The sequence below is a fragment of the Kribbella sp. NPDC004875 genome (genome assembly GCF_042873375.1).
Classification (GTDB): Bacteria; Actinomycetota; Actinomycetes; order Propionibacteriales; family Kribbellaceae; genus Kribbella.
Genome location: NZ_JBIALI010000003.1, coordinates 1,049,819 through 1,106,644, shown reverse-complemented (window position 1 = coordinate 1,106,644; position 56,826 = coordinate 1,049,819). Strand labels below are relative to the sequence as shown.

The 56,826-nt window shown below is 69.0% G+C and carries 56 protein-coding genes (1 of these 56 running past the window's edge); 34 read left to right on the top strand and 22 right to left on the bottom strand.

What is annotated here, in order from left to right; translation table 11 throughout:
- Positions 1–912: 912 nt before the first annotated feature.
- The 3 genes from ACFYRH_RS22380 to ACFYRH_RS22370 are packed head-to-tail and all read left to right on the top strand — an operon-like array spanning position 913 to position 3,268.
- Entirely contained in the window at positions 913–1,509 is a 597-nt protein-coding gene (locus tag ACFYRH_RS22380) for a hypothetical protein (RefSeq protein ID WP_387778280.1), read from the top strand.
- Positions 1,506–2,405, top strand: coding sequence for a hypothetical protein (locus tag ACFYRH_RS22375; RefSeq protein WP_387778277.1), 900 nt, complete (start codon positions 1,506–1,508; stop codon positions 2,403–2,405). Before ACFYRH_RS22380 ends, ACFYRH_RS22375 begins: the two co-directional genes overlap by 4 nt.
- 2 nt (positions 2,406–2,407) lie before the next feature.
- Positions 2,408–3,268 carry a CHAD domain-containing protein gene (locus ACFYRH_RS22370; protein WP_387778274.1) on the top strand — a complete coding sequence of 287 codons (861 nt, stop codon included), beginning with the start codon at positions 2,408–2,410 and terminating at the stop codon, positions 3,266–3,268.
- A gap of 1 nt (position 3,269) precedes the next feature.
- On the opposite strand, the gene ACFYRH_RS22365 is transcribed toward ACFYRH_RS22370, so the two are convergent.
- The gene (locus ACFYRH_RS22365; protein ID WP_387778271.1) at positions 3,270–4,433 is read right to left on the bottom strand and encodes a DUF1015 family protein; all 1,164 of its coding nucleotides are present in this window, start codon (positions 4,431–4,433) and stop codon (positions 3,270–3,272) included.
- Between the two features lie 24 nt (positions 4,434–4,457).
- Between ACFYRH_RS22365 and ACFYRH_RS22360 the strand changes: the two genes are divergently transcribed.
- From ACFYRH_RS22360 to ACFYRH_RS22295, 14 genes are all read left to right on the top strand, one after another.
- Complete coding sequence (locus ACFYRH_RS22360) at positions 4,458–5,564, top strand: HAD-IIA family hydrolase (RefSeq protein WP_387778268.1); 1,107 nt, start codon at positions 4,458–4,460, stop codon at positions 5,562–5,564.
- Between the two features lie 70 nt (positions 5,565–5,634).
- Positions 5,635–6,117, top strand: coding sequence for a polyhydroxyalkanoate synthesis protein PhaF (locus tag ACFYRH_RS22355; protein ID WP_387778265.1), 483 nt, complete (start codon positions 5,635–5,637; stop codon positions 6,115–6,117).
- 1 nt (position 6,118) lies between these two features.
- On the top strand, positions 6,119–6,634 hold the full coding sequence (locus tag ACFYRH_RS22350; protein WP_387778262.1) for a hypothetical protein: 516 nt from the start codon (positions 6,119–6,121) through the stop codon (positions 6,632–6,634).
- Complete coding sequence (locus tag ACFYRH_RS22345; RefSeq protein WP_387778259.1) at positions 6,635–7,450, top strand: TlyA family RNA methyltransferase; 816 nt, start codon at positions 6,635–6,637, stop codon at positions 7,448–7,450.
- A 12-nt stretch (positions 7,451–7,462) separates the two neighbouring features.
- Positions 7,463–8,410: an NAD kinase gene (locus ACFYRH_RS22340; RefSeq protein WP_387778257.1), complete on the top strand. Its 948-nt coding sequence runs from the start codon at positions 7,463–7,465 to the stop codon at positions 8,408–8,410.
- A gap of 2 nt (positions 8,411–8,412) precedes the next feature.
- Positions 8,413–10,143: a DNA repair protein RecN gene (gene recN, locus ACFYRH_RS22335; RefSeq protein WP_387778254.1), complete on the top strand. Its 1,731-nt coding sequence runs from the start codon at positions 8,413–8,415 to the stop codon at positions 10,141–10,143.
- Positions 10,144–10,240: 97 nt separating this feature from the next.
- Positions 10,241–11,422 (top strand): putative cytokinetic ring protein SteA, encoded by a 1,182-nt coding sequence (steA, locus tag ACFYRH_RS22330; protein ID WP_387778251.1) that lies wholly within the window; start codon positions 10,241–10,243, stop codon positions 11,420–11,422.
- A complete protein-coding gene (locus tag ACFYRH_RS22325; RefSeq protein ID WP_387778247.1) occupies positions 11,419–12,369 on the top strand; it encodes a copper transporter in 951 nt (316 codons plus the stop codon). The genes steA and ACFYRH_RS22325 overlap by 4 nt, the downstream gene beginning before the upstream one ends.
- Position 12,370: 1 nt before the next feature.
- The gene (locus ACFYRH_RS22320; RefSeq protein WP_387778244.1) at positions 12,371–13,180 is read left to right on the top strand and encodes a hypothetical protein; all 810 of its coding nucleotides are present in this window, start codon (positions 12,371–12,373) and stop codon (positions 13,178–13,180) included.
- Positions 13,159–14,748 carry a murein biosynthesis integral membrane protein MurJ gene (murJ, locus tag ACFYRH_RS22315; RefSeq protein ID WP_387778241.1) on the top strand — a complete coding sequence of 530 codons (1,590 nt, stop codon included), beginning with the start codon at positions 13,159–13,161 and terminating at the stop codon, positions 14,746–14,748. Before ACFYRH_RS22320 ends, murJ begins: the two co-directional genes overlap by 22 nt.
- On the top strand, positions 14,745–15,770 hold the full coding sequence (locus ACFYRH_RS22310) for a glycosyltransferase family 4 protein (protein ID WP_387778238.1): 1,026 nt from the start codon (positions 14,745–14,747) through the stop codon (positions 15,768–15,770). Before murJ ends, ACFYRH_RS22310 begins: the two co-directional genes overlap by 4 nt.
- A gap of 21 nt (positions 15,771–15,791) precedes the next feature.
- Entirely contained in the window at positions 15,792–17,525 is a 1,734-nt protein-coding gene (locus ACFYRH_RS22305) for a CTP synthase (protein ID WP_387778235.1), read from the top strand.
- Positions 17,522–18,175, top strand: a complete 654-nt coding sequence (locus ACFYRH_RS22300) for an NUDIX domain-containing protein (RefSeq protein ID WP_387778232.1) — start codon at positions 17,522–17,524, stop codon at positions 18,173–18,175. Before ACFYRH_RS22305 ends, ACFYRH_RS22300 begins: the two co-directional genes overlap by 4 nt.
- Before the next feature lie 85 nt (positions 18,176–18,260).
- Positions 18,261–19,166 (top strand): hypothetical protein, encoded by a 906-nt coding sequence (locus tag ACFYRH_RS22295; RefSeq protein WP_387778229.1) that lies wholly within the window; start codon positions 18,261–18,263, stop codon positions 19,164–19,166.
- A 31-nt stretch (positions 19,167–19,197) separates the two neighbouring features.
- Here ACFYRH_RS22295 and ACFYRH_RS22290 read toward each other — a convergent pair whose 3' ends face one another.
- From ACFYRH_RS22290 to ACFYRH_RS22280, 3 genes are read right to left on the bottom strand one after another with little or no spacing between them, the layout of a single operon-like run.
- Positions 19,198–20,148 carry a hypothetical protein gene (locus tag ACFYRH_RS22290; RefSeq protein WP_387778226.1) on the bottom strand — a complete coding sequence of 317 codons (951 nt, stop codon included), beginning with the start codon at positions 20,146–20,148 and terminating at the stop codon, positions 19,198–19,200.
- Positions 20,145–20,858: a cytochrome b N-terminal domain-containing protein gene (locus ACFYRH_RS22285; RefSeq protein WP_387778223.1), complete on the bottom strand. Its 714-nt coding sequence runs from the start codon at positions 20,856–20,858 to the stop codon at positions 20,145–20,147. Before ACFYRH_RS22285 ends, ACFYRH_RS22290 begins: the two co-directional genes overlap by 4 nt.
- Positions 20,855–21,001 carry a hypothetical protein gene (locus ACFYRH_RS22280; protein ID WP_387778220.1) on the bottom strand — a complete coding sequence of 49 codons (147 nt, stop codon included), beginning with the start codon at positions 20,999–21,001 and terminating at the stop codon, positions 20,855–20,857. The genes ACFYRH_RS22285 and ACFYRH_RS22280 overlap by 4 nt, the downstream gene beginning before the upstream one ends.
- A 201-nt stretch (positions 21,002–21,202) precedes the next feature.
- On the opposite strand from ACFYRH_RS22280, the gene ACFYRH_RS22275 reads away from it, so the two are divergent.
- Positions 21,203–24,586: a GH92 family glycosyl hydrolase gene (locus ACFYRH_RS22275; protein WP_387778217.1), complete on the top strand. Its 3,384-nt coding sequence runs from the start codon at positions 21,203–21,205 to the stop codon at positions 24,584–24,586.
- A 6-nt stretch (positions 24,587–24,592) separates the two neighbouring features.
- On the opposite strand, the gene ACFYRH_RS22270 is transcribed toward ACFYRH_RS22275, so the two are convergent.
- A complete protein-coding gene (locus ACFYRH_RS22270; RefSeq protein ID WP_387778214.1) occupies positions 24,593–25,174 on the bottom strand; it encodes a hypothetical protein in 582 nt (193 codons plus the stop codon).
- A 10-nt stretch (positions 25,175–25,184) separates the two neighbouring features.
- Between ACFYRH_RS22270 and ACFYRH_RS22265 the strand changes: the two genes are divergently transcribed.
- Entirely contained in the window at positions 25,185–25,619 is a 435-nt protein-coding gene (locus tag ACFYRH_RS22265; RefSeq protein ID WP_387778212.1) for a cupin domain-containing protein, read from the top strand.
- A gap of 47 nt (positions 25,620–25,666) precedes the next feature.
- Here the strand turns inward: ACFYRH_RS22265 and ACFYRH_RS22260 are convergent, their stop codons facing one another.
- Both ACFYRH_RS22260 and ACFYRH_RS22255 read right to left on the bottom strand, forming a co-directional pair.
- Positions 25,667–26,362, bottom strand: coding sequence for a DUF4386 family protein (locus ACFYRH_RS22260; RefSeq protein ID WP_387778209.1), 696 nt, complete (start codon positions 26,360–26,362; stop codon positions 25,667–25,669).
- Between the two features lie 80 nt (positions 26,363–26,442).
- Entirely contained in the window at positions 26,443–27,267 is an 825-nt protein-coding gene (locus ACFYRH_RS22255; protein WP_387778339.1) for an LLM class F420-dependent oxidoreductase, read from the bottom strand.
- A 342-nt stretch (positions 27,268–27,609) separates the two neighbouring features.
- Here ACFYRH_RS22255 and ald point away from each other — a divergent pair, with 342 nt between their 5' ends.
- From ald to ACFYRH_RS22215, 8 genes are all read left to right on the top strand, one after another.
- Positions 27,610–28,725, top strand: a complete 1,116-nt coding sequence (gene ald / locus ACFYRH_RS22250) for an alanine dehydrogenase (protein ID WP_387778206.1) — start codon at positions 27,610–27,612, stop codon at positions 28,723–28,725.
- Positions 28,722–29,648 carry a site-specific tyrosine recombinase XerD gene (xerD, locus tag ACFYRH_RS22245; RefSeq protein ID WP_387778335.1) on the top strand — a complete coding sequence of 309 codons (927 nt, stop codon included), beginning with the start codon at positions 28,722–28,724 and terminating at the stop codon, positions 29,646–29,648. The genes ald and xerD overlap by 4 nt, the downstream gene beginning before the upstream one ends.
- Before the next feature lie 27 nt (positions 29,649–29,675).
- Positions 29,676–30,944 carry a hypothetical protein gene (locus tag ACFYRH_RS22240; protein ID WP_387778203.1) on the top strand — a complete coding sequence of 423 codons (1,269 nt, stop codon included), beginning with the start codon at positions 29,676–29,678 and terminating at the stop codon, positions 30,942–30,944.
- Positions 30,945–31,414: 470 nt separating this feature from the next.
- Positions 31,415–32,326 carry a ParA family protein gene (locus tag ACFYRH_RS22235; RefSeq protein WP_387778332.1) on the top strand — a complete coding sequence of 304 codons (912 nt, stop codon included), beginning with the start codon at positions 31,415–31,417 and terminating at the stop codon, positions 32,324–32,326.
- A complete protein-coding gene (locus tag ACFYRH_RS22230; RefSeq protein WP_387778200.1) occupies positions 32,311–32,667 on the top strand; it encodes a hypothetical protein in 357 nt (118 codons plus the stop codon). The genes ACFYRH_RS22235 and ACFYRH_RS22230 overlap by 16 nt, the downstream gene beginning before the upstream one ends.
- Positions 32,668–32,669: 2 nt before the next feature.
- Positions 32,670–33,671, top strand: a complete 1,002-nt coding sequence (locus ACFYRH_RS22225) for a segregation and condensation protein A (protein WP_387778197.1) — start codon at positions 32,670–32,672, stop codon at positions 33,669–33,671.
- Entirely contained in the window at positions 33,668–34,957 is a 1,290-nt protein-coding gene (scpB, locus tag ACFYRH_RS22220) for an SMC-Scp complex subunit ScpB (RefSeq protein ID WP_387778194.1), read from the top strand. The genes ACFYRH_RS22225 and scpB overlap by 4 nt, the downstream gene beginning before the upstream one ends.
- Positions 34,947–35,681, top strand: coding sequence for a pseudouridine synthase (locus tag ACFYRH_RS22215; protein ID WP_387778192.1), 735 nt, complete (start codon positions 34,947–34,949; stop codon positions 35,679–35,681). The genes scpB and ACFYRH_RS22215 overlap by 11 nt, the downstream gene beginning before the upstream one ends.
- Before the next feature lie 3 nt (positions 35,682–35,684).
- Here ACFYRH_RS22215 and ACFYRH_RS22210 read toward each other — a convergent pair whose 3' ends face one another.
- Complete coding sequence (locus ACFYRH_RS22210; protein WP_387778189.1) at positions 35,685–35,852, bottom strand: hypothetical protein; 168 nt, start codon at positions 35,850–35,852, stop codon at positions 35,685–35,687.
- Between the two features lie 53 nt (positions 35,853–35,905).
- Here ACFYRH_RS22210 and ACFYRH_RS22205 point away from each other — a divergent pair, with 53 nt between their 5' ends.
- The 3 genes from ACFYRH_RS22205 to ACFYRH_RS22195 are packed head-to-tail and all read left to right on the top strand — an operon-like array spanning position 35,906 to position 39,062.
- The gene (locus ACFYRH_RS22205; protein ID WP_387778186.1) at positions 35,906–37,009 is read left to right on the top strand and encodes a sugar ABC transporter substrate-binding protein; all 1,104 of its coding nucleotides are present in this window, start codon (positions 35,906–35,908) and stop codon (positions 37,007–37,009) included.
- Entirely contained in the window at positions 37,006–37,800 is a 795-nt protein-coding gene (locus ACFYRH_RS22200; protein WP_387778183.1) for an ATP-binding cassette domain-containing protein, read from the top strand. Before ACFYRH_RS22205 ends, ACFYRH_RS22200 begins: the two co-directional genes overlap by 4 nt.
- Positions 37,797–39,062 (top strand): sugar ABC transporter permease, encoded by a 1,266-nt coding sequence (locus ACFYRH_RS22195; protein ID WP_387778180.1) that lies wholly within the window; start codon positions 37,797–37,799, stop codon positions 39,060–39,062. Before ACFYRH_RS22200 ends, ACFYRH_RS22195 begins: the two co-directional genes overlap by 4 nt.
- A gap of 12 nt (positions 39,063–39,074) precedes the next feature.
- Here ACFYRH_RS22195 and ACFYRH_RS22190 read toward each other — a convergent pair whose 3' ends face one another.
- From ACFYRH_RS22190 to ACFYRH_RS22165, 6 genes are all read right to left on the bottom strand, one after another.
- Positions 39,075–39,428 (bottom strand): response regulator transcription factor, encoded by a 354-nt coding sequence (locus ACFYRH_RS22190; RefSeq protein WP_387778177.1) that lies wholly within the window; start codon positions 39,426–39,428, stop codon positions 39,075–39,077.
- Positions 39,429–39,477: 49 nt separating this feature from the next.
- Entirely contained in the window at positions 39,478–40,872 is a 1,395-nt protein-coding gene (locus ACFYRH_RS22185) for a CHASE3 domain-containing protein (protein WP_387778174.1), read from the bottom strand.
- Positions 40,872–41,525 (bottom strand): response regulator, encoded by a 654-nt coding sequence (locus ACFYRH_RS22180; RefSeq protein WP_387778171.1) that lies wholly within the window; start codon positions 41,523–41,525, stop codon positions 40,872–40,874. The genes ACFYRH_RS22185 and ACFYRH_RS22180 overlap by 1 nt, the downstream gene beginning before the upstream one ends.
- A 62-nt stretch (positions 41,526–41,587) precedes the next feature.
- Positions 41,588–42,520 carry a hypothetical protein gene (locus ACFYRH_RS22175; RefSeq protein ID WP_387778168.1) on the bottom strand — a complete coding sequence of 311 codons (933 nt, stop codon included), beginning with the start codon at positions 42,518–42,520 and terminating at the stop codon, positions 41,588–41,590.
- 40 nt (positions 42,521–42,560) lie between these two features.
- Complete coding sequence (locus ACFYRH_RS22170) at positions 42,561–43,649, bottom strand: alpha/beta hydrolase family protein (RefSeq protein WP_387778165.1); 1,089 nt, start codon at positions 43,647–43,649, stop codon at positions 42,561–42,563.
- A gap of 93 nt (positions 43,650–43,742) precedes the next feature.
- Positions 43,743–44,675, bottom strand: coding sequence for a hypothetical protein (locus ACFYRH_RS22165; RefSeq protein WP_387778162.1), 933 nt, complete (start codon positions 44,673–44,675; stop codon positions 43,743–43,745).
- Between the two features lie 167 nt (positions 44,676–44,842).
- On the opposite strand from ACFYRH_RS22165, the gene pafA reads away from it, so the two are divergent.
- The gene (pafA, locus tag ACFYRH_RS22160; protein WP_344202029.1) at positions 44,843–46,204 is read left to right on the top strand and encodes a Pup--protein ligase; all 1,362 of its coding nucleotides are present in this window, start codon (positions 44,843–44,845) and stop codon (positions 46,202–46,204) included.
- 128 nt (positions 46,205–46,332) lie between these two features.
- Here the strand turns inward: pafA and ACFYRH_RS22155 are convergent, their stop codons facing one another.
- The 6 genes from ACFYRH_RS22155 to ACFYRH_RS22130 form a co-directional block, all read right to left on the bottom strand.
- Positions 46,333–46,545, bottom strand: coding sequence for a hypothetical protein (locus ACFYRH_RS22155; RefSeq protein ID WP_387778159.1), 213 nt, complete (start codon positions 46,543–46,545; stop codon positions 46,333–46,335).
- Between the two features lie 9 nt (positions 46,546–46,554).
- Positions 46,555–47,571: an ABC transporter ATP-binding protein gene (locus ACFYRH_RS22150; protein ID WP_387778156.1), complete on the bottom strand. Its 1,017-nt coding sequence runs from the start codon at positions 47,569–47,571 to the stop codon at positions 46,555–46,557.
- Positions 47,568–48,581, bottom strand: coding sequence for an ABC transporter ATP-binding protein (locus tag ACFYRH_RS22145; protein ID WP_387778153.1), 1,014 nt, complete (start codon positions 48,579–48,581; stop codon positions 47,568–47,570). Before ACFYRH_RS22145 ends, ACFYRH_RS22150 begins: the two co-directional genes overlap by 4 nt.
- Before the next feature lie 5 nt (positions 48,582–48,586).
- Entirely contained in the window at positions 48,587–49,438 is an 852-nt protein-coding gene (locus ACFYRH_RS22140; RefSeq protein WP_387778150.1) for an ABC transporter permease, read from the bottom strand.
- Entirely contained in the window at positions 49,435–50,502 is a 1,068-nt protein-coding gene (locus tag ACFYRH_RS22135; protein ID WP_387778147.1) for an ABC transporter permease, read from the bottom strand. Before ACFYRH_RS22135 ends, ACFYRH_RS22140 begins: the two co-directional genes overlap by 4 nt.
- 71 nt (positions 50,503–50,573) lie before the next feature.
- Positions 50,574–52,460, bottom strand: a complete 1,887-nt coding sequence (locus tag ACFYRH_RS22130) for an ABC transporter substrate-binding protein (protein WP_387778144.1) — start codon at positions 52,458–52,460, stop codon at positions 50,574–50,576.
- A 306-nt stretch (positions 52,461–52,766) separates the two neighbouring features.
- Here ACFYRH_RS22130 and ACFYRH_RS22125 point away from each other — a divergent pair, with 306 nt between their 5' ends.
- Positions 52,767–53,735, top strand: a complete 969-nt coding sequence (locus tag ACFYRH_RS22125; protein ID WP_387778141.1) for an FKBP-type peptidyl-prolyl cis-trans isomerase — start codon at positions 52,767–52,769, stop codon at positions 53,733–53,735.
- A gap of 75 nt (positions 53,736–53,810) precedes the next feature.
- Here ACFYRH_RS22125 and ACFYRH_RS22120 read toward each other — a convergent pair whose 3' ends face one another.
- Together ACFYRH_RS22120 and ACFYRH_RS22115 are read right to left on the bottom strand one after the other, a co-directional pair.
- A complete protein-coding gene (locus ACFYRH_RS22120; protein ID WP_387778138.1) occupies positions 53,811–54,308 on the bottom strand; it encodes a hypothetical protein in 498 nt (165 codons plus the stop codon).
- A 77-nt stretch (positions 54,309–54,385) separates the two neighbouring features.
- Positions 54,386–55,468 carry a DUF3866 family protein gene (locus tag ACFYRH_RS22115; protein ID WP_387778135.1) on the bottom strand — a complete coding sequence of 361 codons (1,083 nt, stop codon included), beginning with the start codon at positions 55,466–55,468 and terminating at the stop codon, positions 54,386–54,388.
- Positions 55,469–55,629: 161 nt separating this feature from the next.
- Between ACFYRH_RS22115 and ACFYRH_RS22110 the strand changes: the two genes are divergently transcribed.
- Together ACFYRH_RS22110 and ACFYRH_RS22105 are read left to right on the top strand one after the other, a co-directional pair.
- Entirely contained in the window at positions 55,630–56,583 is a 954-nt protein-coding gene (locus ACFYRH_RS22110; protein ID WP_387778132.1) for a helix-turn-helix transcriptional regulator, read from the top strand.
- Between the two features lie 21 nt (positions 56,584–56,604).
- Positions 56,605–56,826: the 5' portion of a helix-turn-helix transcriptional regulator gene (locus ACFYRH_RS22105; protein ID WP_387778129.1), read on the top strand. Its footprint extends 765 nt past the window's final position; 222 of the gene's 987 nt are visible here — the first part of the coding sequence; its start codon is at positions 56,605–56,607; the stop codon falls past the right edge of the window.

Here is a 56,826-nt window from a genome sequence, read left to right as displayed (position 1 = left end):
TGCGGCCGACGACGGTTGTAGGACCTGAAGGCTCTGTAGTACCCAAGACATTTTCACTCCGGAGTCCCCGGCCACGGGAGCTGCTCCTGGCCAGGACGTCACCTCCGCTGCGGGCGCGGTAACGTTTGTCCGATTACTGCTCTTCAGCATCGTTAGGAGTCATCGTGGCGACGCCACCTCGCAATCCTCGCTCCGGTTCTGGGGACCGACGCGGTTCCTCCGGTGGCGCCGGCCGTTCCGGCCGATCCGGAGGAGGCCGCCCAGACTCCAGCTCCGGTCGTTCGAACTCGGGCTCGAGCCGTGGCGGCTCTGGAGCCGGTCGTTCGGGATCCGGGAGCGGTCGTTCAGGCTCGGGTTCCGGCGGTTCTGGCGGCGGTTGGTCGAGCTCGGGTGGTTCCGGCGGCGGTTGGTCGGGGTCTGGTGCGGGCCGTAGTGGCTCCGGCGCCGGCCGTGGCGGTTCCGGTGCGGGGCGTGGCGGGTCGTCTGCGGGCCGTGGTTCTTCGTCTGCTCCGCGTGGAGGTTCGGCTCCCGGGCGTGGCAGTTCGCCCGCGGGGCGGGGCGGTTCGTCTGGTGGGAGCGGTGGGTCCGGCGGCGGGCGTGGTGGTTCGGGTGCGCCTCGTGGTGGGTCTGGCGGCGCGCCGGCTCGGCGGGGTGGATTCGCGGGCGGTCGGTCCGGTGGATCGTCGTACCGGGATGGGGATTCGTCCGAGAACCGGCGTGGGTTTGCTGGGTCTCGAGGGGATGACAAGGCTGAGCGGGATCCGTTCGGTGGGCAGATGTCGGGGCGGGACGACCGGTCCGGTGGCTATCGGCGGGACGATCGTGGGTCTGGGCGGCCTGGCGCTGGGCGTGGCGTAGCTGGTTCGCGACGGGACGACCGCGCTGGGCGCGACGACCGTGGCGGATACCGGCGTGACGACCGCGGCGGTGACGATCGCGGCGGGTTCCGGCGCGATGACCGCGGGACCTCGGGTGGCTACCGGCGGGATGACCGCGGTGGGCGTGATGAGCGTCCGGGCCAGAGCAGTGGCGGGTATCGGCGCGACGACCGTGCGGGTGACAGCCGGGGTGGTTTCCGGCGTGACGACCGCGGTGGAGATGACCGTGGCGGGTACCGCCGGGATGATCGCGGTGGCGACTCCCGTGGTGGGTTCCGGCGGGACGATCGCGGTGGCGACAGCCGGGGTGGCTACGGGCGGAATGACCGTGCGGGTGACAGCCGGGGTGGTTTCCGGCGGGACGACCGTGGCGGGGATGACCGCGGTGGGTTCCGGCGGGATGATCGCGGTGGCGACAGCCGGGGTGGGTTCCGGCGGGACGAGCGGGCGGACTCGCGTGGGCGCGCCGGTGGTCGGGACGAGCGGCGGGGTTCTGGCGGGCGTGATGACCGGCGGGACGATCGGCGTGGTGGGTTCCGGCGGGACGATCGTGAAGAGAAGGTCGGGCCGCGGCGCGACGACCCGAAGATTCCTGAGGGGATCACCGGGGCCGAGCTCGACCGGGGCGTGAAGGCCGAGCTTCGGTCGCTGCCTCGGTCGCTCGCCGACCTCGTGGCGCAGCACCTGGTCGCGTCGGGGCGGTTCCTGGACGACGACCCGGAGTTGGCGTACCAGCACGCGCGCACCGCGCGGCGGTTGGCGGCGCGGCTTGGTGGCGTTCGCGAGGCCGTGGCGATCACGGCGTACCTGGCCGAGCACTACGACGAGGCGTTGACCGAGTTCCGGGCCGTACGGCGGATGACGGGCAACCATGAGGTCATCGCGATGATGGCCGACTGTGAGCGTGCGCTCGGACGGCCCGACAAGGCGCTGGCGTTGACGAAGGACAAGCACGTCAGCGACCTGTCCGAGGCGACCCAGGTAGAGCTGCTGATCGTGGCGGCCGGTGCGCGGCGCGACATGCGGCAGAACGCGGCGGCGATCCAGATGCTGGAGGTGCCGGAGCTGACGAAGCGGACGCGGGCCGAGTGGCTGCCGCGTCTGCGGTACGCGTACGCCGATGCGCTGGCTGAGGCTGGGCGGACCGACGAAGCGCTCGTGTGGTTCCACCGGGCGGCCGGCGTCGACGGTGACGGGATCACCGGTGCCGCCGAGCGGGCTGCGGAGCTCGAAGGTCTCGAGTTCACCGACCTCGACGAGGACGACACCGTGCTCGATGATGAGTACTTCGAGGCCGAGTACGCCGAAGACATCGCCGACCAGGCCGACCAGGCCGACGCGGAAACCGATGACGAGGCTGATGAAGCCGCGGACGAAGCCGATGAGGCCGACGACGAAGCTGACGACGAAGCTGACGAGGCCGCGGACGAAGCTGATGAGGCTGACGACGAAGCCTCGGCGGCTGAGCATGAGGACGAGGCCGAGGGCGAGCGGGACGGTGTGAAGGACCAGAGTCTGGGGGAGTAGCCGTGGATGGCGAGCGGTTGGATGCGGAGACGCCGGTCGGCGTGCTGATCGGGAACGCGCTCGCCAAGGGGACCGCTCGGCTCGAGCGGTCCATCCGGATGGTGGAGAACGACGAGGACGACGCCATCCACCAGGTGCGCGTGTCGTGCCGGCGGCTGCGGAGTGACCTGAAGCTGTTCCGCAAACTCCTGGACGGCGACTGGGCGACCGAGCTGCGGTCCGACCTGGCCGCGCTGGCGCAGGCGTGTGGCGAGACGCGCGATCTGGAAGTGATCGCCGCCCTCGTCCGCGAGAACGGCAGCAGCGAGGACAACGAGGAGCACGTCGACACGATCCTCACCACGCTCACCCTCGGGCTCGGCCGCGCGGCCGCACGCTCGGCCGAGGTCGTCCTCGGGGAGTCCACCAAGGACCTACTCACCACCCTCGACGCGGTGACCACGGCCCCCGGCCTCAAACCCAAAGCAGACAAGCCCTGCAGCGAGGTCCTGCCGCAGCTCCTGCGGTCCGCGACCGCGAAGTTCACCCAGGAAGCCGAGAAGCTCGAGCCCTGGAGCCCCGATGACGACTGGCACGAGGTCCGGTTGCTGGCGAAGCGAGTCCGGTACGCCGCCGACACCAGCGCCTCCGTCCTCGGTGACGAAGCCAAAACGACCGCTGCGCACGCAGCGACGTACCAGGAGCTTCTGGGGCAGCACCAGGACCACTGCGCCGCGGCGGACGCTCTGACTGCCATGGCGGCGAATGCGGCGGCTCAGGACGACCCTGAGCTCTCCTTCACGCTCGGACGGCTCACGGAGCGCCACCGTGCCGCCAGGAGGCCACTCCGCGAGCAGTTCCTGAGCCTGTACCACCGGCCCTGACTCACAGCGTCCGGAACAGCAGCCCTACTCGTGGCTTCGGGCCGAACGACGTGGCCTTCTGCGGCAGTACGACGCCCTGCGCCGCTGAACGCAGTACCTGGTCCATCTGGGGCGCTGTGAGCTCCACAGCGACCCGTGACGGGCCAGCCAGGGCCAGTGCGTCTGCCAGCGTGTGATGGAACGTCAGATCGTCCTGGACCACGCCCCAGGCGGGTAGTAACACCTGGTGGAGCAGTACGACGGCAGGCGCGTCCGACGCGGAGTGCAGCGTGAGCCAGCTGGAGCCGTCTGTGAGCGAGATGCGGTTCGGATCGCCCTCCACGCGACCAGGCTGCATCTGCCAACCCACCGGCGTACGCGTCTGCACGGTCTGCAGGTCCAGCCCCGGTGCGACGCGGTGGATCGGGTCCAGCGTCAACGGGTGCCGGACGTAGTCGACCAGCATCGCCAGACCGACGCCGGCGCTCGCACGGTACGGCTCCCGCAATTGACGCTCCAGGTACGCCGCGTAGCGGTGGTGCCCGTCGGCGATGACCGCCTCGTGCCCGGAGAGCTCGGTCTCGATCACTGTCAGCACCGCCGGGTCGTTGATCCGCCAGATGCGGTGCTCGGCCCCGTTGTAGGTCTCGGCCTCCAGCCACGGCTCACCGGACCGCGCTGCGTCGACGGCGTCACTGGCCGCACCACCGTCGGCGTACGCCAGCAGGATCGGCTCCAGATCGGCGTCCGTCGCCTCCATCAGCCGCAGCCGGTCGTCGACCCAGTGCGGCATCACGTTCTCGTGCGGCAGCACCACATGCCGCCCCGGATCCAGCCGGAGCGAGCCGACCAGTCCGCAGAGTACGGCGTCCCCCAAGCGCTGCTCGTACACGTACAGCGCGGGCCGCTCGTCCTGCACCACGACACCGTCGCGCTGCCACCCGGCGAGCCGCTGCGCGGGTTCGTCGTACCGGGCCGGACCGAGCTCCGGATCGCGTGGAAGGATGAGCCTCACCATGTTGTGCAGATCAGAGTCAGTCAGCCGCCGGACGATGGCGGGTTCCAGCACGTCGTACGGCGGTGACGTGACGGCGCCGAGCGCGCTCACCTTCCCCGCCACGAACCGCCAGGCACGCAACGGGTCGAGTCGCAGCACGCTCTCCGCGCTCACCGTGGGATCCGGCATGCGCGGCATCGTACGGGGTGATGCATGACCACGGAACGTACGGCGCCCGAACCGCTCTCGGCGTGTGACGAACCGCTCGCGAGCCGGTACGACGTGGCGCTGCTGGACCTCGACGGCGTCGTGTACGTCGGCCCGGACCCGGTCCCGAACGCGCCCGAGAACCTCCGCAAGGCCGCCCAGGAAGGCCTGCGGATCGGGTTCATCACGAACAACGCGAGCCGGCCGGCGCGGATCGTTGCCGAGCACCTCGCGTCGTTCGGGCTGGACGTGATCGCCGAGGACGTGGTGACGTCCGCGCAGGCGGCCGCGAAGCTGATCGCGAGCGAGTTCCCGAAGGGCTCCCCGGTGCTCGTGGTCGGCGGTGAGGGCCTGACCGTCGCGCTCGAGGAGTACGGTCTGACGCCGGTCCGCAGCAGTGACGCGCACCCGGTCGCGGTCGCCCAGGGCTTCCACCCGGAGGTGAACTGGGTGATGCTCGCCGACGGCGCGCACGCGATCAACGAGGGCGCGAAGTGGTTCGCGACCAACATGGACCTGACCATCCCGACCGCCGCCGGCAAGGCGCCCGGGAACGGCACGCTGGTGCAGGCCGTCCGGGCCGCCGTCGACGTCGACCCGGTGGTGGCCGGCAAGCCCGAGCCGCCATTGCTGGAGACCAGCATCGAACGGCTGGAAGCCAAGCGCCCGTTGATGATCGGGGACCGCCTGGACTCCGATATCCAGGGCGCGCACGCGGTCGGGATCGCGAGCCTGTGGGTCGCGACCGGTGTCCACGACGCGTACGACCTGGCGCGGGCGCCGAAGAACCAGCGCCCGACGTACATCGGCGACGGGCTCGGCGCGCTCGCCGAGAAGCACCCCGGCGTCACGGTGTCCGGCGGGAAGCACACCTGCGAGGGCTGGACGGCCGAGGTCGTCGACAACGCGGTCGCGGTCAAGGGCGAGGGCCGCCCGTACGACGGTCTGCGCGCGGTCCTGTCCGCGGTGTGGGCCGCCGTCGACGCGCCTGCCGAGCCGGTCAAGCCCGCGAAGACGGCCGGCCGCGGACGCCGGCCGCGCCCGAAGCCGGCGCCGACGGCGGACTCGATCAGCCTGGACGCGGCGCTGCACCGCATCGGCCTGGACCACTGATCCACTCCGCTGGCTGGTATCCGCGCACCGAGGCGATACCGTTGCTGGAACGAACCCCTGGAGGGCAGTCATGGTGATGGACGCACTGCGCGGCTACGTACAACTGGCGAACGGCCTGACCGAGGTCACCAAGCAGAAGGCCCAGGCGGCGGCGAAAGCGCTGCTGCAGCAGACCGGTGCGGACCAGCTGACGACCAAGGTCGGCGACCTGGCCGACGAGATCGTTGCCACCAGCAAGAGCAACCGTCAGCTGCTGCAGGCGATCGTGGCGAACGAGGTCGAGGGCGCGGTCGCGCGGCTCGGGTTCGTCCGGTCCGAGGAGGTCGCGGCGCTGACCCGGCGGGTGCAGTTGCTGGAGACCGAGCTGGCCGAGGTGCAGGTGCCGGCGCCGTCGGCGGCAGCAACGGCACCGGTCGCGGCCGAGGCTCCGGCCGCGGCGGCGCCGGCGAAGAAGACGGCCCGGAAGGCCACCACCAAGAAGGTGGCCAAGAAGGCGCCGGCGAAGACGGCGGCCAGGAAGGCGCCGGCCAAGAAGACTGCGAAGAAGGCCTGACGTGACCGAACATCCTGGCGAGCAGTTCCCACCGTACGTCGACCCGGACGTCGAGCCCGGATTCGACCCGGACCAGTCGGAGCAGTCGGAGCAGATCCACGCGCACCCCGACTACGACACCGAGCCCGGCGCGCAGGACGCCGCCGAGCACGTGGGCCCCGCGGCCGTCGAGTTCGGCCCGGAGTTCGCGCGGGCGCCGGGCGAGGAGTACGAGCACTCCTACGAAGCCGGCTCCGCCGAGGACCCGACGCCTGAAGACCCGACGCCTGAAGGCTCGACGCACGAGGACACGACGTACGAGGAGAACCCCGCGTACGAAGAGACCGGTTCCGGCGCGGGGCCGGCGTACGAGGAGGCCGGAGAGGGCGGGCATCCGTTGGTCGAGGAGACCATGAGCCGGCTCGACCAGCTGCGGGACCGGCCGGTCAGCGAGCACGCCGAGGTGTACGCCGACCTGCACGAGACCCTGCAGAGTGCGCTGGTCGAGGCCGACGCCGACCAAGGCGACCGGGGCTGAGTGGCCAAGGGAGTCAAGCGATCGCGCCTCGACGCCGAGCTGGTACGGCGTGGTCTCGCGCGGTCCCGTGAGCACGCCAGCGAGCTGATCGCCGCCGGAAAGGTGAAGGTCTCCGGGACGGTGGCCGGCAAGCCCGCGACCGGCGTCGGCGCCGACGCCCCGATCGTCGTCGACACGTCCGAGCACGAGGACCCCGGGTACGCGAGCCGCGGGGCGTACAAGCTGCTCGGTGCACTCGAGGTGTTCGACCGGATCGAGGTCGCCGGCCGCAGGGTGCTCGACGCCGGCGCGTCCACCGGTGGTTTCACCGACGTCCTGCTCCGGAACGACGCGGCGCACGTGATCGCCGTCGACGTCGGCTACGGCCAGTTGGTGTGGGCGTTGCAGACCGACGAGCGGGTCACGGTGATGGACCGGACGAACGTCCGGACGCTGACGCTCGAGGACATCGGCGGTGACCCGGTCGATCTGGTGGTCAGCGATCTGAGCTTCATCTCGCTCACGCTCGTCCTGCCCGCGCTGATCGGCGTGGTGAAACCGGACGGCGATCTGGTGCTGATGGTGAAGCCGCAGTTCGAGGTCGGCAAGGAGCGGCTCGGCAAGGGCGGCGTGGTCCGCGACCCGGAGCTGCGCGCGGACGCCGTCCGCGCAGTGGCGGCGAAGGCGCACGAACTCGGCTGGGGAATCGAAGGCGTCGCGGCCAGCCCGTTGCCTGGTCCGTCAGGAAATGTCGAATACTTCCTGTGGATACGACGTGTTGCGCCCGGGCTCGATGAGACGATGCTCCAAACGGCGATCGAGAGCGGACCTCAGTGACCGGGAGGCAGGGTGGTTGAGCACGAGCCGCGGCGCGTGCTGCTGGTGACGCACACCGGCCGCGAGCAGGCGGTCGAGGTCGCCCGGGACGCGCACCGGCTGCTGACCGGCGCCGGGATGCAGGTCCGGCTGCTCGGCGGCGAGGCGGAGGCGCTGGCGCTCGACCCGGTGGAGATCGTCGACGACCCGGAGAAGGCGGCCAACGACGTCGAGCTGATCATGGTGCTCGGCGGCGACGGCTCGATCCTGCGCGCGGTCGAGCTCGCCCGTCCGCACGGTACGCCGGTGCTCGGGGTGAACCTGGGTCACGTCGGGTTCCTCGCCGAGGCGGAGGCCGACGACCTGGAGCGGATCGTGCAGATCGTCGTTGACCGCACGTACACGGTCGAGGAGCGGATGACGCTGGCCGTCGACGTGCGGCTGGACGACGACCTGATCTTCGAGACCTGGGCGCTGAACGAGGCGAGTGTCGAGAAGGCCGCCCGGGAGAAGATGCTCGAGGTACTGGTCGAGGTCGACGACCGCCCGCTGTCCCGGTGGGGCTGCGACGGTGTCGTGGTCGCCACGCCGACCGGGAGTACGGCGTACGCGTTCTCCGCCGGTGGGCCGGTCGTCTGGCCGGAGGTCGAGGCGATCCTGCTGGTGCCGTTGAGCGCGCACGCGTTGTTCTCGCGGCCGATCGTGGTGGCGCCGACGTCGCGGCTGTCGATCGAGCTGGTGCCGTCGTGGCACGGTCGCGGGGTGTTGTGGTGCGACGGCCGGCGAATGGTCGAGGTGCCGCCCGGCGCCGAGATCGCGGTCCGGCGTGGTGCGACGCCGGTCCGGCTGGCCCGCGCTCACGAGGCGCCGTTCACCGACCGGCTGGTGGCGAAGTTCGACCTCCCGGTGCTCGGCTGGCGTGGGGCCGCCGAGCGCAAACGCAACGGCCACGGCAACACCAACGGCAAACAGGAGACCTAGGCATGCTCTCGGAGATCCGCATCACCGGGCTGGGCGTGATCGAGGATGCGACGCTCGACCTCGACCCGGGGTTCACCGCCGTCACGGGTGAGACCGGGGCCGGTAAGACGATGGTCGTGACCGGCGTGAACATGTTGCTCGGTGGTCGCGCCGACAGCGGTCTGGTGCGGCACGGGACGCGGCGCGCGCGGGTCGAGGGACGCGCCAGCGCCGTACCGCGGGCGATCGTGCAACAGGCCGAGGACCGTGGTGGCGAGCTGGACGACGACGAGTTGCTGATCGCGCGCGAGCTCTCCTCGGAGGGCCGGTCGCGGGCGTTCCTCGGTGGCGCGTCGGTGCCGGTGTCGGTGCTCGGGGAGGTGTCCGGCGATCTCGTCGCGATCCACGGGCAGGCCGACCAGTGGCGGCTGCTGCAGCCGGCGCGGCAACGCGAAACGCTGGATACCTTTGCCGGTAAGGCGGTTCTGGTTCCGCTGCAGGAGTACGTCGCGGCGTACAAGCGGCATCGTGAGGTCGAGGCCGAGCTCACCGAGCTGACCACCCGCGAGCGCGATCGGCTGGCGGAAGCCGATCTCCTGCGTTTCGGTCTGGACGAGGTCGCGAAGGCGGAGCCGTTGTCCGGCGAGGACGTCGAGCTCGCGGCCGAGGAGGAGCGGCTCGCGTACGCCGACGGTCTGCGCACCGCGGCGACGACAGCGGCCGACGCGCTGGCCTCCGAGGACTTGGACTCGACCCGGCCGAACGACGTACTCGGCCTGCTGGCGTTGGCGAAACAGGTGCTGGACGGTGAACGTGAGCACGACGCCAAGCTCGCCGAACTGGCCGACCGCGCGGGCGAGCTCGGGTACCTCGCGGCCGATCTGGCGCAGGAGCTTTCGTCGTACGCCGCGGATGTCGACACCGATCCGGCCCGGCTGGCCGTGGTCAGTGAGCGGCGTTCGCTGCTGCACGGCCTGGTCCGTAAGTACGGCGACGAGCAGGGCACCGTCGACGAGGTACTGGAGTGGACGAAGCGGTCCGCGACGCGGCTCGCCGAGCTCGACGGCAGTGACGAACGGGTCGAGGCGCTGACCGGCGAGCTGACCGAGTTGGACGCGAAGCTCGCGGAGCTCGGACGGCAGATCCGGGAGGCCCGGATCGAGGCCGCGGAACGGCTCGGCGTCGCGGTGTCCGAGGAGCTGACCGGGCTCGCGATGCCGCACGCGAACTTGTCGGTCGAGGTGCACGAGACCACGGCCGGGCCGTTCGGGATCGACGAGGTCGAGTTCTGCTTCGCGGCGAACCCGGGCAGCCCGGCCCGCCCGCTGCAGAAGGCCGCGTCCGGTGGTGAGTTGTCGCGGGTGATGCTCGCGCTCGAGGTGATCCTGTCGGACACCCATCCGGTACCGACGTTGGTGTTCGACGAGATCGACGCCGGCATCGGCGGCCGGGCCGCGGTCGAGGTCGGCAAGCGGTTGGCCCGCCTGGCGCAGAAGGCGCAGGTGATCGTGGTGACCCACCTGCCGCAGGTGGCCGCGTTCGCGGACCGTCACGCGGTTGTGCTGAAGAGCGACGACGGCTCGGTCACGACGAGTGGTCTGGTCGCTCTGGACGATGACGCCCGGCTGAAGGAACTGTCCCGGATGATGGCCGGTCTGGAGAACTCCGACGCCGCGCAGGCCCATGCCGAAGAGCTGCTGGCCTTGGCTGCTGAGCGTCACAAACCGCGCCGGAAGAGTCGTTCAAAAGGATGATTTGACGCACAGTCACCGTTAATTCAGTGCGTGAACAGGCGTGTGCCCGGGTAAATGAACCGGGAAGGGGCTCTTGACATGGCAGGATGAGAGCGCGATGAAACTGCCCAGCCTGCGGAGAGCACGTCCTACTGAACTGCCCGGCATCACCGGAGTGGTCCGGCTGGATCGCCGTACCAAGAATCTCACCAAACGGCTGAAGCCGGGTGAGATCGCGGTGATCGATCACGTCGACCTGGACCGGGTGAGCGCCGAGGCGCTCGTCGACTGCAAGGTCGCCGGGGTGGTGAACGTCGCCGACTCGATCAGCGGCCGCTACCCGAACCTCGGTCCGGAGATCCTGGTCGAGGCCGGCATTCCGCTGGTCGACGGGGTCGGCCGTGAGGTGTTCTCGGTCCTGCACGAGGGTGAGCGGGTCCGGCTCGACGAAGGCACGCTGTACCGCGGTCACGACGCGGTCGCGAAGGGCATCGCCCAGGACAGCAAGACCGTCGCGGAGCTGATGGACGAGGCCCGGTCCGGGCTGTCGACCCAGCTCGAGGCGTTCACCGCCAACACCCTGGAGTACCTGCGGCGCGAGAAGGACCTGCTGCTCGACGGCGTCGGCGTACCGGAGATCCACACGTCGATGGAGGGCAAGCACGTCCTGATCGTCGTGCGGGGCTACGACTACCGCGACGACCTGGTCGCGCTGAAGTCGTACATCCGGGAGTACCGGCCGGTGCTGATCGGGGTCGACGGCGGCGCGGACGCCCTGGTCGAGAACGGCTACGTGCCGGACCTGATCGTCGGCGACATGGACTCGGTGAAGGACGACACGCTGAAGAGCGGTGCCGAGGTGGTCGTGCACGCGTACCGCGACGGCCGCGCACCAGGCTCGGAGCGGCTGGAGCGGCTCGGCGTGGACTCGATCGAGTTCCCGGCCACCGGCACCAGCGAGGACGTCGCGATGCTGCTGGCCGACTCCAAGGGCGCGTCGCTGATCGTCGCGGTCGGTACCCACAACTCGCTGGTGGAGTTCCTCGACAAGGGACGCTCCGGGATGGCCAGCACCTTCATCACCCGCTTGCGGGTCGGTGCCAAGCTGGTGGATGCCAAGGGCGTCGGCCGGTTGTACCGCAGCCGGGTGTCGACCCTCCAGGTGGTCGCGCTGGCCGTGGCCGGCCTGTTCGCACTCGGCATGGCGTTGGTCGCGATCGGCGCCGACGACGTGCTCTGGTCGATCCTGCGGGCGCGCTGGAGCGACTTCGTCTACTGGATCCGGGAGCTGTTCACGTGATCGACTTTCGCTACCACATCGTCTCGATCGTGGCGATCTTCTTCGCCCTGGGCGCCGGTGTGGTGCTCGGCGCCGGCCCGCTGAAGGGCACCGGCAGCGAACTCGTCCAGGCCCAGGCCGACAAGGACCGCCAGCAGCTGGCCGACGCGCGCGCCGAACTGGTGCAGGTGAAGGCCCTGGACAAGTACCGCGACGACTACGTCGCCAAGGTGACCGCCGGGCTGACCGACGGCAAGCTGGTGAACAAGAAGATCACGATCGTCACGATGCCGAACGCCGACAGCGACCTGAGTGACGGTGTCCAGGGCGAGCTGGAGAAGGCCGGCGGCGTCGTCAGCACCAAGGTGGCCCTGGACGCGAAGCTGTTCGACACCGGTCAGCGTCAGCTGGTCGAGTCGCTGGTGAACCAGCTCGTGACCGCGGACATGAACTTCCCGAAGGACAGCACGACGTACCAGCGGGCCGGTCTGTTGCTCGCGCGTGGGGTCGCGGCCAAGGAAGAGGGCAAGACCGGGGACGCGGACTCCGCGAAGGTGATCAGCGGGCTGACCGGCGCGAAGCTGTTGTCGCTGAAGCCGTCGCAGGTCAAGGACCGGTCCAGTCTGATCGTGGTGATCGCTGCCAAGCCGGCGTCGGGGTCGACGGACAACTCGACGTACAGCGACGCGGTCGAGTTCATCAAGGGCCTGGACATCGGCAGCGGCGGGGTCGTCGTCGCCGGTACGCCGGAGACCGCGGCCGACGGTGGACTGCTCAAGGCCTTGCGGAGTGACTCCGACGCCACCAAGATCGTTTCCTCGGTGGACGTGGCCGACATCCCCGCCGGTCAGATGACGGTGGTCTTCGCCCTGGCCGAACAGGCGACCGGCAAGGCGGGGCAGTACGGCGCGATCAACGCGAAGAACGGCGTGGCACCGTCGGCCGTACAGACGAACAAGGACAACTGACGTGGGATTACTCAGCGCCGCCATCGGGGCGGCCGCTACCGCAGGGCTGGAGCGCGCGGCCGAACAGCTGCCCAAGGAGAACCGGGAGCCGTTCGAGCGCACCAACCACCGCGGTGAGCCGGTGACGCTGCTCGAGGGCCCGATCGCGGTGCTGGGTGCGCTCGCCGGCGTCGCGGCGTCCCGCGGCAACGGCAAGGTGAAGACGGCCGCGCTGGTGGCCGGCGCCGTCTCGGGCGCGGTCGGCGCGTACGACGACCTGCGCGGCACCACGCAGGCCAAGGGCTTCCGTGGTCACCTGAGCGCGCTGAAGCGCGGCGAGGTGACCAGCGGCGCGGTGAAGATCCTCGGGGTCGGCGCCGCCGGTCTCGCGGCCGCCGCGCTGCTGCCGCGCAAGTCCCGCGGCGTGAAGGCGGTCGCCGGAGTCGTTGCCGACGGCGCCTTGATCGCCGGTACGGCGAACCTCACCAACCTGCTCGACCTGCGCCCGGGACGCGCCCTCAAGGCGGTCGCCGCCCTGAACGCCCCGCTGGCCGCCGTGAACGGTCCCGCCGGTGCCGTCGTCGGCGCCGCCGCGGCCTCCGCGCCGTCCGATCTCGGCGAACGCTCGATGCTCGGCGACTGCGGCGCCAACGGCCTCGGGGCGATCACCGGTACGGCGTTCGCCGCGGCCCTCCCGCGTCCGCTCAAGACGCTTGTCCTGGCGGCCGTCATCGGCCTGAACCTGGCCAGCGAGAAGGTCAGCTTCACCAAGGTCATCGCCGACACCCCGGTCCTCGACAAGATCGACCAGTGGGGCCGACGACCCAGGTGAGTCGGGTCGCCCGCGCCGCCCTGGTCGTCGCGGCGGTCACTGTGCTGGCGCGGGTGGTCGGGTTCGGCCGCTGGCTGGTGTTCTCGAAGACCGTCGGCGCCGGGTGCCTGGCCGAGGCGTACACGACGGCCAATCAGCTGCCCAACATCCTGTTCGAGGTCGTCGCGGGTGGCGCGCTCGCCGGTGCCGTCATCCCGGTGCTGGCCGGTCCGGTGGCGCGCGGCGACCGCGCCGCGCAGGGCCGGATCATCGGGGCGTTGCTGTCCTGGTCGTTCGTGCTGCTCGCGCCGGTCGCCGTACTCGCGTGGATCCTGGCCGGCCGCTACACCGACGCGATGCTGGACCCGGGCGCCGATTGCGCCAGTACGACGGCGACCGCGACCCGGATGCTGGCGATCTTCGTCCCGCAGATCTTCGGGTACGCCGTCGCGGTGATCGCGACCGCGGTTCTGCAGTCCCACAAGCGGTTCGCGGCCGGCGCCTGGGCCCCGCTGATCTCGAGTCTGGTGGTCGTCGCGACGTACTTCGTGTTCGCGGCCGCCGCTCCGGACGCCGACTCGGCCTCCCGGGGCGCCACCGACCTGCTCGCCTGGGGTACGACGGCCGGTGTGCTCGCGCTCGCCCTCACGGTGCTCGGCCCGATGCTCTTCCTCCGCCTGCCGATCAAGCCGACCCTGCGGCTGGACCCGGGGGTCGGTCCGGTACTGCGGAGGCTCGCGCTCGCCGGTCTCGCCGTACTGATCGCGCAGCAGCTCACGTTCGTCATCACGACGTACCTGGCGAACCACCGGGGCGTCGCGGGCAGTATCGCGGTCTACACGTGGGCCAACGCGGTCTATCTGCTGCCGTACGCCGTTCTGGCGGTTCCGATCACCACAGCGGTCTTCCCGCGTCTCGCGGCGGCCTTCGACGCGGGGGAGGGCTTCGACCGCTACGCCGCCGCCTCCACGCGGGCAGTGCTGCTCGCGGGCGGTGCGGGCGCCGCACTGCTGATAGGTACGGCGGTCCCGGTCGCCAGGATCTTCGCGTACAACGACGGTGCGGTGCAGCAGGCTCAGGCGACTTCACTCGCCAACGGGCTCATCGCGTTCGCGCCGGCGGCTATCGGGTTCGCCGTACTGATGCATGTCGGTCGGGTGCTCTATGCGCGGCACTGTGGGCGTGAGGTGGCTCTGGTGACCTCCGGGGCGTGGGTACTCGTCGCAGTGGCCGGCGTGGTCCTGACAGCCAAGTGGGACGCCGTACCGGCGCTGGCGGCCGCAATGTCGGTGGGCATGGTCGCGGGCGCGGTGGTGCTGCTCGGCGTACTGCGGCGTGAGGCCGGACCCGGTGTACTGGAGGGGGCTGGTCGTGCGACCCTTGCGGCACTGGCTGGTGCCGTATTGGCCGGCGCAGCGGGCTGGCTGGTCGCCTTGCCGGCCGGCAACGGCGGCGTGGGCAAGGCCATCGTGTTCGCAGCCCTCTCCGGCCTGGCCGTCGTGATTGTGTACGCCGGCGTGGCAATGACCCTCGACCGCACCGACACCCGTGCTCTACTACGACGGGGTTCTGCAGAGGAGGCGCAATGAGGATCGGGCTGCTGCTCGCGGAGGCGCGAGGCGGGATCGGGCAGCATGTCGCCTCGCTGGTGCCACGGTTCGTCAGTGCCGGGCACGAGGTGGTGGTGTGCGCACCGTCCGGGACGGCCGAGCACTTCGATTTCGCGCCGGCGACCGTCGTCACGCAGGCGGCCGGGCTGCGTGGCTGCGACGTGATCCACGCGCACGGCTACCGCGCCGGAATGACCGCGCTGCGGGACAGGGCGCGGCTACGGCCGCTGGTGGTCACCTGGCACAACGCAGTGATCGCGCCGGGGCCACGCGGCCTCGTGATGCGGATGGGGCAGCGCCTGGTTGCCAGAGGCGCTGACCTGACGCTGGGAGCCTCCAGCGACCTCGTGGAGCTCGCGAAGCGCCTTGGAGCGCGCAACGCCCAGCTGGCACCCGTAGCGGCCCCTGCGATGCCCAGGAGCCGCACACCGCGGTCCGACGTACGGCGGGAGCTCGGCCTCGGTGATCAGCGCGTGGTGCTCACTGTGGGGCGTCTGGCTCCACAGAAGGACTACCCGACTTTGCTGTCGGTCGCTGCACGCGTCCACGAGTCCACGCCGGACGCCGTGTTCGTAGTCGTCGGTGACGGGCCGCTGCGGGACAACCTGCAGGCCAGGATCGACGCTGAGCATCTGCCCGTACGGCTATTGGGGCACCGTAATGACGTGGCCGACCTGCTAGGTGCGTCGGACGTGTTCCTGCTCACGTCGCATTGGGAGGCCCGGGCTCTGGTCATCCAGGAGGCGATGCAGGTCGGCGTACCGGTGGTGGCGACTGCAGTGGGCGGCGTACCCGAGCTGGTCGGGGACAGCGCCGTACTGGCGTTCCCCGGGGACGCGGACGGTCTGGCGGACGGCGTACGGGCGGTACTCGCGGAACCCGACACGGCGAACGCTATGCGGACGCGCGGCCGGGAGTTGTCCGCGAGATGGATGGACGAAGACGCGGTCGCGAAGAATCTGCTCGACATCTACGCGGGTCTCGTCGCGAGCAGTGGTTGACAAGAGGTAGGCTGGAGGCCCGTGGACAGGGCTTCGAATTCCCAGCAGACCAAGCACGTATTCGTCACCGGTGGCGTGGCATCCAGTCTCGGCAAGGGACTGACAGCGTCCAGCCTCGGCAGTCTGCTGACGGCTCGGGGCATCCGGGTGACCATGCAGAAGCTGGATCCGTATCTGAACGTGGATCCCGGCACGATGAACCCGTTCCAGCACGGCGAGGTGTTCGTCACCAACGACGGCGCCGAGACCGACCTGGACATCGGGCACTACGAGCGGTTCCTCGACCGGGACCTGTCGGCGGTCGCGAACGTGACCACCGGCCAGATCTACTCCAGCGTGATCGCCAAGGAACGCCGCGGCGAGTACCTCGGCGACACCGTCCAGGTGATCCCGCACATCACCAACGAGATCAAGGAACGGATGCTCGCGATGGCGGGCCCGGACGTCGACGTCGTGCTGCACGAGATCGGCGGCACGGTGGGCGACATCGAGTCGCTGCCGTTCCTCGAGGCGGCCCGGCAGGTCCGGCACGACGTCGGCCGCGACAACGTGTTCTTCCTGCACATCTCGCTGGTGCCCTACATGGCGCCCAGCGGTGAACTCAAGACCAAGCCGACGCAGCACTCGGTGGCGGCGCTGCGGTCGATCGGTATCCAGCCGGACGCCATCGTCTGCCGCGCGGACCGGCCGATCCCGGACAGCGTGAAGCGCAAGATCTCGCTGATGTGCGACGTCGACGTGGAGGCCGTGGTCGCCGCGGTGGACGCGCCGAGCATCTACGACATCCCGAAGGTGGTGCACGCCGAGGGCCTGGACGCCTACGTCGTCCGCCGGCTGAACCTGCAGTTCCGGGACGTCGACTGGACCCGCTGGGACGAGCTGCTGCGGGTCGTGCACCACCCGAAGGACGAGGTCACGGTCGCGCTGGTCGGCAAGTACATCGACCTGCCGGACGCATACCTGTCGGTCGCCGAGGCGCTGCGCGCGGGCGGGTTCGACAACGACGCCCGGGTGAACCTGCGCTGGATCGCCTCCGACGAGTGCGCCACCCCCGAGGCGGCGGCCCGGCTGCTCGGCGACGTGGACGCGATCTGCATCCCCGGTGGCTTCGGGGTCCGTGGCATCGAGGGCAAGATCGGCGCGATCCGGTACGCCCGCGAGCAGCGCATCCCGATCCTCGGGCTGTGCCTCGGCCTGCAGTGCATGGTGATCGAGGTCGCGCGGGACCTGGCCGGCCTGGACCAGGCGAACTCCAGCGAGTTCGACGCCGACGCCGAGCAGCCGGTGATCGCGACGATGGAGGAGCAGAAGCACATCGTCTCCGGCACCGGCGACATGGGCGGCACGATGCGGCTCGGGCTGTACCCGGCGAACCTGGCCGACGGCTCGATCGTCCGCGGCCTGTACGGCGCCCCGTCGATCCAGGAGCGGCACCGGCACCGCTACGAGGTGAACAACGCCTACCGGGACAAGCTGGAGAACGCCGGCCTGGTGTTCAGCGGTCTGTCGCCGGACCACGAGCTGGTCGAGTTCATCGAGCTGGACCGCTCCCTGCACCCGTACTTCGTGGCCACCCAGGCGCACCCGGAGCTGCGGTCCCGGCCGACCAAGCCGCACCCGCTGTTCTCCGGCCTGGTCTCGGCCGCCCTGGACCGGCAGCGCGAGTCGCGGCTCCCGGTCGAGGACCCGAAGCCGGCGGCCAAGAAGGCTGCCACTGAGAAGCCCGCCAAGGCCGAAGCGGTCAAGGCCCGATGACCGACCATCCCGAGCTGCGGTTCGGCGCCGGTCTCGAGGACAAGCCGGAGCGCTGGCCGGTGTCCGCGTCCGAGACCGTCCACGAGACCGGACGGGTGATCTCGGTACGCCGGGACACCATCGAACCGCCGGGCGGGGAGTCGTTCGTCCGCGACGTCGTCGTACACCCCGGCGCCGTCGGTGTGGTGGCGCTGGACGAGGACAACCGGATGCTGCTGGTCCGGCAGTACCGGCACCCGGTCGGCTACAAGTTGCTCGAGGCGCCGGCCGGGTTGCTCGACGTCCAGGGCGAGCAGTACCGCCTGGGCGCCGAGCGCGAACTGTGGGAGGAGACCGCGACCAAGGCCGCCGACTGGCGGATCCTGGTGGACGCGTTCACCTCACCCGGCCTGACCGACGAGGCGGTCCGGATCTTCCTGGCCCGCGACCTGTCACCGGCCGACGAGTCCTTCGAACGCCTCCACGAGGAGGCCGACATGGAAACCGTCTGGGCACCTCTGATCGACGTCGTCGGCGCCGTCCTGGCAGGCCACCTCCAGAACCCGATCCTCGTCATGGGCTCGCTCGCCGCCTGGACCGCCCTCAACGGCCCCGGCTTCGACACCTTGCGCCCCGCCGACTCCCCATGGCCCGCCAAGGACCACACCTGATCGTTACCTGCGTCGTGTGAACGGTGGCCTGCCTGCTCACTAGGGTCCGATCGATACCAGGTGGTGAGCAGAAGGAGATCGGTGCGTGAACACGTGGCAGCCGTCGCCCGCGGCGCAGAGAACCCTCGACAAGCTCCTGCTGCAGGTCATCGACTGGGGGGAGCAGATGAACCTGCACAGGAACATGGCCGCTGTGACGTTCGATGCGTCGGCGCCGCCCGGGGGACAGGTGCAGTCGACCGGAGAGCTGGTGTTCCCGGAGTCGGTCGGTCGTGCGTTCGAGGAGCCGCGGAAGGTCGCGGAATACCGGCAAGCCGTGCACGCCGTCACCGTCACCGCGCTGGACAAGCGCGCCACCGGGACCTATGACGAGGCCGGCGAGTTCGCGGTGGAGGATCTGCGGCTCGATCCGGGCTTGCCGGCGGATTACTTCGTGAACGACGGACTGCGGGAAGCCTATTGGGCCGCCAACGGTGATCGGATCTGCCTCCGGCTCAGCCCGGAGCTCGGCGCCGACCTGTTGGCGGCATCGGACCCGTGCGACCGGCCGGTCGCCCGGGACGCCGCCCTGGCGCTCGCGGACACCTATGCCCGGACGCGCAACGAATGGCCGGACGAGGGCGTGAAGAATCTGCTCCAGGCGCCCCGGAACAAGGTCTTCGAAACCGTCGTCGACGCGAAGCTGGCGTCCCAGCTCCGCCAGGCCTACACCCCCGCGGCGCGGGAGGCGTTGGGCGAGCTGCGCGGCGGACTGGCTCGCGGCCTCCGCACCGGCTTCGAGAACCTCGCCGAGGAAACCCACCTCGACCGCTCCGAGGTCAACCTCCGCGTCGCCGAGCTGATGAAGCCCGTCGACGAAACGGCCCGCACCGTCAAGGAGACCTTCAACGCCCTCTCCGCGCAGCAGACCGACCGCGGGGCGGCAACCGCGGCGGCCGACCGGCAGGCGGGAGCCCCGTCGAAGCACCGATGGACAGCCTTCGGCCGCTGAACCGCCGCCCCGGCTCAGCGGCCCAGCCGGATCAACCGGTACGGCGGTAGTAGTCGCGCCAGATCAGGCGGTGCAGCGGGATCCAGCGGGGGATCGAGCGGACACCTGGGATGAACGGGACCAGGACGAGGACGAGTGTCAGCACCATCATCAGGGCCCAGACCTGTGCGTCGGCGTTGTCCGACGTCGAGAACGGCTTCACCTGGTACCAGAAGGTGTACAGCCACATCCAGGGCTGACCTGGGTAGTTGCCGGTCTCGTTCATCATGCCCCACTGGTCACCGCCCAGGTTCCGGGCGCGCGCCTGGTCCTCCAGGTAGGCGCCGTCCGACAGCAACAGCAGCCCGCGGGTCGCGTCCCCCTTGTAGAAGTTGCCGCGGGAGTCCAACGTGCCCTCGAGCCCGCCGGAGCCGGCCAGCCGCAGGAACTTGCCGGCCAGCACCGGGACCGGTCCGAAGCCGATGGACGGCTTCACCGCCGCGGGGTTGCCGTCCGGCGCCGAGGACAACGCGTCGGCGTACGCCGCCGCCCAGGCCTGCTGCCGCGCCGCAGGCGCCGCGCTCCACACGGCCAGCGCCGCGGACAGGACCGGGTCTCCGCTGACACCACGCAGCGGTGTGATGACCAGATCGTTCGCCGAGTCGACCGGTATCCGCACACCGGCCCAGTTCTGCAGCTGGAGCGGGCCGAGGACCTGCCCCGTCGAGGCATGGTTGTACGGCGGCCCGTACTGCGCGCTCGTGGTCGTACCGGCGAGCTCACCGGTCGCGGTCGCCACGACGTCGTTCGGTGCCTTCTGGGCCCAGTCGGACAGCGTGATCGACTTCTCGTCGGGTGACGAGAACACCGCGGCGAGGACCGTTGTCAGCACCGCGACGACGACCAGCGCGATGACGAACTCCTTGACCAGGTCGTAGGAGCGGGTCGGGAAGTCGTGGGTGTCCGGCGTACGGCGCCGGCGTGTTGCGGTGACTGTGGTCATGACGAGGCCTCCACGTCATCGGTCTCCGTGTCAGGCTCCGTGTTTGTCTGCAGGGTCGTGGGCGTTGTGTCGGCACCGATCGGTGGCACGACGCCGTGCCGGCGGACCAGGATCACGTGCAGCACCACCAGCAGTCCGATGGCGGCGGGCAACAGGGCGATGTGCCACATCAGCATCTGGCCGGGGTCGAGCACGTTGAACCACGCACCGATGCCGACCGAGTTGAGGCCGTCCTTCGCCTGGGTGCTGATCCACTGCGAGTCGAAGTTGGACTGCACGAGGTACCCGGTGAAGGCCGTCCCGATCGATCCCACGAACGCCACCACGCCGGTCATCCAGGTGAGGGCCCGCCGGCCCCGCCAGGCCGCCATGAAGAACTTGCCCCACAGGTGAATCACCATGAACGCGAAGAACAGCTCCACGCTCCACAGGTGCAGCGAGTTCACGAAGTGGCCGGTCGACGACGAATGCCACCAGGCCGGGCCGCCGAGCGCCAGGACGGCTCCCGAGGCGAGCACGATCAACAGTGCCGCCAAGGTGAGCACGCCGAAGACGTAGATCCATGAGCGCACGTAGACGGGCTGCCGGTCCGGAAGCAGTTGCCCCGGCGGCACAGTGCGGCCGAGCCGGGTCCGCAGGCGGGTCGTCCAGTTGCCCTTGGCCGGCCGGTCGCGGTCCTTCGCGGCCGTACGGCTGACGATCGACGTCATGATCGATCCCGTTCCTCGTCGTCGTCTCCGGAGGGGAACGGAACGACGATCGCCAGGGCGAACACCACGAGCATGACCGCGATGATCACCAGATTCGTGACCGAGATCTGTACGACTCCCCAGTGCAGATAGCTGCCGGCCATCACGTCACCTCCGCAGGCTGGACTTTCTCTCACCGTCGGCGCGGCCGATCCGCCCGGACAGGGTCGTTGGTCTCGACCGCGACAGGACCAAAGTCGGCGCGGCCGGTGCTCGTGTCCGGCGGCTGATCCCTTGACCGGTGGGTGTGGAACGGGGTACACCTCTGACAACGATGTCACCCATCCGTGAAGGTTGGTCCGCCCATGCGTCGTTCTGTTGTGTTCCGTCCTGCCCGGTTCGTGCTTGCCGGGGTTGTCATCGCGGCGCTGGCGCCGGTCGCGCACGCCGTACCCAGTCCTTCGCCGGGTGGTGGTCCGGGTGGTGGTTCTGTCGCGCACCCGACGACGGCGCCGCCGGACGATCCGGTGGCTGCGCGGTTGAAGGGCCCGGAAGCGGTGGGCGCCGGGAGGATCAGCGCGAGCTCGGCTGATCCGACCGAGCACGTGGATCCGCTGGTCGGCACGTCGAACGCCGGGGACACCTTTCCCGGGGCGGTGCTGCCGTTCGGGATGTTCTCGTTCAGTCCGGAGACGAGCCGCGGGAACGCCTACCGTACGGCGGCGCCCGGTGGGTATCTGTACTCCGCGCCGAAGATCCGTGGGTTCAGCCTGACGCACATGAGTGGGACCGGATGCGCGGGCGGTTCCGGGGACATCCCGATCTTCCCGCTCGCCGGTGACGTGACGACCTCGCCGCAGAGCGACGCGAAGGACGCGGTGTACGCGTCCACGTTCAGCCACGCCAACGAGGTCGCGAAACCGGGGTACTACAAGGTCGGCCTCGACTCGGGCGTGACGGCGGAGCTGAGCGCGACCACGCGGACCGGCTCGGCGGCCTTCACGTTCCCGGCCGACCAGGCCAAGACGGTGATGTTCCGGACGTCGAACTCCGAGGTCGGATCCAGCGACGCGCACCTCACCATCGACCCCGCGCATCGCACGGTCAGCGGTTCGGTGACGAGCGGCAACTTCTGCGGGTATCTCGCCGGCGTCGCGCAGCGCAGCTACTACACGCTGCACTTCGTCGCGGAGTTCGACCAGCCCTTCAAGAACCAAGGCACCTGGACCGACACCACCGTGACGCCGGGCAGCACGAGCGCCCGTGGCGGGACGACGTACGGGACCGACGGGTGGATGCCGGCGAACAAGGGCTCCGGCGGGTATGTCGGGTTCGACAGCGACAGGGTGACGATGCGGATCGGCATCTCCTACGTCAGCGGAGCCAACGCGTTGGCGAACCTGCACGCCGAGAACCCACGCGGTACGTCGGTCGCGATGACGACCGCGAAAGCCAAGCAGGCGTGGCGAAAGCAGCTCGACCGCATCGAGATCACCGGCGGTACGACGGACCAGCGCACCACGTTCTACACCGCGTTGTACCACGCCCTTCTGCACCCGAACGTGTTCAGCGACGTCAACAAGCAGTACTGGGGTTTCGACCAGAAGCCGCACGCGTTGACCCGTGGACAGCAAGCGCAGTACGCGACCTTCTCGGGGTGGGATGTCTACCGGTCGCAACTGCAACTAGTTACCTTGCTCGAACCTGAACGCGCTGGGGACATCGCTCAGTCGTTGTTCAACCAGGCCACGCAGAACGACGGCGTCTGGGACCGGTGGACACACGCCTCGGGTAGCACTGCCGTGATGACCGGCGACCCCTCCGCGCCGGCGGTCGCGGGCATCTATGCCTTCGGCGGGACCAACTTCGACGCGCGACAGGCTCTGAAGTCCCTGGTGCAGGCGGCGACCGTGCCGACCGCCAAGGACCTCAGTTCGGCGGGCAAACCGGTCATGTCGATCGGGCAGCGGCCGTCGCTCGACAAGTACCTCGCGCTGCACTACATCCCGACCAAGTCCAACGCGTGGGGCGGTGCGGTCGAGACGCTCGAGGACGCCACTGACGACTTCGCCTTGGCACAGTTGGCGCAGCGGACCGGTGACCAGGCGACGTACCAGAAGTTCCTCGCCAGGTCGCAGTACTGGCAGAACGTGTTCAACCCGGGCAACGGCGGCTATGTCCAGAACCGTGACGACAACGGCGCCTGGCCGGCGTTCACGCCGTCGACGTACGACGGGTTCGCCGAGGGCAGTAGTGCGCAGTACACCTGGATGGTGCCGCACAACCGGGCCGGTCTGGTCGACGCGATGGGTGGCGTGGACGCGGCGAACCAGCGGCTGGACGCGTTCTTCAAGAACCCGGACGGGACCTGGGCCCTGACCGGTGCGGGCGAACTGCACGCGGAGATGGACAACGAGCCGTCGATCAACACGCCGTGGATCTACAACTACACGGGCAAGCCGTACCGGACGCAGGAGACGTTGCGCCAGGCAATGAACCAGCTCTGGAACACCACCACCGGTGGGATTCCGGGGAACGACGACCTGGGCGCCATGTCGTCCTGGTGCGTGTGGACCGCGCTGGGGCTCTACCCGGATGTGCCCAGTCGCGCGGAGCTCCAGGTGGCGGCGCCACTGTTCCCGCGGGCGGTCATCCATCGGGACAGTGGGAAGACCATCCGGATCAACGCTCCGGGCGCGGACGCTACCTACGTCCAGTCCTTGAAGGTCAACGGGAAGCCGGCGGCGAAGGCATGGTTGCCGGAGTCGTTCGTGCAGCGTGGCGGCACTCTGGACTTCACACTCGCGGGGACGCCCAACAAGGCGTGGGGAGCCGACGCTGCCGACGCACCGCCGTCGTGGCGGACCGGTGAGATCCCGTTCCAGACGTCGACGGACACCAGCCGCCTGGTCGTCGCACCAGGCACGACCAGCGCACCGGTCGCGCTGCAGGCGCACAGGTTGAGTGGGACCGCGCAGGACGTCACCTACACACTCAAGACACCTGCCGGACTTACGGCGACCCCTACTACTGGCGCGTTCCACGTCGACAAGACCGGTAGCGCCGCGGTGACGATCACTGCGGCCGCTGGTACGCCGGATGGTCGCTACCCCGTCACGGTGACGATGAAGGCCGCTGACGGGACTGTGCTGCCACAGGTCGGTTTCACCGTCGTTGTCGGTCAGCCGAACTCGTTCTTCGTACTGCGCGAAGGCGTGGGCATCTCGGACGACAACGGAGATCACACCGAGGCGGACTACGACGGTGGAGGCGTCAGCTACTCACGCCAGGCCCTGGCCGCGGCGGGCCTGACACCTGGTGGCGCCGGCACTGTGCAAGGCCTCAGCTTCACGTGGCCCGACGTACCGAACGGTGAGCCCGACAACGTGCCTGCAGACGGGCAGCTGCTCAACCTGAACCTGCCGGCGGGTAGTACGAAGCTGTCCTTCATCGGCAGTGCGGTGAACGGCAACCAGCAGACGACCGCGACGCTCACGTACGCCGACGGGTCCACATCGCAGATCGATCTGTCGTTCAGCGACTGGACGCTGGGCGGTGGCGGCGACACGCTCCACTACGGCAACGTGATCGTCGCAACGACGCCGTACCGAAACGAGTCCGGCGGCGGCAAGGACAACGTCACCACTCACATCTTCGCCACCGCACCGGTGACGCTCGCCCAGACGCCGGTGAGCATCACGCTGCCCACGAACCGCGACCTCCGGCTGTTCACCGTCGCAGCGGGCTGACCCTGTTCAGGTAGCGCTGCCGCCCGTCTCCGCGAGGGCGGCAGCGACCTGACGGGCGTTCGCCGCGAACTCGTCGGCGGGGATGCTCGGGAGCAGGTCGTCCCAGACGGCGATCATCGCGCCGCGCAGCTGCATCATCCCAAGCGGTCGCGCGAGGAACCACAGGTGGAAGTGCTCGCTGCCGTCACCCCAGCGGTTGAAGTGCGTCCGTCCGACGCTGTCGAGATCCTGAACCGCCTTCGCCACCCGCTGGATCACCGAACCGAGCGTCCCGGTCAGCTCCGGCGGCAACGTGTCGAGCCGGTAGTGCTCCCGCGGCTCGAGAATCGCGACGAACGGCAGACCGCTCGGTTTGCGCGCTTTCAGCTTCCAGTGCTCGTCCCGCCAGATCACATCCCGATCCGGTTCCTTGCACGACCAGCAGTCCTCGCCGCCGGCCCCGCCGCGCGGGGGTTCGGGCAGCACCGGCTCGTCCAGGGGCACCACCTGCAGGTCGCCCTCGAACGGGAAGAACGGCCCGCCGAGCAACGGGTCCGCTGACATGCGGTCGCCGTACGGGAGGCGTCGGTGGTACTCGGAAGGCAGCATGGAAGGCAGCATGGACGGCACTCTGCCCGACAATCGGGGCATGGAGAAGCCGGAGTTGGCAACCTTGTTGGGGATGGAGCCGCACCCGGAGGGTGGGTGGTATCGGGAGACGTGGCGCTCGGGCGTGGAGTTCGAGCCCGAGGGGTACGACGGGACGCGGGCCAGCGCGACCGCGATCTACTTCCTGTTGTCACCGGGGGAGGAGTCGCGATCGCACCAGGTGCGGTCGGCCGAGATCTGGTTGTGGCACTCGGGCGGTCCGTTGACGCTGGAGTACGACGCGGAGACGGTCACGCTCGGACCGGACGTGCGCGCGGGTCAGCAGCCGCAGGTGGTGATTCCGGCGGGGGCGTGGCAATCGGCCCGTCCGGCCGGGGACGAGGCGGTGCTGGTGTCGTGCGTGGTGTCGCCCGGCTTCGACTTCGCCGACTTCACCCTGCGCTAGGCCGCCTCGCTCCGGCCGGGCCGTCCCTCCTCCGTCAGCAGTACGGCCTACGTCAGCGGTACGGCGGCCTCCCCGGTACCGAGTTCCGGCAGGTGCTCGCGGACCATGTACCCGCCCGCGCAGACGATCCAGACCGCCGACAGCAGCAGCGGGACCGTGGTCATCAGGATGCCGCCGGCAACGAACGTGCCGCTGGTGGCGAACACCCCGAACGCGCCGGCGAACGACACCGCGGCCGCCACCAGGGCGAGGTACCCGAGCCAGTTCGGCATCAGGTGCGTCCGCAGTACGCCGAGGCCGGCGGCGGCCAGCGGCAGCGCGGCCGCGAAGCCGATCATCGTGGTGGTGACAGCGCTCAGGTCATACATCAGCCGGGTGATCGCCTGGTCCCGGCCGGTGATGCCGAACGCGCTGCCGGCGATCAGGACGGCGTTCAGGAAGATCGCGCCGCCGACCAGCACCGCGCCCGCCAGCAGCGCCAGGTGGACGTCGCTGCGCTCGGCCCGCTCCCGGATCGCCTCGGCGAACGCGGCGGCGAACCAGATCACCAGCCCGGCCGCGGCGGCCCACAGCAGTGCGCTGAACAGCATCGTGGTCCGGTGGTCGGCGAGCCAGCTCGCGATCGAGCTGTCCGAATCGCCGACCGTCGGAGGATTACCGGGCAGGAACCTGCCCAGCAGTGCCAGGACGACAAAGGCCAGTCCGGCGAAGCCGCCCCATCGCAACTCGTGTCGCTCGGTCATGGGGAACACCTCCAACGTGCACCGCGCCGATGTGGTGCGTCTACTGCCGATGTTCCCCCGTTCCGGGCCGGAATCAAGACCTATGTCAGCACGGTCGCCAGCGCCTCGTACCCGGGCAGCAGATCGATCCCCTCGTGCCCCAGTTGCTGGATCGCGACGTGGTCGGCACCGGCGTCCAGATGGGCCTTCAGACCGGCCGCGACCTCGACCGCGGAGCCGTGCAGCACCATCGCGTCGACCAGCCGGTCGCTGCCGCCGTCGGCCAGGTCGTCGTCGGTGAACCCGAGCCGCCGGAAGTTCGTCGTGTAGTTGCTCAGCTGCAGGTACGGCGCGAGCCGGTCGCGGGCCGTCGCGCGGGCGATCTCCGGATCGGTCTCCAGAACCACCATCTGCTCCGGCGCGAGCAGTACTCCGCCGCCGAGGATCCGGCGTGCCTCGCGGGTGTGTTCCGGTGTGGTCAGGTACGGCAGGGCGCCGGCCGTCCGGGCTCCGGACAGCTGCAGCACCTTCGGGCCGAGCGCGGCCAGCGCCCGCCGGTCGGTGGGCACCTTGGCGTCGTCGAGCTCGTCCAGGTAGCCGACGATCTTCTGGTACGGCGACTGGTACTCGCCGGTCGCCTCGCGGTGACCGATCCCGACGCCGAGCAGGAACCGTCCCGGGTGCTCGTCCTCCAGCCGGTGGTACGACGCCGCGACGTCGGCCGCCGGCGACTTCCACATGTTGACGATGCTGGTGCCGACGGCAATCGAAGTCGTTGCGGCCAGCAACACCTCGGCGTCGCGCAGGCCGGCGTCCGGCGAGCCGCCCAGCCACAGGGCGCCGTACCCCGCCTGCTCCAGACCCGCCGCGAGCTCCGGGCCGTAGTGCTGGCCTCCGTGCCAGACCCCGTAGCGTCCCAGTTCCATCGCCACCGCGTGCTCCTCTCGTCGACCCTCGCACAGTGCAACCCGGGGCGGTCGGGCGCGCATTCCAAGCATTCCTGACGGCTACGAATACCCGTCAATGATCGTTGCCGCGTCAGAGGTGCGCAGCCGTGCCACTACGGAAAGTGTCGCCGAAGTCGCTGCCGGTAGGTATCACTTCCTTCACCTTCTCCGGTAGGTCGCGTCACGATGAGACCATCCAGTCGAGTGGTATGAACCCGGCGGGCTTACACTCGGCAGGACCTGGCAACTACCCCTCGACGCCGGGCCGCGCGGACACAACGACGTGGGCCGCACACCTGGATCGTGAAAGAAGGGCACGTTGTGAAGGTCGGAGTACCGAAGGAAGTCAAGAACCACGAGTATCGGGTGGCGATCACCCCGTCCGGGGTGCACGAGTTCGTGCGCAGCGGACACGAGGTTCTGATCGAGCAGGGGGCCGGCGACGGCTCGCTGATCCCGGACGCGGAGTTCGTCGCCGCCGGAGCACGGATCGTGCCGGCCGCGGACGACGTCTGGGCGGACGCGGAGCTGGTGCTGAAGGTGAAGGAGCCGGTGGCCGAGGAGTACCACCGGATGCGCAAGGACCAGGTCCTGTTCACCTACCTGCACCTGGCCGCCAGCCAGGAGTGCACCGACGCGCTGCTGACGTCGGGCATCACCGGCATCGCCTACGAAACGGTTCAGCTCCCGGACGGGACGCTGCCGCTGCTGGCGCCGATGAGCGAGGTGGCCGGCCGGCTGGCACCGCAGTCCGGTGCGTACCACCTGATGGCGCAGGGCGGCGGACGTGGCGTGCTGCTCGGCGGCGTGTCCGGCGTACACCCGGCGCGCGTGGTCATCCTCGGCGCCGGTGTCTCCGGGATGAACGCGGCGGCGATCGCGCTCGGCATGCAGGCGCAGGTGCAGCTGTTCGACCGCAACATCGCCCGGCTCCGGCAGGCCGACCAGATCTACCAGGGCCACCTCCTGACGATCGCGTCGAACGCGTACGAGATCGAGCGCGCGGTGCTCGAGGCCGACCTGGTCATCGGCGCGGTGCTGGTGGTCGGGGCGAAGGCGCCGAAGCTGGTCACCAACGACATGGTCAGCCGGATGAAGCCGGGCAGCGTGCTCGTCGACATCGCGATCGACCAGGGCGGCTGCTTCGAGGACTCGCGTCCGACCACGCATGCCGACCCGGTGTACAAGGTGCACGACTCGCTGTTCTACTGCGTCGCGAACATGCCCGGCGCGGTGCCGAACACCTCGACGTACGCGCTCACCAACGTGACGCTGCCGTACGCGATCGAGCTGGCGAACCTGGGCTGGCGGGAGGCGCTGAAGCAGGACCACAGCCTCGCGCTCGGCCTGAACACGTTCGACGGTCACGTCACCTACGGTCCGGTCGCCGAGGCTCACGACCTGCCGCAGCTGAAGCTGGACGAGGTGCTGGTCTGAGCATCACCAGGGCGGTCGGTGCTTATCTTGACCACCTGACGGTGGAGCGCGGCCTGGCCGCCAACACCCTGTCGTCGTACCGGCGCGACCTGCGCCGGTACGGCGGCTATCTCGCGGCCACCGGGATCGACGACCTCGGCCGGATCACGGAGGCCGTGGTCAGCGACTTCCTCATGCGTTTGCGTGAGGGCGACGCCGACCATCCGCCGCTGACCGCGTCCAGCGCCGGCCGGACCGTTGTCGCCGTCCGCGGGTTCCACAAGTTCTGTGTGCGGGAGGGGCTGACCGCAACGGACCCTGCGGCGGCCGTGAAGCCACCTGTGCCGCCGCAGCGGCTCCCGAAGGCGCTGGCGATCGACGAAGTGCAGTCGATCCTCTCCGCGGCCGCTGGGGCGGAGGCCGAGCCTGCGGTGCTGGCTACGCGGGACGCCGCGCTCCTGGAGTTCCTGTACGGGACCGGTGCGCGGATCTCCGAAGCGGTCGGGCTGGACGTCGACGACATCGACCTGGACGCCGGTGAGGTGCTACTGCGCGGGAAGGGCAGCAAGGAGCGGGTAGTACCCGTCGGGTCGTACGCCCGCCGTGCGCTGTCCGCCTATCAGGTCCGCGGACGGCCCGATCTGGTGGCTCGCGGTCGCGGGACCCCCGCGCTCTTCCTGAACGCTCGTGGGGGCCGGCTGTCGCGGCAGAGTGCCTGGACTGTGCTGAGGCGGGCGGCGCAGCGGGCCGGGATCACGAAGGAGATCTCGCCGCACACCTTGCGTCACTCGTACGCGACCCATCTGCTCGACGGTGGCGCCGATGTACGCGTCGTACAGGAACTGTTGGGGCATGCATCCGTGACGACGACGCAGGTCTACACGCTCGTCACAGTGGACAAGCTCCGAGAGGTCTACGCCACATCGCATCCGCGGGCACTCTGACCCCACGGCGACGCCATACTTCATGCGGTGACGAACCTGCCACCGCACTTCGTTGAGGTCCTCGCCAACCGCCTGGCCGAGTACACCGGCCAGGACCTACGGACGCTCAGAGCAACCGTCCGGTACGCCGGTGACGCGCTCGCGGGCCGGATGGCCGACGCGATGCTGGAGGACGTTCGCCGCCATGTGGGGGACGAGCATCCGGAGTACCTGAGCGCCAGGGACCGGTTCGTCGAGTCTGTCGGGCCGGAGCTCCGGACGGTGTCGCCCGGCGTCGGTACCGAGGTACAGCGACTCCAGCAGGCCCGCGCGGACGCGGACCGGGTGTTCGCGCTGGCGGTCGACGTGGCCGATCCGGTCGGGGTGGCTGTGGAGGCGCCGCGTGCGCTGGAGGCACAGCGTGCGGCCAGGATCACCGTGGCGCGAGGGCTTATCCACGGCCTGCCGGAGGGACAGACGCCGACGGCGGAACGGATCGGCGAGTGGCTGGCCGACGCCGGGAACGACACCCAGGCGTTCGTCCGCTACGCGGGCACGGACCTGTTGCGGGCAGCCGGTGACACGAACTACGAGCCGCGGACGAGCATGCGCAGCGGGAACGAGACGCTGCGGGACGGGGTCGCGCGGGCCTGGGTACGGCATCGGCTGCCCGAGATCGCCGCCGCGGTCGGGCATCCGCTGGAGCCAGAGGACCTCGATCAGCTGCGGTACGGCAACCCGGGCGGCATCGCGGACGGCCTCGTGCAGGCGATCAGCGCACGGTCCGGGAAGTCCACCGACGAGGTGCTGGATCGGCTGTGCGAGGCGGGCGACCGTGCCGCGCAACGTGGTGCGGACCAGTGGTCGACGGCGCGTCAGTTGCTGGTGCCGGAGGAGGCACTGCAGTCGGTGAACGAGGCTGACCGGCACCTGGCCGGCTGGCGGTCCGTGTACGCGATGGAGGACGAGTTCAAACGGCACTACGGCGACTCCGACTGGACGCCGGACCTGACTCCCGAGGAGGCCGGCGCCGCCATCGCCGAAGCGGGCGTGGCATCCGCGGAGCGGTTCGGCGCCACGGTACCCGGGCCTGCGCCTGCGCGGCGTGACCCTGCTCTGGATGCGGCGGTGAACGCCGCCTTCGTACCGCCCGCCGGCCGGACGTCGGGAGCCGGCAAACAGCCCGGACCCGGTAAGACGCCGGCGGATGGTCAGGCCTCGGAGGTTGCTGAAGACTCGGCGGCGGGTGGCCGGGCGACGCGTTCAGGGACTACGCGTCCAGGGCAGCGACGCGGTCCGCAGCTCCCCGGTCGCTAGGGGCAGCCCAGCCCGTGAAGACCTGGACCCCCGGCGCTTGGGGTCCAGGACGGTGTGCGATCATCTGGTCACGGTTGGTCATCCGGGCCGGGTGATCGGCCGGGTTCGGAGCTTTGTCGACAAACAGCCCCACCCCGGTGCGGAGTGGCTGGTTGAGAGTGCTTGAATGCACGCTTACAGTCGCTGGGATCGCCCGTATCGGTTGAAAGGTTTGACGAGTCATGAACGAGTCGACATTCCCGGGCACCGAACACGAGATGGGCCACCTACCGGAGCATCTTTCGGTCCCGGAGCCGGTCCAGCAGATCAGCACGCCCAGCGTCGAGCACCATGGTGAAACCCGTGGTGAATTCAGCGTTGAGCGCACTACCGAACCCAGTACCGAACCCAGTGGCGAACCCAGCCAGCCCAGCAGCCCGATCCGTCCGGCCACGCCGCCGGCCCGGGCGCTGCCCGACAACTATGCGGAGATGCCGAAGCCGACGGCCAAGCTCACCGCGGAGGACCTTGCACCCGTGAACGACCCGAACGGCCCGCGTCACACCCTGGGGCCGACCGGCCGGCCGATGCCGGACCTGCCGGAGCCGCAGCCCCCGACCAAGACCGGCCCGGCGCAGGTGATCGCGATGTGCAACCAGAAGGGCGGCGTCGGCAAGACCACCACCACGATCAACCTCGGTGCGGCGATCGCCGAGACCGGTCGCAAGGTGCTGCTGATCGACTTCGACCCGCAGGGGTCCGCGTCCATCGGCCTCGGCGTCCAGCCGCACGACCTCGAGCTGTCGGTCTACAACCTGCTGATGCAGCGCGACATCACCCCGGACGAGGTGATCCAGCCGACCCGGGTGGAGAACCTCGACCTGCTGCCGGCCAACATCGACCTGTCCGCGGCCGAGGTCCAGCTGGTCCAGGAGGTCGCCCGCGAGTACACGCTGCAGCGCGTCCTCGACCCGATCATCCCGAACTACGACGTGATCCTGATCGACTGCGCCCCGTCGCTCGGTCTGCTCACCGTGAACGCGCTGACCGCTTCGCACGGCATCGTCGTACCGCTGGAGTGCGAGTTCTTCGCGCTCCGCGGCCTGGCCATGCTGACCGACACGATCGGCAAGGTGCAGGACCGGCTGAACCCGAAGCTGGAGATCGTCGGGATCCTCGGCACCATGTTCGACGGGCGTACGACGCACGCCCGGGAGGTCCTCGACCGAGTGGTCCAGGCTTTCGACGAACGCGTCTTCCACACCGTCATCCGGCGTACCGTCAAGTTCCCCGAGACCACGGTCGTCGGCGAGCCGATCACGACGTACGCCCCGTCCTCGAGCGCGGCCACGCAGTACCGCGATCTCGCCAAGGAGGTGCTCGCGCGTTGTCCCGCCGGGTGAGCCTGCCAGGTGCCAGCGAACTCTTCGGGGGTGCGGCACCCAAGCAGACCCAACCCGAGAAGCGCACCACCGACGGACCGTCCTCGGTACGGTCCCGGACGACGGTCGTCGACGACCGGAAGTCGAGTGGTCGGATCCGCCACGACACGAAGATCACCGTGTACGTGACGGAAGAGGAGCTGCTCGGCTTGGAACAGACCAGACTCGCGCTCCGTGCGGAGCACGGCCTGACGGCCGATCGGGGCCGGATCGTCCGCGAGGCGATCGATGTCCTGCTCGCCGACTTCGTCGACCACGGACCGGACTCGGTCCTGGTCCGGCGGTTGAAGGCGTCGGAGTGACGGTGTCCTCGGACGCGCCGACCGGGGCGGAACAGGATCCGGCGCTGCCGACGGACCTGGATTCCGAGGACGCGCCGGCTGTTGCCGAGGGCAAGGGGTTCAGTGTTCACCTGGTGAACTTCGAGGGCCCGTTCGACCTGCTGCTGCAGCTGATCTCGAAGCACAAGCTCGACATCACCGAGATCGCGCTCTCGCAGGTCACCGACGACTTCATCGCGCACATCAAGGCGCTCGGGCCCGAATGGGACCTCGACCAGACGTCGGAGTTCCTGCTGATCGCGGCCACGCTGCTCGACCTCAAGGCGGCCCGGTTGCTGCCGAAGGGCGAGGTCGAGGACGACGAGGACCTCGCGCTGCTGGAGGCCCGGGACCTGCTGTTCGCGCGGCTGCTGCAGTACCGGGCGTTCAAGCAGATCGCCGCGTTGGTGCAGGAACGGATGGCGCTGGAGGCCAAGCGGTTCCCGCGGGCCGTCGGGGTCGAGCCGCGGTTCGCCGAGTTGCTGCCCGAGGTACTGCTGGGGATCGACCCGGCCGGGCTGGCGGCGCTCGCGGCGAAGGCGATGGCGCCGAAGAACGACGTACCTGCTGGGGTTTCGCTCGCCCACCTGCACGCGCCGGCGGTGACGGTTCGGGAGCAGGCGGTCGTGATCGTGGACCGGTTGCGGCGGCAGCGGAGTGCGACGTTCCGTTCGCTGGTCGCGGACTCCCCGGACACGGTGACCACCGTGTGCCGGTTCCTGGCGTTGCTGGAGCTGTTCCGGGAGGCGGCCGTGTCGTTCGACCAGGTGACGCCGCTGGGGGAGCTCACGATCCGGTGGACAGGCACCGACGAGGGCGACATCGACGTCAGCGACGAGTTCGACGAGGAAGCCAAACCCGCCTCCGAGGACGGTGAGGCGCCGGTCGTCTCCGACGACACCGACTTCCTCGAACCCGGCGCCTCCCACACCACCCACGACGAGTACCAGTCCGACCCAGACAACCCCGAGACGGCAAACCAGTGACCAACCCCACCACCCCCTCTCCCGCCGCCCCGGCGCCCGACGCGACTGGGGAGGAAAACCTTCCCGAATCGGCCGGCAATCCTCCCCAACCTGCCGCCGACGCACATCCCGAGGCAGCCGCCGCAGTTGATGACGCCGAGCCGCGCCATGACGCTGACGCTGACGCTGACGCCGAGGGGGGTGCTGACGCTGATGCGGGCGCCGAGGTGGAGGCGGGTGATGGTGGCGACGCCAACGATGACGCGGGTGCTGACGGGAGCACCGACGCGGGGTCCGCGCGTGCTGTCGTGGACGCGGAGGGTGATGAGGCGCATCTTGCGCCGGGGCAGACTTCGGTTCCGGTGGGGGATGAGGTTGTTGTTGATGATGCGACTATGCGGCGGGCGCTCGAGGCTATTTTGATGGTGACGGATGAGCCGTTGCCGGTGTTGACGTTGGCTCGGGCGGTGGGGCGGCCGACGGGGGATGTGGGCAATGCGCTGGCGGAGCTGGCGGCCGAGTACACCGAGCAGGGGCGGGGGTTCGACCTGCGTGAGGTGGGTGGGGGCTGGCGCTACTACACGCGCGCCGAGGCAGCGACGTACGTCGAACGTTTCGTGCTCGACGGACAGCAGGCGAGACTGACGCAGGCGGCGCTCGAGACGCTGGCGGTTGTCGCGTACAAGCAGCCGGTCAGCCGCGCGCGTGTCTCCGCGATCCGTGGTGTCAACGTGGATGGTGTCATGCGCACGCTCGTGGCGCGCGGGCTCGTCGAGGAGGCCGGCGCGGACACCGAGTCGCAGGCGACGCTGTACCGCACGTCGACGTACTTCCTGGAGCGCATGGGGATGCAGTCGTTGGACGACCTCCCCGAGCTGGCGCCGTACCTCCCCGAGATGGACGACATCGAGGAAGAGCTCGCCGCCCAGTCCCTCCCGCCGGCCCCCACGAGCACCGACGCCGACGCCGAGCCGAGCGCCGATGCCGAGCCGAGCGCCGACGAGCCGAGCGCCGACGAACAGGCGGGTACGTCGGCTGCGGAGGACGCCGAGGATGCCGAGGTGGGTACGTCGGGGGTGGTGGAGGACGCCGGCGATGAGACTGTGGGTGTTGACGACCTGACGCAGGATGAGGGCGTCGAAGACGAGGTTGAGGAGCCGGACGCCTCCGCCGAGGAGTTGGCAGACGCGGAAGACCCGGAGTCCGGCGACCAGGCTGATGGGGGCGAGCCGGCGGTCGGGGACGTGGAGGACGAATTGACGTCGGACGCCGGCGGGTTCGAGGGGGGTGCTCGGGATGGCGGATGACGGTGGGGTCCGGTTGCAGAAGGTCTTGGCCCGGGCAGGGGTGGCTTCGCGGCGGAATGCGGAGTTGTTGATCGAGGAGGGGCGGGTCGAGGTCGACGGGCGGGTGGTGACCGAGTTCGGCGTCCGGGTGGATCCGGAGACGGCCGTCATCCGGGTCGACGGGGAGCGGATCCCGCCGGTCAGCGCGAACGCGTACCTGGTGCTGAACAAGCCCCGTGGCGTGGTGACGACGATGTCCGACCCGGAGGGGCGGCCGTGCATCACCGACTACGTGCAGGATCGCCCGGAGCGGCTGTTCCACATCGGCCGGCTCGACACCGACACCGAAGGGCTGTTGCTGCTCACCAACCACGGTGAGTTCGCCCACCGGCTCGCGCATCCGTCGTACGAGGTGTCCAAGACGTACGTCGCCGAGGTCGAGGGCAACGTGAAACCAGCGGTACTCCGCGCTCTCCTCGACGGCGTCGATCTCGAGGACGGACCGGCCCGCGCCGACACGGTGAAGATCGTGTCGACGGTGCCTGGCCGGACCCTCGTGGAGATGAGCCTGCACGAGGGCCGCAACCGGATCGTCCGGCGCATGTTCGACGCCGTCGGGCACCCCGTGAAGCGCCTGACCCGTACCGCGATCGGTCCGGTCCGCCGCGGCAACCTGCACACCGGCGAGCTCCGCGAACTCGACCCCAAGGAACTGGGCCAGCTCCTCGACCTCGTGGATCTGTGACCGCTACTTCAGATCGGCCTCCTCCGGTACGACGCCCTGGTTCACCGTCGTGTGGATCCGGCCGCCCGGCAAGGCAACTGCGTGGGCGCTGAAGTAACGCTGGCTGCAGACCGGTACCCCTGCTAGCAGGTACTGCGGATTGCGGCCAACTGCGACGACGGCGCGGTGCACCGGATCGCATGCTGGCGGGAGGAAACTCCTGCGGCGATCATGAAGGACGCACGATGCGAAATCCACACAGAGTCGTGGCGCTGACCGGTACCACCGTCGCGCTGCTCGCGAGCCTGGTTGCCTGTAGCAACAACAACAAGGCGTCGTCGGGCAGCTCCAGCGCGCCACCGGCGAACACCAAGGTCGGAATCCTGCTCCCGGACACGGCGTCCTCGCCGCGCTGGGTCTCGGCCGATCCGAACAGACTCCGTAGCCAGTGCAGCGCGAACAAGCTCACCTGCTACATCGACAACGCCAACGGCAGCGCGACCACGATGGAGTCGCAGGCACAGGCGCTGATCAACCAGGGAGTCGGCGTCCTCCTGGTGACGAACCTCGACTCGGGCTCCGGCAAGGCGATCGAGTCACTGGCCAAGCAGCACAACGTGGTGACGATCGACTACGACCGGCTGACCACCGGCGGGACCGCCGCGTACTACGTGTCGTTCGACAACGTGAAGGTCGGCGAGGACCAGGGCAGGTCGCTGACCGCGTGCCCGCAGGTGGCCGGCAAGACCGCGGTCAACTACGTGGACATCGACGGCGCCCCCACCGACAACAACGCGACCCTGTTCGCCCAGGGCTACAACTCGGTGCTGTCGAAGCAGGCCGGCTGGACCAAGGTCGGCGACCAGACCGGTAACTGGGACCCGGCCACCGCGCAGGCCGTGTTCACCACGATGCTGGGCAAGAACCCGAACATCAACGCGGTGATGGTTGCCAACGACACCATGGCGCAGTCGGTGATCAACGTGCTGAAGTCGCAGAACCTCGCCGGCAAGGTCGCCGTGTCCGGACAGGACGCGACCGCCGGCGGTCTCGACAACGTGATGCTCGGCACCCAGTGCTTCACGATCTACAAGCCGGTCGCCGGTGAGGCGGACGTGGCGGTCAAGCTGGCGGGGCAGATCCTGTCCGGCCAGAAGCCGGCCGCTCCCACGACGATCAAGGATCCGGCCAGCGGGCGCGAGGTCCCGTCGTACCTGGCTTCGCCGACCGTGATCACCAAGAAGAACGTGGCGCAGCCGGTGACCGACGGCTACGAGACCGCGCAGTCGGTCTGCCCGACCCCGGCACTGGTGAAGCTCTGCGCCGAGAACGGTATCCACACACCGTGACGACCGTGGTGTCGCACGACGTCCTGGAGCTGCACGGCGTCGGCAAGTCGTTCGGCCCGGTCGTGGCGCTGTCGTCGGTGGACTTCAGCGCCGCGGCCGGCGAGGTGACCGCGCTCGTCGGCGACAACGGCGCGGGCAAGTCGACGCTGGTCAAGAGCATCGGCGGCATCCACCGCATCGACGCGGGCGAGATCCGCATCGACGGTACGGCGCAGCACCTGCACGAACCGCGGGACGCGGCCCAGCTGGGGATCGAGATCGTCCACCAGGACCTCGCGTTGTGCGACAACCTCGATGTCGTCGGCAACATGTTCCTCGGTCGCGAACGGCTCGGCCGGTTCCACACCCTCGACGAGAACACGATGGAGCACCTGGCCGGGGAGACGCTCGCCTCGCTGTCGGTCCGTACGGTCCGCTCGGTCCGGCAGAAGGTGGCCAGCCTGTCCGGTGGCCAGCGGCAGACGGTCGCGATCGCGAAATCCGTCTTGTGGAGTTCGAAGATCGTCATCCTGGACGAGCCGACGGCGGCCCTCGGTGTCGCGCAGACCGAGCAGGTACTGGAGCTGGTGCGGCGACTCGCGGACCACGGTGTTGCCGTGGTCCTGGTGTCGCACAACATGAACGACGTGATGCAGGTGGCCGACTCGATCGCCGTCCTGTTCCTGGGGCGGATGGCGACCCAGGTACGGCGTACCTCGGTGACCCAGACGCAGGTCGTCGAACTGATCACCTCCGGCCGGTCGGGTGATCTCGGTCTGCCGGGGGCCGAGTCGATCGGAGCACCGGCATGAACGCGGTCCTCGCCGAGAAGGCGCCGCAGCACCAGCCCGCCACGAGCGCGCTGGCCGAGTACGTCCGCGACTACCTGGCCCGGCTCCGCGGCGGCGAACTCGGGTCCGCGCCGGCGGTGGTCGGCCTGGTGGTGATCACCGCGTTCTTCTCGATCGTCCACCAGGGTTTCCTGAGCGCGTACAACCTCGAGGCGCTGGTGATCCAGGCGGCGCCGATCATCGTGATGGCGATGGGGCTGATCTTCGTCCTGCTGCTCGGCGAGATCGACCTGTCTGCCGGGACCACCGGCGGTCTGTGCTCGGCGATCATGGCCGTGCTGTTGCTGCGGCACCATTGGCTGTGGTGGGCGGCGATCCTGGCCGGGCTCGCGACCGGGCTGGTGATCGGGTTCGGGATGGGGTGGCTGCGGGCCAAGGTGGGGATCCCGTCGTTCGTCATCACGCTGGCGACGTTCCTCGCCTTCCAGGGCGCGACGTTGATCCTGGTCGGCGGTCAGGGGTCGGTGATCCTGCCGGCCGGGACGCCGTTGATCGGACTGGAGAACAACTTCGTCCCGTTGTGGCTGGGCTGGGTGCTGCTCGCCGTGTTCGTGGCCGGGTACGCCGTCCTCAAACTGACCGATGCGCGCGGACGCCGGCGGACCGGGCTGCCCGCGACGCCGGTCGCGGTGATCGTGGCGAAGGTGGTCGCGGTGGCGCTGCTCGGGGCCGCGTTCACCTACGAGATGGGGATCAACCGGAACCTGATCAGCAACGCGTTCTTCAGTAGCAAGGCGCAGGGGATGCCGTGGGTCGTCGTACTGCTCGCGCTGCTGTTCGTGGTCTGGCACTTCGTCCTCAGCCGGACGCGGTACGGGCGGCACGTGTACGCCGTCGGCGGGAACGAAGAAGCCTCGCGACGGGGCGGTGTCGCGGTGTCCCGGATCCGGATCTCGGTGTTCGTGATCTGCTCGGGGATGGCCGCCGTCTCGGGTCTGGTCGCGGCCTCGCTGCTGCAGTCGGTGCAGTCGAACGCGGGCGCCGGCAACACTCTGCTGCTGGCCGTCGGCGCCGCGGTGATCGGCGGTACGTCGTTGTTCGGCGGGCGCGGCCGGATGATCGACGCCGTCCTCGGCGGACTCGTGGTCGCGGTGATCATCAACGGGATGAGCGACCTGATCCAGGGTTCGAACTCCTCAGGCTACGAGTACGTCGTCACCGGTGCCGTGCTGTTGCTGGCGGCCGGCTTCGACGCGGTGGTCCGGCACGGCCGGACGGCCTGACCAGCGTCCGGATCAGTGGGCGTCGAGTAATCGGCGGATCGCCCCGGCGGACAGGCTCGTCTTCGCGACGAACCCGATCGCCGGGCTGGCCGCGATCAGGTCCGCGTAGTCCTGCTCGGCGTGCCCTGAGATCAGGATCATCGGCGCCGTCGCGCCGGCCGCGTGCAACCGGGTGATGAGTTCGAACCCGCTCTCGCCGCCGAGGTCGATGTCGACCAGGACGACGTCCGGCCGCGACTGGGCGATCAGGACGGTGGCCTCGGCCGTGGTGCTCGCCGTACCCACCACTGTGACGCCCTCGCGCACCAGCAGTCCACGCGCCGCGTTCAGGAAGGGCCGGCTGTCGTCGACGATCACGCACCGCATGGAACAAGCATCGCAGCGCCGACCTACGGTGGCATTCCTGCTGCCTGTACTACGCCGTGATCGGCAACGTGGCGGACAGCGTAGTCCCTTGTCCGTAAGGGCTTTCGACGGTCAGCCTTCCGCCGAGCGCGGCGATCCGGTCGTCCAGACCGACGAGTCCCGACCCCTTGGACAACACGGCGCCGCCCGTGCCGTCGTCGCGAACCGACAGCAGCAACTGGTTGTCCACGAGCCGGACGTGCACCACCACGACGGACGCGTCAGCGTGCTTGGCCGCGTTCGTGAGCGCTTCGGACACGACGTAGTACGCGGCCGCCTCGATCGGCGCCGGGAGCCGGGTGCCGACCTCGACCGTGACCTCGACGGGGATCGTCGAGCGGCGCGCGAGCATCCGGACCGCGGGGCCGATCCCGCCCTGGCTCAGGATCGCCGGATGGATGCCGCGGGCAATCTCCCGCAGTTCGTCGAGGGCCGTCGACAGGCCTTTGGCGACCTCGTCGAGTTCCGCGGCCTGCCCGTTCGGGCTGTCGGCCTGGATCGCCCGGACGTCGAGGCTCAGCGAGACCAGGCGTTGCTGGATGCCGTCGTGCAGATCCCGCTCGATCCGCCGCCGGGTCTCGTCCGAGGAGCGGACGATGCGAGCCCGGGAGGCGGCCAGGTCGGCGTTCGCCGCGCCGAGCGACGTCGCCATCGTGTTGAAGGTCCGTTCCAGCGTGTGGATCTCGCCGACGCCGGTCTCGGGCACCCGCACCGCGAGGTCGCCGGCCGCGAGCCGGTTCGCCATCTCCGCGGTCACCCGGACCGGCCGCACGATCGCCCGGGTCAGGTACACCGCGAATCCGAGGATCAGGACGATCGACCCCGCGAGCCCGGTGATCGCGGCGACGGCGGCCCGGTCGGCGCTCGCGTCGGAGCGCTGCTGCTCGGTCGCGGACAACTGCTGCTCCGAGCTGATCAGCGTGTCGAGCACCGAGCGGATCGCGGTCATCCGCCGCGTGCCTTCCACCGTGGCCGCCTCGGTCCGCGCCGAGTCCGGATCCTGCTGCGCGGTCTCGATCTGCGGCAACGAGTAGTCCTGCAGGTACGACCTGATGCTCCGGTCGACCTGTCGCACCCGGGCAGCCTCGGCAGAGCTGGTGGACACCAGTTGCTCCAGCGCCGCGGTTTGCGAGGGCAGAGCTGCCGCTGCCTGTTCCCACGGCTGCAAGAACCGCTGCTGACCGGTGATGACGAAGTCTCGTTGCCCAGTCGCCAGATCGGTCACCAGACGCTCCACCTGATGCGCACCGGTCAGTACGGCGGAGGTGTGCCGCGCCTGCTGCTCTGATGCCCGCAGTCCCTGGACGGAGATCAGCAGCACCACGAAACCGGAGGCGACCAGCACCATCAGCAACCCGCTCGCGATCACCACCCGCCGAGCGACTCCGCCGATCAGACCGGACATCATCGGTCGCCCAGATACCTCAGGACGGCCAGGACGCGGCGGTGGTCGTCGTCGGCTTCCGGCAGGTCGAGCTTGGTCAGAATGCTGCGGACGTGCTTCTCGACCGTTCCCTCGGTGACCCAGAGCCGACGGGCCACGCCGGCATTCGAGCGCCCCTGCGCGACCAGTTCGAGAACCTCGCGCTCCCGCTCGCTCAGCACGGCCAGCGGATCGTTGCGGTGCCTTGAGTCGACCAGCTCCTGCACCACTGCCGGATCGACCACCGAACCGCCGCGGGCAACCCGGCGCAGGCTCTCCAGGAACTCGTCGACGTCCGTGACCCGGCTCTTCAACAGATAGCCCACGCCGTGCCCGGCCGCCATCAACTGCAGGGCATGCTCGACCTCCACATGCGCGGACAGCAGTACGACGGCCGTCTCGGGATGCTCCCGCCGAATGACGTCGGCCGCGTCCAGTCCTTCGGTCGCGTGCTCTGGTGGCATCCGGATGTCGACGATCACCAGGTCGGGCCCCTGCCCCTCGACCAACTCCAGGAGCTCGGCGCCGTCCCCCGCCGTACCGAGCACGGCGAATCCCGACCGCTCGAGCAGACTGGCAAGCCCCTCCCGCAGCAGCACGTCATCGTCCGCAATCGCAACCCGCGTCCGGCTCACGTCCACCCCTTGATCGCCTGGTGACTCCAGTGTGTCACCGGAGATTCACCAGGCAATCGAAGTCACTCGCCGTACAGCTTCGGTGCTGTTGGGGTGCTGCCGTAATAGCGGAAGTAGTTGTCGTCGGGGAAGGCGGCGAAGGTCTGGCCGACCTGGCCGAGGCCCTTGATGACTGTTGCGGTGCCGTTGGCGTGGCCGACGGCGTACAGGTAGGCGGTGCGGACGTCTTTGTCGATGCCGATCAACAGAGTGCTCTGGCTGCCGCAGCGGTCGGCGATCAGTACGTCGAACGACTGCCAGGTCGACGTGCGGACCCTCTTCACCACCGGAGTGCCACTCACCGGGATCCGGATCGTGTAGAGCGCCCCACCGCGCGTGTTGGCGAGGAAGCTGTCGTACGTCGGCGTCTGGCTGATCAGAGTCATCGTCTTCACCGACGAGAACCCGGCGTACGTCGCCTTGTTGCGCCAGAGCCTCCCGTCGACGGTCCAGCGGTTGATGACGCCGTCGTGCAACGCGTAGGTGTTGGTGCGCGTGCGACCGGCGGTGTCGGAGTACCGCGACTCCTCGAGGTACGTGTAGGCGAGCCCCCAGCCGCCGCCGAGTTTCCACTGCTTGAACGAGTCGCGGTCGAAGGCGCCGGTGCTCTGGTCTACGTCGTACTCGTAGCCGTAGAGATCGCTGCCGAGTGTCACGTATCCGCCGCGCTTCACGCCGGACGGAGGATCCGGCTCGAACCGGAGCGAGCTGGCCAGCTTCACTCGGTCGCCCGGGAACAGACCGGTCGGCCCGACGGTCGGCGTCGCGGCTGTCACCGGCGACGTGGCAGTAATGCGTTGGAACTTGTGGTCACCCGGGCCGGCCACGAAGGACCCGAGCGTCGTCCCACAGACTGCCGTAGTGGAGCCGGCGGCCGCTTGGGCCTGAACCGGTACCACCGTGCCAGCCAGCAAACCCGCGCCGAGCACAGCCGCCGCGGTCCGCTTGATGTTCATGCACCCTCCAGGGGGTTGTCGTCATCCAGCTCGATGCCGACTACGCCCAAAAGGTTTGGAAGAACGACCGGACGAGCTTCCGTACCGCGTCGGCCGCGCAGGACCTGCTGCCGACCAGCTTGGCGCGCTGTGCCGCAGTCATCAGACCCGCGGCCTGCAGCTGCGCCGCGAAGGCCGCGTAATCGGTCCAGATCCAGTGGTTCGCGTTCGAGAGCTGCACGCGCCGCACTGGTCCACCCTGTGACATCACAGCCGACCAGGTGCGGTCGAAACGGGCGTCCCGGAACCCGTCGGTTCCTGCCAGCAGCAACGGTTTGCGAGCGATCGGATAGAGCTCCCCGTCCAGCGAGTCCAAGTAGCCCTCCAGATTGAGCGCGGCCCGCACACGTGGGTGCTGCAGAGATACTGCAGCAGTTGCACCACCGGCTGAGTGGCCGTAGACGCCGACCCGTCGCAGGTCGATCGGAGCGTCCAGCGCCGACAGGTGGTCGAGGACGAAGTGCAGGTCGGCGAAACGCGTGTTCATCATGACCTTCGACTGCACTGGGTCGGTTTGCACGTCCGGCGTGATCTCGATGACGCGCAGCCGGCCGTCCGGGAACACGACCTCGCTTGCCTCACCGGGGTGGTCGACCGTGATGACGACGTACCCGTGGCTGGCCAGGTCCTCGGCGATCGAGGTGCCAATGGTGCGAGGGTCGGCGCCGCCCGGGCTGTAGAGCAGCGTGGGGCGCCGTCCGGGGAGGGCCGGCGCATCGACGTACGCGTGGGTCTGGGTGGCTGCCCAGTTCACTCCGCTGGTCGGGAGCTCCGGGTGGAGCAGTCCGGCGTCCAGGCCCTTGAAGATCTCAGCAGCGGGCGGTGCGAGTTGGGGAGCGCGCTGATAGCCGCGTACGACGGTTGCGGGGTAGAAGACCGTCAGTGCGAGCTCCCGGGTCGCCGCGCCGTTCCAGGGGTCGGTGCGACTCGGGTCGGTCAGCGAATGGGTCGTCGTACCGACAGGCCAGGGGCCGGTCGGGCGCGGAAGGCGGAGCGTCAGCTCGGTGGTTACCGCGGAGGCGGTCTGGAGCGGGATGGCGCCGGCCAAGGTGGAGGCGGCGGTGGCGGTGAGGAACGTTCGTCGTCTCATGTCGCCGACGCTGTCAGGTGACCTGCGGCGGGTCAGCTGACAGGTGCGGATCTCCACCCGGAGTTACGGCCCCGGGTGGAGATCCAGTGGACGTCAGGCGCCGGTGAGGACGGTGCCCGCGTTGTAGAAGCGGAAGTACGAGTCAGCGGCCGGGAAGGTGGTCGGGACCTTGCCGAGGCCCTTGATCACCGTGGCGGCGCCGTTGGCGTGACCGACGGCGTACAGGTAGCCCGTGCCGGTGCCCTTGTCGATGCCGAGCAGCAGCGTGCCGTAGTTGCCGCACTTCTCGGCGATCAGCGTGTCGAAGCTCTGCCAGGTCGAGGTGCGGATCTTCGTCACCACCGGCTTCCCGGAGCCGGTCGGCACCTGGACGGTGTACAGAGCGCCACCGTTCGTGGTGGCCAGGAAGGTGTCGTACGCGCGTCCCTGACCGATCAGCGTCATCGTCTTGACGGCGCCGAAGCCACCGAACGTCGTGTAGTACTTCCAGCCGCTCGCCGTGACCGTCCAGCGAGCGATCAGTCCGTCGGTGAACTGGTTGATCAACGAGTAGACGTTGGAGCGGTTCACCCCCGAGGCGGAGTACCGGCTCAGCTCGACGTACTTGTGCAACTCGTCCCAGCCGCCGCCGATCAGGGTCTGCGTGACCGTGCCCGGCACGGCCTCCGTACCCGTGCCGTCGGTGATGTAGCTGGTGCCGTACATCCGGGTACCGATCGCGACCAGCCCGGTGCGCTCCTCACCGGCCGGTACGACGAGTTCGGTGCGGACTGCGGTCGGTAGGTGTGCCTGACCGTCCGGGTACAGGTCCTTCGGGCCGACCTGGCGAGCACCGGCGGACGGTGTCGCGGTGATCGTCTGACTGGTGTGGTCGCCGCTCGGAGTGACCGAGCCGAGGCGCAGTGCGCACGCCGCGGTCTGGGCCTGCGGACTGGCCGGAGTGGCGTCGGCGGATGCCGTGACCAGGGCACTCGTGGTGAGCGCTCCGATCGCGATCGCGCCGAGTGCGCGCCGGTACTTCGTCATCTGGATTTCGCCCTTCGTCGCGGGTTCGGAGGCGCGTGCCTCCGAGGAATCGATGCGGGCGGACACCCGATTGTTGCGGCTCGCAGGTGCATCAAAGGGGTAACGCCGGGATGCGGCGCGCCTGAGATATGGCCCGCTTGTCGGAAGTGCGCCGTACTGTGGGTGGTGTGAACCGGCGAATCTTCGGTCTGGAGAACGAGTACGGCGTCACCTGTACGTTCCGCGGGCAGCGGCGACTGACCCCGGACGAGGTGGCCCGGTACCTCTTTCGGCGAGTCGTGTCCTGGGGGCGGAGCAGCAACGTGTTCCTCCGCAACGGGGCCCGGCTCTACCTCGACGTGGGCTCCCACCCGGAGTACGCGACCGGCGAGTGCGACTCGGTCACCGACCTGATCGCGCACGACAAGGCCGGTGAGCGGATCCTCGAGGGACTTCTGGTCGACGCGCAGAAGCGGCTGCACGACGAGGGCATCTTCGGCGACGTCTACCTGTTCAAGAACAACACCGACTCGGCCGGCAACAGCTACGGCTGCCACGAGAACTACCTGGTCTCACGGCACGGCGACTTCGCCAAGCTCGCCGACGTGCTGATCCCGTTCCTGGTCACCCGGCAGCTGATCTGCGGCGCCGGCAAGGTGCTGCAGACGCCGCGCGGCGCGGTCTACTCGGTCAGCCAGCGCGCCGAGCACATCTGGGAAGGCGTGTCGTCCGCGACCACCCGGTCCCGGCCGATCATCAACACCCGCGACGAGCCGCACGCGGACGCCGAGCGGTTCCGCCGCCTGCACGTGATCGTCGGCGACTCGAACATGTCCGAGACCACCATGCTGCTCAAGGTGGCCAGCACCGACCTGGTGCTGCGGATGATCGAGGCCGGCATCGTGATGCGCGACCTGACCCTGGACAACCCGATCCGGGCGATCCGCGAGATCAGCCACGACATGACCGGCCGCCGCGAGGTCCGGCTGGCGAACGGCCGCGAGGCGTCGGCGCTGGACATCCAGACGGAGTACCTGACCAAGGCCCGCGACTTCGTCGACCGCCGCGAGCTGGGGACGCCGGCCGTCGAGCGGGCGCTGTCGCTGTGGGAGCGGACACTGAAGGCGATCGAGTCCGGCGACCTGTCCGGGATCGAGCGCGAGATCGACTGGGTGATCAAGTACCGGCTGATCGAGCGCTACCGGTCGCAGAACAACCTCGGGCTCGCGAGCCCGCGGGTCGCGCAGCTCGACCTGGCGTACCACGACATCCACCGGCCTCGCGGGTTGTACTACCTGCTCGAGCGCAAGGGCGCGGTCACCCGAGTCGTCGACGACCTGCGGGTCTTCGAGGCCAAGTCGGTGCCGCCGCAGACCACGCGGGCGCGGCTGCGCGGTGAGTTCATCAAGCGCGCTCAGGAGCGCCGCCGCGACTTCACCGTGGACTGGGTGCACCTGAAGCTGAACGACCAGGCCCAGCGCACGGTCCTCTGCAAAGACCCCTTCAAGTCCCACGACGAAAGAGTCGAAAAGCTCATCGCGAGCATGTGAAGGGAAAGACGGGGTGCGGGGGCGCCCACGACGAACGCGTCGAGAAACTGATCGCGAGCATGTGAGCCGAGCGCCCGGTACGGCGAACAGCCGGCCGGGCGCTCCCGCCGACGGCGACGGGCAGGACGTCACTCGTCGCCGTCGCGCTTCCGGCCGGGCTGTTCGTCGGGCGCGAACTTGATCCCGAGCGCGGCGGTGAGGATCAGCGCCAGGCAGGCGATGATGGCGAAGTTGTCACCCATCATCGCCTGCGGGGTCTGAATCGCCGGCCGGATCAGCAACGACATGATCAGCAGACCGATGCCGATCCGCAGCAGGACCCTGGCTGCCGTTCTCGTCATGGTCGAACCCTACGACCGCGCCGGTTGCGGGCTCGCCTCGTCGTCGGCGAGGTGCTTCAGCGGTGGGATTTCCTCGTGGAAGAAGCAGGCGGTCCGGTGCCCCGCCCCGATGTCCTCGAGCGGCGGAGTCTCCGTGCGGCAGACGTCCTGGGCCAGCGGACACCGGTTGGAGAACACGCAGCCCTTCGTCGCCGGCTCGCCGGTCAGACGCTCGGAGCCGCCGCCCTCGGCGTCGCGCTTGCGGACCAGGACCGGGTCCGGGACGGGGATCGCCTGGAGCAGCATGTGCGTGTACGGGTGGCTGGGGGCCTTGATCAGCTCCTCGACCGGGCCTTCTTCGACGATGTGGCCGTAGAACATGACCGCGATGCGCCCGCCCTGCGCGAAGTACCGGACGACCCCGAAGTCGTGGCTGATGAACACGAAGCCGATGCCACGCTCGCGCTGGAACGAGAGCAGCAGGTCGAGGATCGCGACGCGCATCGACACGTCCAGCATGCTGGTCACCTCGTCGGCGACGATCAGCTTCGGCTGCAGACTGATGGCCCGGGCGATCGACACCCGCTGTCGCTGGCCACCCGACAGCTGGTGCGGGTAGCGCTGCAGGAACGCCGGCGTGGCGTCCAGTCCGACCTGCTGCAACAGCTCGATCATCTCGGCCTGGACGGTACGGCGGTTCGCCAGCTTGTGCCGCAGAAGGCCGGGCGCCAACGTACTGCCGATGGTCAGTCCCGGGTTCAGCGAACCGTACGGATCCTGGTGCACCATCTGCACGCGACGCCGCCAGTCCGTGCGCTGCTTGCCCTTCAGGCCCGCGATGTCGCTGCCTTCGAAGGAGATGCTGCCGCTGCTGGGTTCGTGCAGTCCGGCGATCAGCCGGCCCAGCGTGGTCTTGCCGCAGCCGGACTCGCCCACCAGGGCCACGATCTCGCCTTCGCCGGTGGACAGATCGACATTGTGCAGCACCGGCTTGCCGGTGCCGGTGTCGTAGGTGTGCGTCACGTTCCGCACGTCGAGCAGGCTCATGCCTTCGACACCTCCATCGGTACGATCTCGCGGTTCGCGACGTGGCAGGCCACGAGGTGGCCGCCTCCGTCGCCGAGCAGTGGGGGCTCGGTCTGCCGGCAGAGGTCCTCCACCGACCTGCATCTCGGAGCGAACCGGCACCCGGCCGGCAGGTCGGCGAGATTCGGCACCGCGCCGCCGATCGGCCGCACCGTGAGGCCGGCGTCCAGCACGCTCGGGATCGCGTTGATCAGCGCCTCGACGTACGGATGGCGGCGTTCGGCCTTGAAGATCTCCTCGACCGTTCCGGTCTCGACCAGACGCCCCGCGTACATCACCGCGACCCGGGTGGCCACCTCGGCGACGACCGCGAGATCGTGCGTGACGAAGACGATCGTCACCCCGAGGTCACGATGGAGATCCTTGAGGATGTCGATCACCAGGCGCTGGTTGAGCACGTCCAGGGCTGTGGTCGGCTCGTCGAGGATCACCACGGACGGCTTCAGCAGCAAGGCGACGGCGATCGCCACGCGTTGCTTCATCCCGCCGGACAGCTGGCTCTCGAACGCCTTCCAGATCCGCTTCGGAGGCAGCTGGACGAGCTCGAGCAGGTGCTCGAAGTGTTCGCGGCCCGCCTTGAGGTCGGGGAACACCTCGGGATGTGCCTGCAGGATGTGGTCCACCTGCGCGCCGATGGTCACGACCGGGTTGAACGCGTTCATCGCGCCCTGGAAGACCATCGCGAGTTCGGCACCGCGCAGGGCGTTGAGCTCGCGCTTCGACATCGCGACCATGCCACGGCCGCGGAACCTGATGTCGCCGCCGATCACCCGGCCGGGCTGCGGCACGATCTGCATCATCGAGTACGCCAGGGTGGACTTGCCGCAGCCGGACTCACCGACCAAGGCGTAGATCTCGCCGGCGGCGACCGAGAGGCTGACGTTCTCGACGGCGCGCACCGAGCCGGCGCCGTCGCCGAAGGCGACCGTCAGGTCGTCGATCTCGAGCAGGGTCTGGTCATCGGTGTGCATGCTGTTCACTGGACACGCAGCCTCGGGTTGAACACGCTGTCAAGCGCTCGGGAGAAGAACACGAAGGCAACCTGCAAGATGACGATCGCGGCCATCGGGGAGAACAGGTAGAACGCGCTGTCGGTGGTGTACAACGCCCCTTGGGCCATCGCCAGGTTGATCATGATGCCCCAGTTGTTGCCGCTGATCGGAGCGATGCCGAGCAGGAACAGACCCACCGATGCGTAGATGGCCCCGGTGATGGCCAGCAGGAAGTGGATCGCGACGTACGGCCCGACGTTCGGCAGCAGTTGCCGCCCGACCATATTGGCGAGCGAGACGCCTTGCAGCTTGGCGGCTTCGACGAACTCCCTGCTGCGCAGACTCATCGCCTGGGACCGGATCGCCCGGGCCAGCCCGGCCCAGGCGGTGATCGACAGGATGAAGGCCAGCACGACCGGGTTGGTCGTGTTGATCACGCTGGCGAGCACGATGATCAGCGGCAGGCCGGGGATGGTCAGGAAGATGTCGGTGATACGCATGATGACCGTGTCGGCCACTCCGCCGACGTAGCCGGTCAGCAGGCCGATCGCCACGCCGATGAAGACCGTGATCACCGCGGACAGCACGCCGACGATCATGATCGGCCGGGTGCCCACGATGATCTGGGACAGCACCCCCTGACCGAGCGAGTCGGTGCCGAGCGGGTGCTCCCACGACGGCGCCAGGTACGCCTGGCTCGCGTCCTGCTCGTTGCCCACCTCGACGAAGATCGGGCCGAAGATCGCCGCCAGGCAGTAGATCAGCACGATCGCGCCGCCGATCAGGGCACCCTTGTCGTGGCGCAGGATCCGCCACAGGTCGCTGAGAAATCTCATGCCATCGAACCTCCTGCCGGCAGCACTTCCTGATCGGCGTCGGCGGGCTGGTCGGTGGCGCGGGCACGCGCGGCCGGATTCGCGATCCGCGGGTCGACCAGGGGGTAGAGCAGGTCGACGAGGAGATTGGTGATGATCACCGACACGGTGATCAGCACGAAGCAGCCCATCATCAGCGAGTAGTCGCGCTGGCCGACCGACTGGATCATGTAGAACCCGATGCCCGGGTACTGGAAGTAGGTCTCGATGAACACCGAACCGCCGAACATGAAGCCCACGGACAGGGCCAGCTGGGTCACCATCGGCAGCATCGAGTTGCGTCCGACGTAGGACTGGGTGATCCGGCGATCGCTCAGTCCGCGGGACTCGGCCGCCCGGACGTACTCCGCGCCGAGCACCGAGACCGCGCTGCCCTTCATGCCCAGAGCCCAGCCGCCGAACGATGTGATCACCGACGCCGCGATCGGCAGGATGGCGTGGTAAAGCACGCTGATGATGTACGGGCCGTTGAACCCTGGCGTGACGTCGACGCTGTACGCGCCACCGGACGGGAACACCTGATAGACGCTGGTCAGGACGTAGAGCAGCGCGATCGCGACCAGATAGCTCGGGACGGCGCTCAGGAACGAGACGACGAAGGTCATCGCCTGGGAGAACCGGCTGTTCTGGAAGGCGGCCATCACCGCCCCGACCGCGATGCCGATCAGGAAGCTGATGATCAGCGACACCGCCACCACCATGATCGTCCAGGGCAGAGCCTCGGCGATCACCGCCACCACCGTGGTCCCCGGATTGGTGATCGGGCGGCCGAGGTCGCCGCGGACCGCGCCCCACACGTACCGGAGGTACTGCTCCCAGACCGGAGCGTTCGGCGTCACGCTGTAGATGGCGTTGATCCGTTGCTGGATCTCGACCTCGCTCAGGCCGCCCTGCATCCGCAACTGGGATTCCAGCGCCGCCATCGGGTTGCCCGGCATCAGCCGGATCATGAAGAACGACAAGGAGATGACGATGTAGATGATCAGCAGCGACATCGCCAGACGTTTCAGGACGTAGGAAACCATCAGCGCCTTCCGGGGGTCGGGGCAGTGCCGATCGGCACCCGCGGGCGGGGTGCCGATCGGACCGTGAAGGACTACTTGGGAGTGATGTAGCCCTGCTGCATCGCCAGCGAGAGGCCGCCGTTCATGTCCGCGCTGATGATGTCCCAGAGTTCACTGGACTTGTTGTCGCCCAGCGGCGGCCAGTTCGTGAACTCCTTGGTGGAGAACGGGAACTGGTAGACCTTGGTCGCGTACCAGATGTAGGGCACCTCTTCGTTGACCATTTGCGCCCAGTTCCAGACCTGCTTGTTCATCTCCTCGCCCGGTTCGACGGTGCGCGCCTGCTGGTCGATGGTGCTGACCACGTCGACCTCACCGAGACCGGGAACGTTCTTCTTCGGACCGAATCCGATCCCGCGCTTGCCGGCGTAGTTGCCCAGCCGGGTGAAGTTGTAGCCGGGGCCGAGCAGCGAGTTGTACATCGCGATCGGGTTGCTGCCACCGACGAACGCCATGCCGGCCTGGAAGTCACCGTTGTGCTGGTCGGCGTCCTGCTGCGCCCCCGAGGTCGCGTTCACCTCGGACTTGATCCCGAACGCGGTCAGTGCCTTGGCCGCGGAGTTGAACGAGGTGACGATGTCGGTGGTCTCGGCGTTGGCGGTGAAGGTGAGCGTGAACGGCTTGCCGTCCGGCTTGATCCACTGATCGCCCTTCTTGGTGAAGCCCTCGCCCTGCAGCAGGGTGGTCGCCTTGGCCAGGTCGACCGGGTACTTGTTCAGCTTCTCGAGCTGCTCGGGCTTGAGGTAGATCTTCTCGAGCGTCGGCGAGATGCCCGTGTTGATTTCCTTCCAGGTACCACCGGCCGCCTCGTCGGTGCCGTACGCCGCCTCGCTGATCTGCTGTCGCGGGATCACGTACGCGAGCGCCTGGCGGACCGCCTTGGAGTCGAGCGGCTTCTGGTTGCTGTTGAAGACGATGGTGAAGCCGAAGCCGAGCGGAAGAGCCGTGTTGGACTCGGGGGTTGTCTTCCAGCGGTTCAGGATCGGCGGCGGCATGTAGACGTTGGACAGGTGCACGTTGCCGCTGAACAACTGCGGGTAGACGGTCTGCGTGGCCCCGTTCAGGTACTGGATACCGGCGAACTTGATCTTGTCCGCGTCCCAGAAGTCGGTCCACTTGACCAGCTTGGCTTCTTTGGTGGTGATGTTCTCCAGCCGGAACGGCCCGTTGCCGATCAACTTGTCGACCTTCAGCTGGGCCAGGTTCTTGAACGCGTCGCCCATCCGCTTGAACTCCGGCAGCTTCGCGGCCTGCTCCGGATTCTGCTGCAGCGTGCGGAAGTACTTGACCACGTCCTGCTTCAGTCCGTCGGTGACGAGCTTGCCGTACACGCTGGACGGGTACGGACGGATCGAGTTCAGGATGTCCAGCTTCGCCAGGGACTCCGGCTGGCCTGGTTTGAGGGTGAAAGCGACCGTCTTCTCGTCCACGACGTCGACGCCGGTGATGTCGCTCCAGAACCCGTCACCGCGCAGCCCGTCCAGGATGGCGGTGTCGTGCAGGTCCTTGCTCGTCAGCGGGGTGCCGTCCTGCCACTTCGCGTCGTCGCGCAGGTGGACGTTGAGCTTGCCGTTCTCGACGGCCCACTTGTCGGCCAGCTGCGGAATGAACTCGGTCAGGCTCGGCGACTTCACGATCGCCAGGCGCATCGAGATGAAGTCGTTCTGGATGCCGAGCTGGTTCACGTTGTACGGGTTGTAGGACCACGTCGTACCCCAGCTGCAGCAGGGGAAGAACGTGAGGAACTTGCTGGAGTCGCCTGCCGCGGCGGTGCCGCCGGCATCCTTGCCGGAGTTCCCGGCGGGGCTTCCGCCACCCGCCGTGCCGGCGGTGCAGGCCACCAAGGTGACCATCAGGAAGGCCGACACCAGAACGAGCAAGCGCTTTCCAGTACGACGGATCACGGGCGGCAAAATCATTGTCGATCCTCTCGACGGGGGCGGGCGTCGGGTCCTGATCTTGTCGAGATTGAGCGGTTTAGTAAAGAGGATGGGGAAACGAAGTTGTTCGCGAAACGGACACGTTTGTTCGAGCAACTGCCATCCCGGTCGCTGATGGTGACGCCGGCAGGTCGGCCGGACCGCGGCCGTCGACGGTGTGTGGCGTGACGGAACAGTGATGCGGGCGGCCGGCTCGGTGGTTGATCCCGCAGGCTAGGGTGGGCGCGTCGTTGACCGAGGCGAGCGGCGCTGACTGGCGCCGAGATGGTTCGAGGTGCTGGTTTCGTGCGCAAGTTGTTGAGTCTGGTCGTCGTTGCGACGCTGGGGGCGTCACTCGTGGCCTGTGGCTCCGGAAAGGACGAGTTCGGGGCCGGCGGGATCAAGGTGACCTCGGACTTCGGGCAGAAGCCGACCGTCACGCACCGCGAAGGTGATCCCGAGAAGCAGCTGGTGACCGAGGTCCTCAAGGAGGGCGACGGTCCCGAGGTGAAGAAGGGCGAGCTGCTCACCGCGAACTACCTCGGCCAGATCTGGCGCGACGGCAAGGTCTTCGACAACTCCTACGACCGCGGCGCGCCGTCGTCGTTCCCGATCGGTGTCGGCAGCGTCATTGGCGGCTGGGACGAGGGCCTGGTCGGCAAGAAGATCGGCAGCCGCGTGCTGCTGTCGGTCCCGGCCGACAAGGGCTACAAGGAGACCGGCAACGAGCAGGCCGGCATCAAGGGTGACGACACGCTGATCTTCGTCGTCGACCTGGTCGGCGAGGCCGGCAACGACACCCCGCTGGACGCGAACCCGGTGACCCCGTCGACGCCGACCAAGATCTCCGTCACCGGCGCCCTGAACGCGGAGCCGAAGGTGACGGTCGCGGCCGGCACCAAACCGCCGGCGAAGCCCGGCAAGCCGATCGTGTTCGCGCTCGGCAAGGGCAAGCCGATCGAGAAGGGCAGCCAGCTGATCGGCCGCTACGTCGTCTACGACTACACCGGCAAGAAGCAGGCGAGCACCTGGGACGCGCAGCCCGCCACCCAGCAGAGCCCCGCGCAGCCCGCGGCCCCGACCGACCAGCTCCAGGTCGGCCCCGGCCCCACCGGCCAGACCGGTGCGCTGGACGGCCTCGCCGGCATCCCGGTCGGCAGCCGCGTCCTGGTCGAGCTTCCGGCCTCCAAGGACCAGGCCGGCAAGACGGTCAACGCCTTCGCCGTCATCGACATCCTGAACGCCTTCCCGGCCCCGAAGCAGACCGGCCAGTAAGACAGTACAGTTCAGTAAGACCGTTCGTCCCGAAGGACCGGTTCTCCCAGCCCGGGAGGCCGGTCCTTCGGCGTTTCAGTGGGTGCGGCGGACCGGGCGGCGGCTGAACCAGCGGTTCGCGTCCGGGTGGAAGCTGAGCGCGATGGCGCTGACGACAGCGGTGACGTGGGCGCAGCGGATCGCGGCGAAGGCGATGAACGAGGCGGACCAGTCCAGGGTGCCGAAGTCGCCGTTGTGCCAGAGCCAGCCGATCGGGCCGATCAGCAGGGACGCGATGCCGACCGTGCCGAGCAGGCCGGTGAGCAGCCAGCGGGACCAGCGCACACCGGGGCGGAAGTACCGGTCGATGACGACGAACAGACCGCCGTACACGATCGCGCGGAAGGCGAGCTGGACGAGCAGGCCGACGACCGACGGACCGTCGCCGAGCGCTCCGAGGACGCCGAGGACGGACTCGGCGACACCGGCACCGACCGCTGTGAACCACAGGGTGGTCGCGCCGCGGACGGCCAGTGGGGGCTGCGGCCGGGCGACGTCGTGAATCGTGAGCTCGCGGTGCTTGGTGCTGTTCATACCACCCACTGTGGCGGCGCGGCCGTGTTCGATCAGGAGTGCTGCGACCCCGACGCAGGTGGGCCTGGATCCACCGTTCAGGCGCGTGGCGGCACGTCCACCAGCCCTGCGGCGTGCCGCCCGGCAGCCGCGGCGGCCTCGAAGTACGCGCGGTCCTCGTCGAGTCCGCGGCCCATCGTGGAGAGCTTGACGGGGGCGTCCCGCATCGCGTCGTACAGCCCGTCGACGCCGACCCGCACCACCCGGTGACGTGCCTTCAACGGCTCGGCCGCGTCGCGTACGGCGTCACCGAAATCACCAGGCAGATCCGGTACGACGACATCCGCCGGCTGCAGCGCCACTCGCCCGTACGCGGTCAGGCTGTGGTGCGAGATACCGCGGTGGCGCGGTCGCGGGTCGGCCTCGGAGATCCGGAGCGACGCGACGGCTCGGCCGCCCAGTGTGCCGATTGCGTTGACGGCCTCGCCGGACTGCACGCCGGAGAAGCCCCAGCGCGTTCCAGTGCCCAGATTGCCCGGACCTTGCGTGATGACGACCAACTCGGCGGACTGGACCTGCACAGCGGTCAGCAGACCGGTGTGGACGGTCACCGCCTCCTTGTCGCCGCCGTACGCCTGTCCAACAGTCACCGTGCCGCTGAGCCAGCCGGCGTCCCGCAGCGTTGCCACGTTGCGCGAGAACGCCAGCGGGAGCGCCCCGCCGTCCGTCATCACGTAAACGACCCGCGTGGTCGGCCGGGCCTCGTATACGCCCGCCAGCACCGCCGGGAGGGCAGAGTGCAGATCCGCGACGACTACCGGCGTACCGAAGAGGTCGTCCGCGTCACGGAGTACGTCGTGGTCGGGGGAGTCCTGTTCGTCGGCACCCATCACCATCGCCTGCAGCGGCGTGTACCGCGCCTTCACCAGGTGCCCGTGCTCCGGCGGGTCCTCCGGCAGCCGATCGGGTACGGCGACCACGAGCGCGTACCCGCCGGTCCCGAGACCGCGGTCCAGCGCGCCGACGTTCAGCAGCACCCGGTCACCCGCCACCGGCGTCCCGACGAGGTCCGGGTACGCCAACGCCCGTACAGACTGTTCCCCGACCGTGACTGTCAGTTCGACAGCCCCGGCCCAGCTGCGCCCGACCCCAGTCACCACACCATCACGCCACCGAATCACAGCCAGAGATTAGGGCATGACCCCCAACCCCACGCCTACTGCGCCGAGCACGTGCTCGCTACGGCGTGGGGTTGGGGGTCATGCCCACGGGTCGAACCGGTGTTCGAAGTTTCGGTGTGGAAAGGCGGGTTTTGGCCGCCTCGAGGCCGTAAGGTGGTCGGGTGTCGGCGCGGAAGAGTGAGCGACTGCTCAATGTGGTCATCTGCCTCCTGGTCGCGCGCACCTACGTGACCAAGGAGCGGATCCGCGAGGTCGTCGAGGGGTACGCGGGCCAGACCGACGACGCCTTCGAGAAGATGTTCGAGCGGGACAAGGACGAGCTGCGCGACCTCGGCATCCCCATCGAGATGGGCACCATCGACAAGTTCTTCTCCGACGAGGTCGGCTACCGGATTCGTCGCGACGTCTTCGAGCTCCCCGAGGTCCACCTGGAGCCCGACGAGGCCGCCGTGCTCGGTGTGGCCGCGCGGGTCTGGCAGCACGCCGGGCTGTCCGAGGCGACCACGTCGGCGGTGCTGAAGCTGAAGGCGGCCGGCATCCAGACGGACCAGTCCGCCCTGAGCGCCATCGAGCCGCACGTCGGCGCCTCGGAGCCGTCCTTCGACCCGCTCTGGGCCGCTGTGGTCGCGCGACAGGCAGTGCGCTTCCAGCACCTGCGGAGTGGTGCGTCAGAGCCCACCACGCGGACTCTGGAGCCCTGGGGCATCGTCTCCTGGCACGGCCGCTGGTATGTCGTCGGTCGGGACAGGGACCGTCAGGCGACCCGCATGTTCCGGCTGTCGCGGATCGGCGGCGCCGTGAAAACGGTGGGGGAGCCTGGCGCGTTCACCGTGCCGGAGGGGACCGACCTGCGGTCGCTGGTGACCGAGCTCGCACCGCCGCGTCCGACGTCCGAGGCGAAGGTGCGGGCGCGGACCGGCTCGTGTGTGAGCCTGCGCCGGCGCGCGAACGCCATCGAGCCGTACGAGGACGGCTGGGACCTGCTGCACGTCCCGTACGCCGATTCCTCGGTGCTGGCCGAGGAGATCGCGTCGTACGGACCGGATGCGGTGGTCGAAGGGCCTGGGGACGTGCTGGACGGCGTTCTGTGGCGGTTGCGGACGGTGGCGGGATGAAGGAGCGAAGCGAGGACGCGCATGAGTAACGCGCGTGATCAGGTGCAGCGGCTGCTGGCGCTGGTGCCGTATCTGCGGGAGAACGACGGTGCCCGGGTCGACGATGTCGCGAAGGAGTTCGGCGTCCGGCCGCGGCAGATCATCGCGGACCTGAAGGTGCTGTGGTTCTGCGGCCTGCCCGGCGCGCAGATGGGCGATCTGATCGAGATCGACATCGAGGCGGCCGAGGGCGACGGCGTCATC

Coding starts and splice junctions, on each gene's coding strand:
- ACFYRH_RS22310 (WP_387778238.1), top strand. CDS start 14,745: ATGAGGATCGGGCTGCTGCTCGCGGAGGCGCGAGGCGGGATCGGGCAG.
- ACFYRH_RS22265 (WP_387778212.1), top strand. CDS start 25,185: ATGGACGGCACTCTGCCCGACAATCGGGGCATGGAGAAGCCGGAGTTG.
- ACFYRH_RS22120 (WP_387778138.1), bottom strand. CDS start 54,308: ATGAACAGCACCAAGCACCGCGAGCTCACGATTCACGACGTCGCCCGG.
- ACFYRH_RS22185 (WP_387778174.1), bottom strand. CDS start 40,872: ATGTCCGGTCTGATCGGCGGAGTCGCTCGGCGGGTGGTGATCGCGAGC.
- ACFYRH_RS22260 (WP_387778209.1), bottom strand. CDS start 26,362: ATGACCGAGCGACACGAGTTGCGATGGGGCGGCTTCGCCGGACTGGCC.
- recN (WP_387778254.1), top strand. CDS start 8,413: ATGCTCTCGGAGATCCGCATCACCGGGCTGGGCGTGATCGAGGATGCG.
- ACFYRH_RS22355 (WP_387778265.1), top strand. CDS start 5,635: ATGGTGATGGACGCACTGCGCGGCTACGTACAACTGGCGAACGGCCTG.
- ACFYRH_RS22285 (WP_387778223.1), bottom strand. CDS start 20,858: ATGACGTCGATCGTCAGCCGTACGGCCGCGAAGGACCGCGACCGGCCG.
- ACFYRH_RS22130 (WP_387778144.1), bottom strand. CDS start 52,460: ATGATTTTGCCGCCCGTGATCCGTCGTACTGGAAAGCGCTTGCTCGTT.
- ACFYRH_RS22135 (WP_387778147.1), bottom strand. CDS start 50,502: ATGGTTTCCTACGTCCTGAAACGTCTGGCGATGTCGCTGCTGATCATC.
- ACFYRH_RS22150 (WP_387778156.1), bottom strand. CDS start 47,571: ATGAGCCTGCTCGACGTGCGGAACGTGACGCACACCTACGACACCGGC.
- ACFYRH_RS22215 (WP_387778192.1), top strand. CDS start 34,947: ATGGCGGATGACGGTGGGGTCCGGTTGCAGAAGGTCTTGGCCCGGGCA.
- ACFYRH_RS22275 (WP_387778217.1), top strand. CDS start 21,203: ATGCGTCGTTCTGTTGTGTTCCGTCCTGCCCGGTTCGTGCTTGCCGGG.
- ACFYRH_RS22170 (WP_387778165.1), bottom strand. CDS start 43,649: ATGAGACGACGAACGTTCCTCACCGCCACCGCCGCCTCCACCTTGGCC.
- ACFYRH_RS22235 (WP_387778332.1), top strand. CDS start 31,415: ATGCCGAAGCCGACGGCCAAGCTCACCGCGGAGGACCTTGCACCCGTG.
- ACFYRH_RS22145 (WP_387778153.1), bottom strand. CDS start 48,581: ATGCACACCGATGACCAGACCCTGCTCGAGATCGACGACCTGACGGTC.
- ACFYRH_RS22280 (WP_387778220.1), bottom strand. CDS start 21,001: ATGGCCGGCAGCTATCTGCACTGGGGAGTCGTACAGATCTCGGTCACG.
- ACFYRH_RS22300 (WP_387778232.1), top strand. CDS start 17,522: ATGACCGACCATCCCGAGCTGCGGTTCGGCGCCGGTCTCGAGGACAAG.
- ACFYRH_RS22190 (WP_387778177.1), bottom strand. CDS start 39,428: ATGCGGTGCGTGATCGTCGACGACAGCCGGCCCTTCCTGAACGCGGCG.
- ACFYRH_RS22175 (WP_387778168.1), bottom strand. CDS start 42,520: ATGAACATCAAGCGGACCGCGGCGGCTGTGCTCGGCGCGGGTTTGCTG.
- ACFYRH_RS22270 (WP_387778214.1), bottom strand. CDS start 25,174: ATGCTGCCTTCCGAGTACCACCGACGCCTCCCGTACGGCGACCGCATG.
- ACFYRH_RS22290 (WP_387778226.1), bottom strand. CDS start 20,148: ATGACCACAGTCACCGCAACACGCCGGCGCCGTACGCCGGACACCCAC.
- ACFYRH_RS22255 (WP_387778339.1), bottom strand. CDS start 27,267: ATGGAACTGGGACGCTACGGGGTCTGGCACGGAGGCCAGCACTACGGC.
- ACFYRH_RS22165 (WP_387778162.1), bottom strand. CDS start 44,675: ATGACGAAGTACCGGCGCGCACTCGGCGCGATCGCGATCGGAGCGCTC.
- ACFYRH_RS22360 (WP_387778268.1), top strand. CDS start 4,458: ATGACCACGGAACGTACGGCGCCCGAACCGCTCTCGGCGTGTGACGAA.
- ACFYRH_RS22195 (WP_387778180.1), top strand. CDS start 37,797: ATGAACGCGGTCCTCGCCGAGAAGGCGCCGCAGCACCAGCCCGCCACG.
- ACFYRH_RS22365 (WP_387778271.1), bottom strand. CDS start 4,433: ATGCCGGATCCCACGGTGAGCGCGGAGAGCGTGCTGCGACTCGACCCG.
- steA (WP_387778251.1), top strand. CDS start 10,241: ATGAAACTGCCCAGCCTGCGGAGAGCACGTCCTACTGAACTGCCCGGC.
- ACFYRH_RS22140 (WP_387778150.1), bottom strand. CDS start 49,438: ATGAGATTTCTCAGCGACCTGTGGCGGATCCTGCGCCACGACAAGGGT.
- ACFYRH_RS22155 (WP_387778159.1), bottom strand. CDS start 46,545: ATGACGAGAACGGCAGCCAGGGTCCTGCTGCGGATCGGCATCGGTCTG.
- ACFYRH_RS22205 (WP_387778186.1), top strand. CDS start 35,906: ATGCGAAATCCACACAGAGTCGTGGCGCTGACCGGTACCACCGTCGCG.